Source organism: Acinetobacter sp. OYA S30 (genome assembly GCF_033599315.1).
GTDB classification, from domain to species: Bacteria; Pseudomonadota; Gammaproteobacteria; order Pseudomonadales; family Moraxellaceae; genus Acinetobacter; species Acinetobacter baumannii.
In genome coordinates this window covers 1-49598 of record NZ_JAWVAV010000027.1, presented here as the reverse complement: position 1 = coordinate 49598, position 49598 = coordinate 1, and the positions used below count along the sequence as shown (strand labels likewise).

The 49598-nt window shown below is 37.2% G+C and carries 39 protein-coding genes and 2 pseudogenes; 28 read left to right on the top strand and 13 right to left on the bottom strand.

Going from position 1 to position 49598, the window contains the following annotated elements:
- The 10 genes from R5R67_RS13450 to R5R67_RS13405 form a co-directional block, all read left to right on the top strand.
- On the top strand, positions 1-664 hold a 664-nt coding region (locus R5R67_RS13450; protein ID WP_318754898.1), incomplete at its 5' end, for a methylenetetrahydrofolate reductase C-terminal domain-containing protein.
- A 166-nt stretch (positions 665-830) separates the two neighbouring features.
- The gene (locus tag R5R67_RS13445; RefSeq protein ID WP_000737387.1) at positions 831-953 is read left to right on the top strand and encodes a hypothetical protein; all 123 of its coding nucleotides are present in this window, start codon (positions 831-833) and stop codon (positions 951-953) included.
- 758 nt (positions 954-1711) lie between these two features.
- Complete coding sequence (locus R5R67_RS13440) at positions 1712-2773, top strand: HlyD family secretion protein (protein ID WP_000370775.1); 1062 nt, start codon at positions 1712-1714, stop codon at positions 2771-2773.
- A 24-nt stretch (positions 2774-2797) separates the two neighbouring features.
- Positions 2798-4345 carry a DHA2 family efflux MFS transporter permease subunit gene (locus tag R5R67_RS13435; RefSeq protein ID WP_001032979.1) on the top strand — a complete coding sequence of 516 codons (1548 nt, stop codon included), beginning with the start codon at positions 2798-2800 and terminating at the stop codon, positions 4343-4345.
- Positions 4346-4532: 187 nt separating this feature from the next.
- Positions 4533-5321: a hypothetical protein gene (locus R5R67_RS13430; RefSeq protein WP_075874782.1), complete on the top strand. Its 789-nt coding sequence runs from the start codon at positions 4533-4535 to the stop codon at positions 5319-5321.
- Complete coding sequence (locus R5R67_RS13425; protein WP_000841517.1) at positions 5318-6904, top strand: GH3 auxin-responsive promoter family protein; 1587 nt, start codon at positions 5318-5320, stop codon at positions 6902-6904. Before R5R67_RS13430 ends, R5R67_RS13425 begins: the two co-directional genes overlap by 4 nt.
- On the top strand, positions 6901-8229 hold the full coding sequence (locus tag R5R67_RS13420) for a TolC family protein (RefSeq protein WP_000677762.1): 1329 nt from the start codon (positions 6901-6903) through the stop codon (positions 8227-8229). The genes R5R67_RS13425 and R5R67_RS13420 overlap by 4 nt, the downstream gene beginning before the upstream one ends.
- A complete protein-coding gene (locus R5R67_RS13415; RefSeq protein WP_001044487.1) occupies positions 8222-9382 on the top strand; it encodes a hypothetical protein in 1161 nt (386 codons plus the stop codon). The genes R5R67_RS13420 and R5R67_RS13415 overlap by 8 nt, the downstream gene beginning before the upstream one ends.
- 126 nt (positions 9383-9508) lie before the next feature.
- Positions 9509-10480 (top strand): 5'/3'-nucleotidase SurE, encoded by a 972-nt coding sequence (gene surE / locus R5R67_RS13410; protein WP_085943447.1) that lies wholly within the window; start codon positions 9509-9511, stop codon positions 10478-10480.
- 11 nt (positions 10481-10491) lie between these two features.
- Positions 10492-11136, top strand: a complete 645-nt coding sequence (locus R5R67_RS13405) for a hypothetical protein (RefSeq protein WP_000817302.1) — start codon at positions 10492-10494, stop codon at positions 11134-11136.
- A gap of 34 nt (positions 11137-11170) precedes the next feature.
- Here R5R67_RS13405 and R5R67_RS13400 read toward each other — a convergent pair whose 3' ends face one another.
- Positions 11171-11611 carry an HD domain-containing protein gene (locus R5R67_RS13400; RefSeq protein ID WP_000193130.1) on the bottom strand — a complete coding sequence of 147 codons (441 nt, stop codon included), beginning with the start codon at positions 11609-11611 and terminating at the stop codon, positions 11171-11173.
- A gap of 803 nt (positions 11612-12414) precedes the next feature.
- Between R5R67_RS13400 and R5R67_RS13395 the strand changes: the two genes are divergently transcribed.
- A complete protein-coding gene (locus R5R67_RS13395) occupies positions 12415-12963 on the top strand; it encodes a TetR/AcrR family transcriptional regulator (RefSeq protein WP_025466899.1) in 549 nt (182 codons plus the stop codon).
- A 67-nt stretch (positions 12964-13030) separates the two neighbouring features.
- On the opposite strand, the gene R5R67_RS13390 is transcribed toward R5R67_RS13395, so the two are convergent.
- The gene (locus R5R67_RS13390) at positions 13031-17644 is read right to left on the bottom strand and encodes a hypothetical protein (RefSeq protein WP_318754892.1); all 4614 of its coding nucleotides are present in this window, start codon (positions 17642-17644) and stop codon (positions 13031-13033) included.
- A gap of 164 nt (positions 17645-17808) precedes the next feature.
- On the opposite strand from R5R67_RS13390, the gene R5R67_RS13385 reads away from it, so the two are divergent.
- Both R5R67_RS13385 and R5R67_RS13380 read left to right on the top strand, forming a co-directional pair.
- The gene (locus R5R67_RS13385) at positions 17809-18333 is read left to right on the top strand and encodes a GNAT family N-acetyltransferase (RefSeq protein ID WP_000651608.1); all 525 of its coding nucleotides are present in this window, start codon (positions 17809-17811) and stop codon (positions 18331-18333) included.
- 9 nt (positions 18334-18342) lie between these two features.
- A pseudogene (locus R5R67_RS13380) lies at positions 18343-18417 on the top strand (TetR family transcriptional regulator); the annotation flags it as partial.
- A 96-nt stretch (positions 18418-18513) separates the two neighbouring features.
- Here the strand turns inward: R5R67_RS13380 and R5R67_RS13375 are convergent.
- From R5R67_RS13375 to R5R67_RS13350, 6 genes and pseudogenes are all read right to left on the bottom strand, one after another.
- Positions 18514-19188: a hypothetical protein gene (locus tag R5R67_RS13375; RefSeq protein ID WP_001037846.1), complete on the bottom strand. Its 675-nt coding sequence runs from the start codon at positions 19186-19188 to the stop codon at positions 18514-18516.
- Positions 19189-19194: 6 nt separating this feature from the next.
- The gene (locus R5R67_RS13370; RefSeq protein WP_000235278.1) at positions 19195-20010 is read right to left on the bottom strand and encodes a PAAR domain-containing protein; all 816 of its coding nucleotides are present in this window, start codon (positions 20008-20010) and stop codon (positions 19195-19197) included.
- A 176-nt stretch (positions 20011-20186) separates the two neighbouring features.
- Positions 20187-20888: a hypothetical protein gene (locus tag R5R67_RS13365; protein ID WP_001080412.1), complete on the bottom strand. Its 702-nt coding sequence runs from the start codon at positions 20886-20888 to the stop codon at positions 20187-20189.
- A 193-nt stretch (positions 20889-21081) separates the two neighbouring features.
- On the bottom strand, positions 21082-21570 hold the full coding sequence (locus R5R67_RS13360) for a hypothetical protein (RefSeq protein ID WP_000705157.1): 489 nt from the start codon (positions 21568-21570) through the stop codon (positions 21082-21084).
- Between the two features lie 236 nt (positions 21571-21806).
- Positions 21807-22647: pseudogene (locus R5R67_RS13355) on the bottom strand (SDR family NAD(P)-dependent oxidoreductase); the annotation flags it as partial.
- A gap of 17 nt (positions 22648-22664) precedes the next feature.
- Entirely contained in the window at positions 22665-23585 is a 921-nt protein-coding gene (locus tag R5R67_RS13350) for an alpha/beta hydrolase (protein ID WP_001039000.1), read from the bottom strand.
- A 189-nt stretch (positions 23586-23774) separates the two neighbouring features.
- Between R5R67_RS13350 and R5R67_RS13345 the strand changes: the two genes are divergently transcribed.
- Complete coding sequence (locus R5R67_RS13345) at positions 23775-24803, top strand: AraC family transcriptional regulator (protein ID WP_025466898.1); 1029 nt, start codon at positions 23775-23777, stop codon at positions 24801-24803.
- 73 nt (positions 24804-24876) lie between these two features.
- Here the strand turns inward: R5R67_RS13345 and adeT1 are convergent, their stop codons facing one another.
- Positions 24877-25872, bottom strand: a complete 996-nt coding sequence (gene adeT1 / locus R5R67_RS13340; RefSeq protein ID WP_000375474.1) for a putative multidrug efflux protein AdeT1 — start codon at positions 25870-25872, stop codon at positions 24877-24879.
- Positions 25873-26103: 231 nt separating this feature from the next.
- Here adeT1 and R5R67_RS13335 point away from each other — a divergent pair, with 231 nt between their 5' ends.
- Positions 26104-26517 carry a hypothetical protein gene (locus R5R67_RS13335; protein WP_000742420.1) on the top strand — a complete coding sequence of 138 codons (414 nt, stop codon included), beginning with the start codon at positions 26104-26106 and terminating at the stop codon, positions 26515-26517.
- A gap of 25 nt (positions 26518-26542) precedes the next feature.
- Here the strand turns inward: R5R67_RS13335 and adeS are convergent, their stop codons facing one another.
- On the bottom strand, positions 26543-27628 hold the full coding sequence (gene adeS / locus R5R67_RS13330) for a two-component sensor histidine kinase AdeS (RefSeq protein WP_000837460.1): 1086 nt from the start codon (positions 27626-27628) through the stop codon (positions 26543-26545).
- A 30-nt stretch (positions 27629-27658) separates the two neighbouring features.
- Entirely contained in the window at positions 27659-28402 is a 744-nt protein-coding gene (adeR, locus tag R5R67_RS13325) for an efflux system response regulator transcription factor AdeR (protein WP_000459552.1), read from the bottom strand.
- 145 nt (positions 28403-28547) lie between these two features.
- Here adeR and adeA point away from each other — a divergent pair, with 145 nt between their 5' ends.
- The 3 genes from adeA to adeC all read left to right on the top strand — a co-directional run bounded on the left by adeA (position 28548) and on the right by adeC (position 34320).
- A complete protein-coding gene (gene adeA, locus R5R67_RS13320; protein ID WP_318754889.1) occupies positions 28548-29738 on the top strand; it encodes a multidrug efflux RND transporter periplasmic adaptor subunit AdeA in 1191 nt (396 codons plus the stop codon).
- Positions 29735-32845 (top strand): multidrug efflux RND transporter permease subunit AdeB, encoded by a 3111-nt coding sequence (adeB, locus tag R5R67_RS13315; RefSeq protein ID WP_000987604.1) that lies wholly within the window; start codon positions 29735-29737, stop codon positions 32843-32845. Before adeA ends, adeB begins: the two co-directional genes overlap by 4 nt.
- A gap of 77 nt (positions 32846-32922) precedes the next feature.
- Positions 32923-34320, top strand: coding sequence for a multidrug efflux RND transporter outer membrane channel subunit AdeC (gene adeC, locus R5R67_RS13310; protein WP_000047250.1), 1398 nt, complete (start codon positions 32923-32925; stop codon positions 34318-34320).
- 92 nt (positions 34321-34412) lie between these two features.
- Here the strand turns inward: adeC and R5R67_RS13305 are convergent, their stop codons facing one another.
- Positions 34413-35327 (bottom strand): alpha/beta hydrolase, encoded by a 915-nt coding sequence (locus R5R67_RS13305; RefSeq protein WP_001152286.1) that lies wholly within the window; start codon positions 35325-35327, stop codon positions 34413-34415.
- 75 nt (positions 35328-35402) lie between these two features.
- Positions 35403-36935 carry a flavin-containing monooxygenase gene (locus tag R5R67_RS13300; protein ID WP_001097731.1) on the bottom strand — a complete coding sequence of 511 codons (1533 nt, stop codon included), beginning with the start codon at positions 36933-36935 and terminating at the stop codon, positions 35403-35405.
- A 416-nt stretch (positions 36936-37351) separates the two neighbouring features.
- Here R5R67_RS13300 and R5R67_RS13295 point away from each other — a divergent pair, with 416 nt between their 5' ends.
- The 10 genes from R5R67_RS13295 to R5R67_RS13250 all read left to right on the top strand — a co-directional run.
- Complete coding sequence (locus R5R67_RS13295) at positions 37352-37957, top strand: TetR/AcrR family transcriptional regulator (protein ID WP_000214128.1); 606 nt, start codon at positions 37352-37354, stop codon at positions 37955-37957.
- Between the two features lie 377 nt (positions 37958-38334).
- On the top strand, positions 38335-39708 hold the full coding sequence (locus tag R5R67_RS13290) for an NAD(P)/FAD-dependent oxidoreductase (protein WP_001059828.1): 1374 nt from the start codon (positions 38335-38337) through the stop codon (positions 39706-39708).
- The gene (locus R5R67_RS13285) at positions 39695-40384 is read left to right on the top strand and encodes a hypothetical protein (RefSeq protein WP_000377262.1); all 690 of its coding nucleotides are present in this window, start codon (positions 39695-39697) and stop codon (positions 40382-40384) included. The genes R5R67_RS13290 and R5R67_RS13285 overlap by 14 nt, the downstream gene beginning before the upstream one ends.
- 97 nt (positions 40385-40481) lie before the next feature.
- On the top strand, positions 40482-41741 hold the full coding sequence (locus R5R67_RS13280; protein WP_001013991.1) for an outer membrane protein transport protein: 1260 nt from the start codon (positions 40482-40484) through the stop codon (positions 41739-41741).
- A 1062-nt stretch (positions 41742-42803) separates the two neighbouring features.
- Positions 42804-43094, top strand: coding sequence for a hypothetical protein (locus R5R67_RS13275; RefSeq protein WP_000794349.1), 291 nt, complete (start codon positions 42804-42806; stop codon positions 43092-43094).
- Between the two features lie 489 nt (positions 43095-43583).
- Positions 43584-44117, top strand: coding sequence for a fimbrial protein (locus R5R67_RS13270; RefSeq protein WP_000731819.1), 534 nt, complete (start codon positions 43584-43586; stop codon positions 44115-44117).
- Between the two features lie 88 nt (positions 44118-44205).
- Positions 44206-44940: a molecular chaperone gene (locus R5R67_RS13265; protein WP_000773914.1), complete on the top strand. Its 735-nt coding sequence runs from the start codon at positions 44206-44208 to the stop codon at positions 44938-44940.
- Between the two features lie 57 nt (positions 44941-44997).
- Positions 44998-47556 (top strand): fimbria/pilus outer membrane usher protein, encoded by a 2559-nt coding sequence (locus R5R67_RS13260; protein ID WP_001124956.1) that lies wholly within the window; start codon positions 44998-45000, stop codon positions 47554-47556.
- On the top strand, positions 47553-48584 hold the full coding sequence (locus R5R67_RS13255; protein ID WP_318754888.1) for a fimbrial protein: 1032 nt from the start codon (positions 47553-47555) through the stop codon (positions 48582-48584). Before R5R67_RS13260 ends, R5R67_RS13255 begins: the two co-directional genes overlap by 4 nt.
- A 113-nt stretch (positions 48585-48697) precedes the next feature.
- On the top strand, positions 48698-49598 hold a 901-nt coding region (locus tag R5R67_RS13250), incomplete at its 3' end, for a DUF4882 family protein (RefSeq protein WP_318754887.1).

Sequence of the window (49598 nt, the reverse complement as noted above, 5' to 3'; positions counted from 1 at the left end):
CTGCGCTTTACAGATTTTAATATGTAAACACTTAGGATTTGCGGGTATTCATTTATCTGCTTGTCATAAGCCAGAAGAGCAAATGCTGCTTGAAAGTTACATCGAGCAATACAGACATCTTAACCTTAAGGCCTTAGAAGAGCTTTGGAATTCACTTTGGCAAGTCACGACAGGCAAAGAGTTTACCCCAGAAATTGCTCGTTTTTCACGTCAGCCAACATCTAAACAAATCATTAAATATCGCCAACTGCATGTGATGCATGAGGCCCTGTTCGGATCTAAAATTGCCAAAGGCGTTGGGCGGTTTATTTTTAAAGCGCCTTTTTGGGAAAATTCTGTGGTTGCTAAAGCATTACTCAAAACAGAAGTATTGAGTAAACATAGCCTAGTCGGCTGTGAAAGCTGTGGTCAGTGCCGTTTAGGTGACACTTTATATATTTGCCCTGAAACATGTCCAAAAGGCTTAGCCAATGGTCCTTGCGGTGGAACAACTTTAGACCGCTGTGAATTTGGTGACCGTGAATGTATTCATTCTGTCAAAGCAAGACTAGCCAAAGCGGTTAAACAAAGCGAAATATTAAAAGAGAAACTGATTCCAACAGTGCCTCTTGAAACGAGAGGAACCAGTTCTTGGAAAAACTGGTATTTAGCGACTGAAGCATAAGTTGTATAACTTCCTTGATTTGATTTTGTTAAAAAATCAATTTATATGCTAAAGCAGGGTAATAATTTAAAAATAACAATCGTTTGCCTTAATTATGTCCAATCAAAGTGATTACCTAGGAGTATACTTAAAGCAAATCTTTTGCGTTAAAAGAAAGGCTGTCTCAATGAAAAAGTTGGTTGCTGTACTTACTGTAATTGTTGTTTTAACTGGATGTGTCTACGACCCTGTTAATTACAACAAAATACACGACCAAGAGTTCCAAGATCACCTCAGGCAAAACGGTTAGTAATAAAAAAGCCCACTCAATGAGTGGGTTTCATTTGGAATAACTTTAGAAGAAATTTTTAAGGATTTAAATCAATAAACAAAACCTCCTAAATCACTATTTTTGAAGGTTTGTTCACCTTTTAATAGTAGGTTTAAACTTATTTGTAAGATTGTTTTATCTAAAAATAATAAGCTATTTTACTTATTGTAATAGCTTATTTATTAAATAATCGTTACTTATAAGATTTATACCTTCTGTCAGTTTTAACGTTGTTAATTTAAAGAAATATAATATTTATAACTTATATATCTTATTCGTATAACTATAACAATTTAGATTGTTAAACAATTTTTAAATTACATATTATTTTAATTAATAATACTTAAATATTACATAATTAAACTTATATTTAATAATACTGCAATAAAAGGCTATTTAATAATTTTGAAAAATTATATTTTCTAAGTGGTAATTCATTTATAAAACAATTACTTGTGTTTGATTTTTTAAAGTAAATTTATATCTAAAATTTAGACAAATTCGAATTACATAATTTTTAAACATAGTTTATATAATATGATTAATTGACATAAATAGAAGAAATATATGTCAAAGAGGTCAATGATATTTAATTCACATAAGAACCATAATTTGCACCAAATTTTACGCTGTCACGATTCATTGAATAAAACCAAGTGAAAAGTTACGTAAAAAAGAAACCAATAATTTTATTGGCTTAAATAAAAAATCGAATATTACAAATAAGCGGAATGATTATGGATAACGTAGCTCAGCTAGAAACTGATACTAATTTCCAAAGCCGAAAGAAAATAACTTGGGGTGTTTTTAGTGTCCTGCTGTTATTTTTAGTTGCTGGCATCTTATATTATTTTTTTGTATACCGATTCTATCAATCTACTGATAATGCTTATGTACAAGCCGATGTCACTTGGGTAATGCCAAAGATTTCAGGCGAAGTGATGGAGTTATTAATTAACGATAATCAGGTGGTAAAAAAAGGGGAAACTTTAGCGGTATTAGACCATCGTGACTACCAAGCTCGATATGACCAAGCCCGTTCTGTGGTCAGCCTAAAAGAAGCTGCACTGGGTGTACAACAACAAAATGAAAAGTCTGCACGGTCGTCAATTATTGAAGCAAATAGTGGTGTAGTGGCAGCGCAAGCAGACCTAGCGCGTTTGAAAAAAGAGTTCGAGCGTTATCAAGATCTATTAAAAGATGGCGTAATTACCCGACAAAATTTTGAAGGGATTCAGTCTCAATATTTAACGGCTCAGGCACAGCTCAGCAAAGCGCAAGCCGCCGTAAATGCAGCAGAAGCTCAGTTGGGGAGTTTACAAGCGAGTCGAGCGCAGCTTTTAGCAGATATTCAAAGTGCCCATGCAAATTTAAACCTGTATCAAGTCGATTTGGCTTCATCAAAAGTGGTTAGTCCTGTAAGCGGTAAAATCGGTAGTCTGGCAATTCAAAAAGGCTCACGTGTTTCTCCACAAACCCGTTTAATGGCGATCATTCCTGAAAATAGTTTGTATGTACAGGCGAACTTCAAAGAAACTCAAATTGAAAAAATGCATATTGGTCAGAAAGTTAAATTAAAACTTGATGCTTATCCAAGCCTCAACTTTACTGGAAAAATTGAGAGCTTTTCTCCCGCTTCAGGTGCGACTTTCTCACTTATGCCACCAGACAATGCCACAGGCAACTTTAACAAGGTTGTACAGCGTATTCCTGTACGTATCGCTATAGATTCAAGCCCACATATTGATTTGATAAAACCTGGAATGTCGGTGAGCGCCACCGTTGACCTAAGAACTTAATAATAAAATTTTAGGTAATCATAAATGAATAAGCATGTTGAAGCCGAGTGGAGGTTTCCCGCAAAAACTGCATGGGCAATTTTTGCTGCCATGATTTTTGGCAATTTCATGGCGATTCTTGATATTCAGATCGTGGCAAGTTCTCTAAACGAAGTTCAAGCTGGTATGAGTGCAAGCCGTTATGAAGTCACTTGGGTACAAACGGTTTATTTAATTGCCGAGATTATTGCGATTCCAATGTCGAGTATTGTCTCGCGGGTGCTTTCGACACGCGTCTATTACACCATCTGTGCAATAGGTTTTACGGCTAGTTCTTTACTTTGTGCTTTGTCATGGAACTTGGAAAGTTTATTAATATTCCGTGGCATACAAGGGTTTATGGGCGGCGGTATGATTCCGACTTCCATGACCGCATTGTACTTACTTTTTCCAGAAGCAAAACGCTCTTTGCCTTTGGTCATGTTTGGCATGATCAGTACTTTAGGTCCAGCCATTGGCCCAACCATTGGCGGATGGCTTACCAATAACTTTTCGTGGCATTGGATGTTCCTGATCAATATTATTCCGGGCATTATCATTGCTACGGTCATCTACTCAGGTCCAAATATCGACCGTGCCAACTATTCACTCATCAAAAGTATGGACTGGTTTAGCCTCGTTGGTATGGCGATGTTTTTGGGTGGGCTTGAATATTTCCTTGATGAAGGTGCACGGCATGACTGGCTTGCTGATACAGGCGTTCGGGTTGCTTTTATGGTCTGTGTTGTAGGTGGCATGATTTTCTTCTCTCGAAGTTTTACTCAGCCTAAACCTTTGCTCGATTTGTCTGTATTTAAAAATAAAAACTTTACCTTAAGTGCCATTACAACGTTTGTGATTGGTATGGCGCTGTATGGCTTGGGTTACATGATTCCCGTGTTTCTTGGGCAAGTCCGTGAAATGAACAGTAGCCAAATTGGCCACGTCATGATGGTGACAGGTATTGTCATGTTCTGCTTTGCGCCGTTTCTTGCGTGGCTCATTCCCAATTTTGATACGCGCAAAACTGTATTTGTCGGAATGATTCTGGCGGGCTTTGGTGTCTGGCTCAATTCACATTTGAGCATTCATAGTGATTATGACTTTATGTTTTGGCCGCAAATTTACCGTGGTATTGGCCTCATGATTTGCCTGATTGTGGTCTCGCATTTGGCTATGAGTACATTACCGCTCAGTAAAGTTGCCGATGCCAGCGGTATTTATAACCTGATGCGTAATATTGGCGGCGCGGTTGGACTGGCTCTTATTAACTCATCCTTAGATTGGCTGACCGCCATGCATGTCACCCAGATTAATCAGTCCATGACACCGCAAAACTGGATATTTACAGAACGGCTCGATCAGCTCACGGCGCAATATCAGGAAGTCGGTGCAAATGCCCAGCAAATCGCACTGAGTGTGATCTATCGCGATATTCACTTTCAAGCACTGACATCGAGTTTCAATGACTTATTACGCATGCTCGCAATCATCATGTTTGTGACCGCCTTTTTAACCATATTTATGGATCGGGGGAAGAAAATGAATATGTAGTGATTTAGAAATAAAAGGCAGCTTTCAAAGAATGAAAACAATAGGGCATATCAAAACATATCCCTTTATAGAAAAAGAACATTGATATGAGTTTCGAATATCGCTGTACGAGATAGGGGAACTCACAGATCTGGATGTGGGAGATTAAAGTATTATGATTAATACAACATATAAACTGATTTCAAAATTGAACCTGAAAAACGCAACTTATGGGCAATATTTTGAAAAAGAGCAAATCGATACTGAACGATTAAAAGTGATGTATTCCATTTACGAGCAGTATTATGAAAATACCAGATTTTCTATTTTCGTAGATGATTTTAAAAATAAAAGCGGTGCGATCTTAATTTTTGACTCAGAAACAGATGAGATTGTCGGTTTCTCGACGGTAGTTGTGCAGCATTTCTACTTAAACGGTAAAGACTACACTGTGCTCTTTAGTGGTGATACGGTCATTTTGAAAAAGTTTTGGGGCACGCGTACATTGCAAAGTACCATGCTCAAACTCATGATCAAGCTTCGAATTAAATATCCTTTTAACGAACTTTATTGGCTTCTCATTTCTAAAGGCTATAAGACTTATCTCTTACTTGCCAATAACTACTATGTGTATTACCCAAATATCAAAGATGAAAACCAACATCTTTCGGAAGTGGTTGAACATTACTGTGAAAAATTCTTTGGCGAATACTATGACAAAGAAGCTGGCTTACTCAACTTTGGTGATGACTATCAACCATTAAAAGGTGAAGTCGCACCGATTACTGCCGAAATGAGAGAAAAGAACCCAAATATTCATTTCTTTGAACAGAAAAATCCAACTTGGAGAGCCGGTACAGAACTGCCATGTATTGGTCGGCTCGGCTGGAAAGATATTGCCCGTTTCCCTGTAAAACTGATGACTAAACCGACAAGCAAAGGAAAATTTGAAGCGCAGTTAAGCCATAAAACAAAACGTAGAGAGGCTATCCAATGAAATCTAATCAATGGTTGACTCTCGGCTCACATCTTATTTTAAAAAAATGGTGTGATGCATCTGACCGTAATTTCCAAAAACAGTTTAATGCCTTAGAGACTACACAACGTCAAATTTTGTATTCGATTTTACAGACCTCTACTTTGGCCAAAGATAAACAGATTCAAAACTATGAGCAGTTTGTAAAATCATTTCCTGCAACTCGCTATAGCGCTTGGCGAGAAGACATTCAGCGTTACCGTGAACAAAAGCTTTCACTCTCTAGCAGTAAACTGGTTCGTTTCCAGCCGACCAGTGGTTCGAGTGAACAAATCAAGTTTATTCCATATACCAAGCTGTTTTTAGATGAACTTGACCATGCAATTGCACCGTGGATGGCAAGTTTATACCGCAAATGCCCACAGTTGAGTTCGGGTACACATTATTGGTCGGTGTCATGGTTACCTGAAAGTCAGCGTGAAGTTTTAAAAGACAAAAACCTAAATGATGACAGTGCGCTACTGGGTGTAGGTAAACGCATACTGTCTAAGTTTACCCAAGCTGTTCCAAGTAACGTTGCCTTTGCGGCCAATGCTGACGATGCACTATTTGCCACCATTTGTTATTTGGTCGCAAACCGTAACTTAGCCATGATTTCGGTGTGGAGTCCAACGTTTGCGCTGCAATTACTTGAGCGTTTAGAGGTATTGCAAAAAGACGTGGTTGAGGTTTTGCAAAGTGGTAAATGGGGCAGTCGTCAGGTTTCATTAAAAGAAGTCACTGCACCGCATAGCCCTGAAAGCGCACAAGCCCTAATTGCAAGTTCAAACGGCGCACAGATCGACTTTAAAAAACTTTGGCCAAAGTTAAGTTTAGTGTCGAGTTGGGATACTGCAGGTTCAAAAGCTTGGGCAGAAAAATTAAAAGAGAAATTACCTAGTGTTCAGTTTGAAGGAAAAGGCCTATGGGCGACGGAAGGTGTAGTCACCATTCCCTATAACGACCAATACCCATTGGCTTACCAAAGTCACTTCTATGAATTTGAATATTTAGAAGGTGAGAAACAAGGTCAAATCGTTCCTTCATGGCAACTTAAACAAGGTGACGTGGTCAGCCCGCTGATTACTTCGGGTAATGGCTTACTGCGTTACTGTCTAGATGACTGCTTAAAAGTGACTGGCTTTTTAGAACAAATTCCGTGTTTTGAGTTCCAAGGCCGCCGTTTTGGTGTAGATCTGGTTGGTGAGAAACTCGCACCTGAAACCGCTCAACAGTTGTTGTCTCAGTTAAACGAAACGGAATCGAAAGCGATTTCCTTATTGGCGATTGATACCCAACAACAAGTTAAACCATTTTATTGCGTGCTTTTTGAAGGTGAAATTCATCACAGCATTAACAATGAATATATCGACAGTATCTTACGTCAAAACTTCCACTATGAACTTGCACGAAACTTGGGGCAGCTCGATCAGCCTCAAATTCGCCAAGCCAATAATGGTTGGAATGCGTACAAGAAACTAGTCATGTTTGATGGCATTATCGAAGGCAATATCAAACCTGAGCCACTCAAAAAAGTCACCCTGAATAGTTTGGAACAACTATGAAAGGGATGAAGCCATTTAATACTCGGTTTTTAACACTTCGACACGCCTTATATCTAGGCGTGTTGGTTGTGTCGAATACACATGCCATGACTTTAGATGAGGCTTTGTCGGCTAGTTTAAGGCATGAAAGCCAGCTTGAAGTGAGCCGTTTAAGTGTGAACCAGTCCACCGCTATGCTTGAACAGGCCAAGCAACGTGATGGACTCAAAGTCAATTTAGTTGGGCAACTTGACTATGAAAGAATAAATACGCCTTCACACGTCTTGTTTCCAACCGAAGGAAACCGTAAAGGCCGAAGTTTGCAATTGCAGGCCGATTATCCGATTTATACCTCTGGGCGACACCGTTTAGGAATAGACATTGCCGAAAATCAGCTTTCTGCCCAACACCAAGGCTTATCAGATCAAAGATCGGAAACGATTTTAAATACCGTGATGGTCTATACCGACGTATTAAAAAAGAAAGCCATTTTAGAACTCAGACAAAAGACTATGGCAAATCTGCAACGGTCTTTATATGAGTCAAAGCGCCGTTTTGATGTCGGTATGATTACCCGTGCAGATTTGGCTCAGGTGTTGGCACAAGTCGCGCAAGGTCAAGCCGATATTACACAGGCGCGATCTAACTTGACCGTAAGTGAAGCACAGTTTTATCAAGTGACAGGTACAACACCTGACAACCTTGTTCCAATCAATCAATTACCTACTATTCCCGCTAACCTAGATGAAATATTGGCTCAAACCAAGAATCATCCGGCGTTAATGCGGGCTAAATATGAAAAGCAAGCCGCCGAGAAACAATACGCTTTAACCAAACGCGAACTTTGGCCAACCGTGATGCTCACTAGCCGTGCCGGAAAGCAAGATGAAGCAAGCTATATTGGTTCTGAAAGTAATAACTATATGGTTGGGGTGCAGCTCAATGTACCGCTTTATGACGATGGTTTAAATCGGGCCAATGTTAAAAAAGCACAGGCTGATATCGATTTGGCTGCGCAAAAAATTCGAAGTCTTGAGCTGGACTTGAATAAGCGTACCCGTACCACCTATGCGCAGCTTCAAACCATTCGACAAAATAAAGACGCATTGGCAAATGCCATAGAAGCTGCATCTATTGCTTTTGTCTATACCCGTAAAGAGTTCGATGTGGGCACCAAAACCACCTTTGATTTGCTTAATACCGAGCAGAAACTACTTGATGCGCAAACCCAGAAAACCGTAAATGACCAAGACGAAGTGGTGTTTGTTTATCAGCTACTCGACCAAATGGGACGTTTAAACAATTTGGTTCCTATGCAGACCGCACAACAGGTGAATAATGAATAAAACAAATACACCATTTGCTAACACTCTCATTACCCGTGAAGCGACTTTGGCAGATGACGAGGCTTTACGAGAGTTAATTGCCGTACCGATGATCACCAAAGGCATACAAATCAGCTTTCAGCGTGAACCAAGTTATTTTAAGGCGTCCGACATCGTCTATCGGCATAAACTGCATGTCGTGATTGAAGATACCGAGAGTCAAAAGAAAGTTGCCTGTTATAGCAATGGTTACCGTCCGTGTTATATCAATCGGAACATTCAAAACTTACGCTACGCTGGAGATTTACGGGTAGATCATAGCTATCGGGGTAAATCATTGGTGAAGGTCTTAGGCAAGCATGTAAAACAGACTATGCATGAACCGAACTTTAGCCAAATGATTATTTTTGATGATAACCACGCGGCGCGTACTGCCATCCAAACAGGCAAAACGGGAATGCCCGATTATTATGATGAAGGGCTTATCGAAACATTAAGCCTGACTGACTTAGGCGCAAAAAGAAAAATCACGGCTTTTCTAAAGCAGAATTCTCAGCAGAGTCATCTTCAAGAGATTCGTACTTGTACAGCGAAAGCAGAACATGTGCCAGCCATGAACCAGTTTATTGCCGACATGGCAGAGTTTTATAACTTTATTCCTGCCTATAACTTTGAAGAACTTGCCCAAGGTCATCAGTATTTTTCAGGAATAAAACTCTCCGACTTTTCACTTTATTTTAAGGGTGAAAAGCTGGTAGGCATGTTTGGTTTATGGGATCAGCATAGTATTAAACAAACCAAAATTTTAAATTACAGCTCGGCCATAGCTGTGCTTAGACCCGTCTATAACTTATTGACGCCAATGACTAAAGGCATGTGTTTGCCTAAGCTGGGTGATTCAATTCAGTACCATGTGCTACATACGCTTATGTGCCATCCCGAAGATTTGGCTTTACACCATAAAATGCTCGAAGATGCCTATAACAAGTCAAAACAGCAGGGCGTTGGTGTGGTGAGTTTTACGCTTTCACATAAAGACCCGCGATATCAGTTAAACCAGTTTTATAAAGGTGAACGTTTAACGGGTATGCATGGTTTTATTAGCTTTGAAGGTGACCCACGGCCAAATTTTGATAAAAAGCTGATTCCATACTTAGAGGTTGGACGTATTTAACTTAAAGCTTGAAGTAATTTTAATGAAGCCCACGAAAGTGGGTTTTTGTTATATTTATGCTTAGTCACTAAACATACATATACCGCCACTACCATACAAACCGAAATTTAATAACATGGTAGTTAAGTGATGAAAAAAAGTTTATTGGGCGGCCTTATTCTGTCTTTGTGTACGACTCCAGCTTTTGCATTAAATATTTTATTGGTTAACGATGACGGCCTAACCAGCAATATCAAAGCACTCTATGATGAATTAAAAGCAAATGGTCATAACGTGGTTGTGTCTGTACCGTGTTCACCACAAAGTGGTCGCGGTGGCGCGATTGTGATGTACAGCTCAACAACGATTACTGCGGATAATGATAAGCAAATTGCGGCTGAAAATGGTTGTCACAATGGCGCAGCACCAATTGGCGCACCTGCCGCTGGAACTTTTACCAAAGCGGGTTATACCAATGGTGACTGGAACTACACGCATGGCACACCAGTGATGGCAACAGTTTATGGACTGGATGTAGTTGCACCAAAACGTTGGGGTAAAGCACCAGACCTAGTTTTATCTGGCCCGAATGAAGGTCAAAATGTCGGCAAAGTCGTTGTACACTCTGGCACCATTGGCAATGTACAGTTTTCCGCAGGTCGTGGCATTCCGTCTATTGCATTAAGCGCAGATACCAACACGGTAGATGACAAAACTTTAAACAACCCTAACTCTGCAATTGTGGCAAAGCAAACTGTAGTGTTATTAAAAGAATTACAAGCTAAGGCAGGCAAGGGCCAATTGTTGCCAAAAGGCATTACCCTAAATGTCAATTTCCCTAAAAATTTAACAACCAGCACGCCGTTTGCTTTTTCAAAAATTGGGACTTATGACTTATATAAATTGAAGTTCCAAGTGACCAAAGATAGTAAAGGCAACAACCAATTTGGCTTAGGAATCGATGCGGCACCATCGGCCCCAACTGCCACTCAAATGTCGGATGAAAGCGCTGTAATGCAAAGTAAGATTGCTGTGACTGCAATGCAAGTTGCTTATGACCAACGACCAGCAGGTCAAGAATGGCTTAAAATCCGTTTAAAAAACTTATTTAACAAGTAAGGAGAAAGACCATGAAACGTTGTTTATTGGTTTTACTCCTTGGGCTTGGATTGGCGGCTTGTAATGACAATGATCATGATGACCAAGTCTCGACTGAAAAACCTGCACTAGCGCCGAGCTTAGACGTCGGAACTTATATTATTAGTACTGAAACTGATCAAGAATTACCTATGGCGGGTAAATACTATTCTGGTGCAGATGGTTCTAAATTATTAGTTTTAGATGATGACGAAAACCGTGCCAAAATTGTGATGAGCTACGATGCCAAAAATAAAACTTGGCAAAGCAACCAGTCTAATCAGGCGATGACAGTCGAATTAGCACATTATGAAAAAATTGCTGATCAAAAACTTTTGCTTAATCAATTGGTTGGCACCTACGATTTATCGTTTCCAGATGGAACGACGGTAAATGCCGAGGTGAATGCACAAGGTAAAATTGTCTCGAAAGACCCAAATTGTGTGTTTACGGGTGTTATTACTGAAAGTGCATTAGCCAATACAGCAAAATATCAACTGACTGATAATCAGTGTGATGCGCTAAAAAATAACTCGAAAGGTTATGTTGTGGTAGATGAAGACCTAGAACCTATGAGTTTTAGACTTGTATCTGACACGGTTGCATCAAAAGACATTTGGGCATTTGCACAATCTTAAAAATAAAAAGACAACGGATTCATTCTGTTGTCTTTCATTCCAATCTATCTTGCGCCGTTGAAACAATTAACATGGTTTGAAGGTAATAATCGACACGTGATTGATTACTTTCTATATGTGAGTTGTGCGCATTAAAGGCTGCATCATGAAGTTTCACGACTCGAGCGATCGGATTTGAACTACAACGAATTAAATATTCTTCGCGTGTTTCAGTTTCTCGTTTAGTTAATGCATCAACCGCATCACGAACTTCTTTTCCAAATAAGCTTTCGATTTTGGCTAGGGTAAGAGGGGTGTCTTCAACACTATCGTGGAGAAGGGCTGTAATAATATAGACTTCTGAAAATTGGTGCTCAATTAATGAGTTGACCACACCTTTAATATGGTAATCAAAGTAATCATGAGAACCATACTTTTGACCTTGATGAGATTCTTTTGACAATTTCTCTGCTAATTCAACTTTATTTTGAGTCATTTTTTGCTCTTATTACTTTGAGTATATAACGCAGCCTAATTGGTGAGATGGGCCGCTTAAATAATAATTTTATACTGAATACTTAAGTTAGGCATAAGAGTAATTGCTCATTTTTATTATTCATTCTTGTTTAATAAGAACAGAACCCGACCTTAAATTTTTGTAACTTTAAAATTTAACTTAATGATATAAAAGCAGACTGTAAATATTACTTAAGAATATCCTTAATTATGTAATTAAATGAAAAATAATAAGTATTTAAATATTTACTAGCCAATTTCACATTGACACTTCAAATATTGGAGATTACCATTTGCGGGCTGGCCTACATCGCCAGACGGTTTTAGCAGACCGTATACGACCGCATCAGAATTCATTCCTTCTGAGGGATAGTTCTATGTGTACCTCTCGTCTCTTTCCCGTAGCGGTAGGACGGGAGAGGGACACCTGCGGGTGTGCTGGTTGTCGTACCAGTCTGCTAACCCTTTCTCGTTCTGCCACCATAAATCTTATGCTCTGGCAGAACTCCATAAATAAGGAGTTGGCTTTGCGCATCCATCATTTCTTGGCACCCATTGCCAAAAGCTATAACAACACAGCTTAAAACATTTAACGCAGCTTGATTGCCGTAAGGCTATTTCAGGCTTTAGCTCGTTATTACTTAAAACTTCGAACAACTAAAACTTGAGATGTGCTGGGCACAGTCTTTAGGGCTTTGCTATGCCTTTTTTTCTCCCAAAAAAGTCAGCAGTTTTTATATCTCATTTATATACAACAAAAATTTAATTTATAACGGTAAAAATATGCCAAATTTAACTCTCCCAACACGTGCATTAAAAGTTGTAAATACATCAATTGAGTTATTTCACCGCCGCGGTTTTCATATTGTGGGCGTCGACAGACTTGTAAAAGAATCCGAAATTACCAAAGCAACTTTTTATAACTACTTTCACTCTAAAGAACGGTTAATTGAAATCTGCCTAATGGTGCAAAAAGAACAGCTGCAAGAAAAAGTGGTTGCTATGGTCGAATACGACCACCACACAAACGCAATCGATAAACTCAAAAAACTTTATGTTCTACATACCGATGTAGACGGACTGTACTACCTGTTATTTAAAGCCATTTTTGAAATCAAAAATACCTACCCAAAAGCATATACAACCACCGTGAGATATAGAACATGGCTAATCAATGAAATCTATAGTCAACTTAGAGTACTTAAACCCGATGCTTCTTTTACCGATGCCAAATTATTTTTATATATGATCGAAGGCGCCGTCATTCAGTGTTTAAGTTCCGATGAAGTTGATGAAAGGGTGGTTGAGGTGTTTTTGAGGGGGATGGGGTGAAGAAAAGCACCGTACCCTTAATTAGAGTTTAATTATTGTGGTACGGTTTTCAGATATTTTAAATTATTTATGCCAGAAGTCCGAAATCAAGCTTGTCTGTCATATTCCTTGTAAATGAATGATTACTAGCTAACAATTCGTCCCACATATCTAAACAATAATCTAGTGTTTCATCATCTTTATCATTTTCTGCTTGATCATATAATCGTTGAATGACTCTCGTGATAGCATTTGTATCCATACGGCTTACTAATTCTTGAGTATTTAACTTAAGAATATTTTGAATCATGATAATAATAAGGTCACTAAATTGAGCCATATTCATAGAACTTTTTTCTATTGAGCGTAAAACGTTATAAATATTATGATTTAAGGCTTTTGAGTGAACATATATTTTGAAAAACTCCCGAGCGTATCTTTTCGACCAAAACTTTTGATTAAAAAAACGCCCTATATTTTTAAGAATTTCCTCGTTTTCTGAATTAACTAAGATCTCAAAGATCTGTTTCATTTTTGAGTGATCATATCCTTTTGTATCATCACCAAGAAGTTGGCTAATTACTGAAGCATAACCCAAAAGACTTTCATGATTTTTGCACTGGAGGCCTTGTTTCAGCTCTTCTTCAAATAAACCATTGAATAACCATCGAGCAATAACTTGTTTATGACCTTCTTTTCTAACATCTTGATATGGAGAACCCACCATCATTTGTACAATAGCTATAAATGACTCTTTAAATTCACTACTAAATGCATTATTGAAATAGTAGTAATAGCCATGACTTAAGGTATTTCTAATGTCTTTTTGGCATAATTTTATAAACTTTTGAAAAGCATAATTACGTTCATAATTATACATGGGTAGAAGTAAATCAGCAGTTGCCATTCTTACAGCCGCATGTTCATCATTTAAAGCATTTTCAATAAGATATTTGTGAGAAAGAGCATATTCTTGATCATCCCAAAATTTTTCAGCCAATCCTTTGTATGCGCTTCCTCTTGTACAGTTAAGAATATTTCCAGATAAATCATGGCTTGAAATTTCATCTATTTGATTAGGTTGACCTCCTCTATGAATATTTAATTTATTTGGTAATGGATCATCCGCTGATAAAGCAATATCTTCCAGTAGTTTTAAGTATTTTGGAGATAGTAATTTAACTCTTCCAGAAAGTAGTTTTTGGAGTGCTCTAGAATAATTTATAAATGAAAAATGATCGATAACTTGTTCAATCAAATCAATAGGACAGGGGGTCCATTGTTCTTTTAGATGCTCTGGAACTTGATCAAGACTATTTTCACTTAATCCTGCATATAAAGCATTAATATAATCTTGATGAATATTTTTCGGTAAGGTCAAAGCAAATTCTGCAAAACGTTTAGGTTCATCATTCACAGCACTTCTAAAATTACTTGAAAACTGCTGAATACTACATTCGGTGCTTTCCTGATCAAATTTAAAGCCTTTAAATTCTTTGGGATCTGTCAGTATTAGTTTTTTCCAAGCCTTATTGGATAATTTTCCAGCATCTTTAATTGGCGATTTAATAGTATTGACTAGACTATTACTTCGATGGCAAAAATCATCATCTGTATATTTTGAAAATTTACGATTGAGTACACTAATTATTTGTGTAGATTTATTGGAAATACGTGAGGTATCCAATTTAGGCAGTAAATGATATTGAGTTTTACCCCAATAAAGTTTGTAGTAGTTTTTACGTGTAGCTTCTAAGCACCATCTAATTTCTTCTAACTCATAATCAGGGGGAAAATAATAAATTGTATTTTCAAGTTGCTCAAAGTTTTTTTGATTACAATGAGGTGAAAATTTTTCTATGAGTTTACCCGCTGATATCCAAACGGGTTCTTCATAATCATTTCCTAATTTGAACCTATGATTTGGGTTGTCTAACAGCCATTCAATTACAAAATCAGCATGATCTATCTCAAGATTTAAAAGAGCATTACCATATATACGATTAAATATTAGATTGGGATTATTTTTTAATGGGACTAATATTTGAAAAAGTTCAATAGATTGTAAAGCCACATTCTGAGAAGCTTTAATGATGAGAGTGAACAAGGCTTTGTATATAAAAGTCTCAAATGATGTTCTTGTAGCATATTCTTCAGACCATTTAAAAGCATCAAAATCCTTAATTAGAGGCTCAGCAAAATACTGATCTAAAAAAGGTAAAAAAATCCTTAGCACATCTTGTGAATGGCTTTCAGCAAGTTTCTCAATACACTCTGTGTCGTAATCAGACCATTCTTCTGTTGAGCTTAGTCTTGTATATAATTCTTCATTACACATGAGCTTTAATAGATGCAAAGCTCTCAATGGATATTCTTTGGTTAAGTCATCCCAAAAAATATAGCGACTGCTGACTCCATTTTGAGTTAGCTCAATGCGAAGATTAAATAATTCCTCTGAATCATCACTCATTTTCCAACATAAACAGTTGTATATCTTTTGATTCCACTCAGGTGATCGATTCACAAACTTAGATAATTCATTAATTAACAAGTTTGGAGCTTTATCAGAAACTGAGCTTAAAAGCTCTAGAGCTTTAGATTGCATATCACTATTCTCATCTAACCAATCACTTAAATAATGATTTTCAGAAAGATATTGAACGAGTGTAGGGCAACCGCTACAACTTAATCTTATAAAATGAGGTGCTAGATCAGAATCTGAAATGATCTTATTTATAAGCTTTTTAAGGGGAGCTTTAAAGTTCTCTATATGCCGTAATGTACTAAATACCAATGATTTTAAGTGGAAACGAATCTCAGAATGAAAAAGAACTGCTTCAATACAATTACAGAAAGCTCTTTCATCTGCTTCATATAACATTGCGAGTGCATATCTGAGATGCTCTCGTTTTAAAAGGGTTTGTTGATTTTTGGGACCTAATTCATGTAAGAAATCTTCAGGTGAACTAAGACCTTGCGAATATAACTTTTTTCCTATTGCATAATCATGGATTGCTTGATGTCTAAAACTAATTTCTCTATTTTGCTCAGTGAGTAATCCGACAGAAATCATAGCTTTCTTAATTTCTGATGAACCAATTGATAACTGAGTTGATGAAACACTTAATTTGTTAGCTTGATTCATTAAATTTATAACTTCATTGAAGAAGTTTTCACTATTTGCTGTGGAAATACTATGACTATCAGTGAGTTGTTTAAATCTATCATCGATGAAAGACCTGATTAAATCTAATTTTGTTGTAAATTTAGGAGCGAACCCTAAATCATTGGCTAAATCCATATAAATACCTAGCCATAAAGGAATTTTTAAAATATTCTGTTGCTCATTACTCAACTGATCATAGTCTTCAAATTGGCTAACATATGGCTTAATCTGATCTGGCTCAAACAGTTTTAATTCCATCTGTTTGACCTCACTATTGAGTTCACTGATCCAATTTCTTAGGCGTACATCATCTTCAAGCTCAAAGTTTCTTGTTGCCATAATAATTTTTATATTGGTATTGCTATATTGGCGTAGTAAAAGAATCTCTTTAACCATTTTAATGCATATATCTAATGCATTTGATGAGTGAAGAGCAGTCCAACGAAGAGCATCTAATTGATCAAGCAAGATGATAATTTCTTGACTCTGTCCATATTTTTCTAAGCAAGCAATAGGCGAATACGGAAATCCTAAATCTTTTCCAAATTGATCGAGATTTTTTTTAGGAACTCGTCTATCTAGTCGAATAGGAAGAACAATAGCCCCAGATCGAACAAAATGTTTTTTCAAATCTAATAAGAAAGCGCTCTTGCCAACCCCTGCATCAGCTTTAATTATTGTGATTGGGTTATTATTAACAGTATCTAATGTAGTACTAAACTCGGCACGTTGAATGTTTTGTTGTGATATTAAATAAGGCTCGATTGAGTGATCAAACTCATCATTTAGCGTTGCTATTACATCGGATATATGAGGATGACCCGGATAGGTTTTAAAAGAAAAGTGGTGGACTTCTAAATCTGTTTTAAGAATATGAGATGTAATATGTGTTCTTAACTTACCGCATTTAACAGGGTAACTTTGAAGGAAATGAACAAGCTGACTAGGAAGTTGATAAACCAGTTTTTCAGCTAATAATATACACAGTTCATTATCTATATCATCTTCATTAAATTTCTTTATTTCAAAACTCTTTAGAAAGTGAACAGCTTTATCTAAATCATCAGGATTTGATAGATTTAATTCTAATTTTGTACACAATTCACTAAATAATTTACGTCGTTCTTCACTAATATTTTGAATTTGATAATTGTAAAAATCAGAACTTGAACCTGTACTGTGTCTAGCACTTTCACAAATATCTTCTAGTATTCTAAATCCAATTCTTGAAACTACCTTGTAAGACTTTGAGCCAGATAGAATGTGCTGAAAACCCTTTGTTAGAAGTTCTTTAGATTGAAGAGTAGAAAGAGACCAAGCATCATCAGAAACATTTCCAATTTTGCATTGATGATGTTCTTTATATCCATCCAAATTACCAATAATAACATCTACAGCATCTTCATCTGGACCAATAGGTTCTACTTGTACATAAGAAATTTTTTCATCTAATAATCTTAAAAGCTGAAATGCGACCCAAGAGGATTCATAACGATTGCCAATTTTTTCTGCAAGGCCACCTGGTTCTAAAGACACAAATATTCCTCAATTTTAAAATATTTTTATTATTATAATTTATATATTTTTTTCTAGTTTTCCAATAAGTAACGTTGATAATATATTGGAAATTCAATATTTTTAAATTTAATAGGTAAAGATTAAAAATTAGTAAATTTTATTCAAATAAATTTGAGAAAAATATGAAAGATATCGAAATTTTAGAAATAAAAGAAATTGGCGATTATGAAGAAGGTTTATCGCTATTGTTAGAAGATTCTATCAATAGCGGAGCTTCAATAGGTTTCTTAGCTCCCCTAGAAAAGAATGAAGTCGTGAGTTATTGGCGTGAGGTCAACTATAAATTAGCACAAGGTAATAGCCGCCTATGGATTGCCACACAACAAGGAAAGATTGTGGGTAGTGTTCAATTATCCTTGGTAAGTAAAAAGAACGGCGTTCATAGGGCCGAAGTTGAAAAACTCATGGTTCTGACAACAGCAAGAAAACAAGGAATAGCAACATTACTAATGAATGAACTAGAAAATTTTGCGCGAGAAAAAGATTTACGCTTACTCGTTTTAGATACTCGTGAAGGCGATGTGTCCGAACTTTTATATAGCAAGATTGGATTTGTTCGTGTGGGTGTCATTCCAAATTTTGCATTAAGTTCAAATGGGAACTACGACGGCACAGCGATTTATTATAAAAAGCTTGTTGGAAACTAGAAATAACTTCCAAACGCATATACAACCGCCGTGAGATATAGAACATGGTTAATGAATGAAATATATAGTCAGCTTAGAGTCTTAAGTCAGATGCTTCGATTTTTGTAAAAGCAATAAAAAAGCCCTAAATAATTAGGGCTATTCAATACATATCTATATAAGAAATGATCTTCAATCAGGTTATTTCTTATATGGCATAGATTCAAGAATTTCTTTAATAACAGCTGGGTCCACTACGTTTTCATACATAGTGTTGAAAGTATGTTTCTCATCTTCAGTGGTTTGAGCATTAACAATAGCTTTCAACTTTTGCTTATATTCAGTATGACCAGCTTGGTACATGGCAGCATAACTTGACCAGAGAGCATATTGCTTTTGTGGATTATCATTACTTAATTTTTCGTATTGTGCCTGATATAGCTTAGCTGCTTTTTCATAACAGCTATTAATTTGGTTTTCTGGCTTTTGCAATTTTCTTTGAATTAGACACTGAGTTTCTTGAATGCTTGCCGTGCTATCTAAAGCGAGAATTTTTGTTGCCAAAATATTGGCTTCATTTAAATAACCTAGTTGCAGTAGTACTTTTAATTTCAACTTTTGCACTTGTATGCTTGAATCATTGTCATTTGGAAATTTCTTTAAAAGTTTTTCCAACTTTGCTTGTGTGGATGTAATGTCAGCTTCTGTCTGAAGAGAGTTCATAATTTCATTGAACTCTGCCACAAGTGGTTTTAACGCTTCTTTTTGGTTATTAGATTGTTCACTCTGCACTTGGGTGATTTTGGTTGTGCTATTAGGGTTATTACATGCAGCAACCAAGGCACTTAATAATAGAATCGTTAATAATTTATTCATAACTTTTTACACCTTGCGCGCCGCAGAGTTTAAGGAAAACTTATATTTTTTAATAGGAGGCATGGAATGTACAGAACCCACGGTATCCGAAATTACTGCGGTATATCCTAATTCAAGTTCTACATCAACGAGCTGTAAATTTGGTTCTGGCAACTTGATAGTACAACTTCCCAAAGGGGCCTTATTTTTATCTGTTGGCCAATATCCTTGATCACTTTTTAACTTGGTTCTGGCAATCTCTTTACCTTCCCGTGAAACAATTGCGGTCCCAAAAGGGTAAACAGTTCCCTTGTGGCTTAATGGAGCTGCATTAATAACTACACTTAAAAATAGTTCCTTGCCTTGAACTTTGTAGTTTAGAAAATAGCTTACAGCTCCATCCAGAGGTGTTACACCTTCATCACCTAAAAGAACAGCCTTATGGCTAATGTAGACATCAGTTTTATACTGCTCAATGTAATAGTTTTCATATTTTTCTTCTCTAAAACTATCAGTAGTCTGCTGTTTTTGTGACATTGGAGCTGATGAGGATTTTGCACCCGATGATGCTGCACCACCATTGTCTTGAACAACTAAGTTTTGTTGAGGCAGTAATTTGCAACCACAAGAGAGTGAATCATTAACACGAGCAGCAGCTTTCCCAAAGATTTGCATGTTTGGATCACCGGAGACAATAGTTGCAACGACTTTATGAGTTGGGCAAGTTGCTTTGTCGCCAACACAGGCAATGGGAATTCCGTCAATCAGGAACATACTATTCCCTGAGATTACTTGACCACCGCCAGTAGTAGGGCAGCCTATAGTTATATATGGTGTCGCCAAAACTATTCCTTCTTATTTTCATGAAGTGGTGGAATGATAGCAAAGAGGGGTAGACAGTGCTGTATAGTTTTATTTATCAGAATGCACAGCCCATACGACCAATAATAATGTAAATATCTCGATCTTTGTAAAGCAATTTAAAAAGCCCTGAGTATTCGGGGCTTTTCATTTAAGTTTTACTTTAATGATTCTGGTACATAATTTGATAAATCAGTACCATAAAATGACTCAATATCTGCATCATACAAAGACTTATATCTATCTTTTGATGCGACATCTTTAGTCTCATCAATAAATTTCTGTATTTTAGCTTTATAGTCAGTGTGACCAGCTTTATACATTTCAGTTAAATATACAAATTCGGCGTCTCTGTACTGGGGATCATTTTTGCTAGTCGATTTACTCAATTCGGTTTGTATGAGTTGGGCAGAAGCTTCGTGACACTGTTGAATTTTTACTTTAGCCTCGTTTAATTTTTCAAGCAATGTACATCTAAACATTATCCGTTGAGGCAAGGGTTTCTCTTTGATCTGTTGTTCATTTAACTCATAAGCCTCTTTATACATACCAGACAGCATATAAATATTCATCAATGCCATTTCTCTTTGTTTTTTGGCAGTAACTTTCTTAATTTCAGGTATTAAAGGCGCTAAAGTTTGTTTTATCTTTTCATCTTCACCAGAAGTCACAACTTCATTTGTGATTGTTTCATATCTATCTAAAATTGTTTTATCACTTGCTGATAATTCCGTTTTTACGTTTTGAGAACTGCTTTTCGCAGTAGTATCTACCTTTGTTTGTTCATTTGATGCCTTGCTACAAGCAGTAACTCCAAATACAGAAATGAGAACAATAGTACTGATTAATTTTCTATTCATGATTTACGTCTTGATGCAGAATTTAGAGTAAAAGAAAAGCGAGTGTATGGTGGGTTTGGTCGCACTGTACCGCCATCAAATTTTGTCGTCTATAGTCCAAGCCTATTTCTATTGACCACATTCGTTTTAAATGAATCAATTTTGGATAAAGTAGTAAAAAGCCCTGAATATTCAGAGCTTTTATAATAATGATCTATTCACATACTTCTACAAAGTTTCGAGCAGTCTTATCTTTGCTATCGCGTAGCTTAATAATTTTTTGTCTTTCATCGTATAGGCTGTGAACATCATTTAAGGTTTCATCCTTAAGTTGGCTTTTGTATGGACCTTCAACTTTATTTACGTAGTTTTCCATGAATACCGTCATCCAACATATTGTGTTGAGGTCACCATAGTCATAACCGTTTTTATCTAAGCCTTGAATCCAGTCTGGGTATTCTTCATTTAAAAGGCTCCGTGCTGTTTCTAACTTAACATAGGAATTATTAAACAAAGAGTTTTTCAAAGCAGGCTCGTTGTTCACATTCTTATTTGCTTCAATGATCAATCTATAATTGTCAGTAGCATAATTTTTCAGATCTACTTTCACATAGTTATCAATGTCTTCTTTATCTGTCGAAGCCTTACAAGAAGTCAGGAATAAGCAGGAAAGTAGCAATATTGGTATTAACGTAATTTTCATAGTGAGGAGCAGTGATTAGGTGGAGAGTAGTGCTACTTCTAAATATATAATGAAACAGTGGCTTGATCGTAAGAATGTCCAAAGTCATTTTACATATATTCGTTAATACAATATGGTCCATTGTTGGTATACGTAGCTAATGTATTAGACTTACGGTTTGAGTCAATGATTGGAATTTGGCAGCTAATTAAATAAACACGGATATCTCGACAACATCCGTGTCCGAAAAGACCATAAAATGAACTATGGTTTTTTCTCTGCCAAGAGCATAGTCTGTTTAAGCTGCTTACGATTAAAACCTAAAAACTCAATCACATTTCTAAAAAGTGATGGTGCTTTAGCAATCGGAGTATTGATTTTAGGTACAACTGTCATATCTTTACGCCGTTCTATGCTTTCAACTACACTCGAGACAACTTCTTCAATAGATACATATTTCCAAATACCCGAGTTACCTTTCCATACAGCTTTACCTGCTGGGTCATTTTGAATACTGTCCATCATTGGGGTCTTAAAGAAAGTTGGATGAAGGCTACCAACATCTATATTTGAATATTTTAATTCCAGACGAAGGCTATCACATAAAGCCCAAACACCTGCTTTACTCGAAGTATAGTGAGTGTTTAACGGGGAGTGGACGAAAGCTGCCATTGAAGATACAGCCAGTAAGTATCCCTGACTTTGTTTTACATACGGTATAGCTGCGCGAAAAGTACGAAATACCCCTGTAAGGTTAATATCGATGGTTCGCTCAAAGGTTTCGGGAGCCATATGTTCTAGTGCTTCGGTTGAAGCTATGCCAGCATTTGCAATAACCACGTCAATTTTACCGAAGTGTTGAGCTGCATTTGCCATAGCCATTTCTAAGCTTTCCAAAGAGCGTACATCTGCTACCCAACCTGCGGCAATGCTTTGCCCACCTAGCTGTTTTGCCTGACTTTCAACTTTGTTAAGGTCTAAATCTAGGAGTACTAGTTTTGCGCCTTTGGCTTGTAATGCTTGAGCAATCGCAAGTCCTAGACCACCTGTTGAACCTGTGATGACCACAACTTTATCTTTTAATTCATACTTCGCCATTTTTAAAGTCCTTTAACTTAAGCTTGAGCTACTGGAACAGTACGTTTAAGAAAATCAATTTGATCTTTCACCACATGTTCAAAGGATTGACCTGTGTAAATGTCAAAATGGCCGTATGAATAGGTTTTTATTTCTTTGTGAGGTGTACGCTTGGCATGACGCAGCGTGGCTTTTGCAGGAGCAACTGTATCTGTTTCACAAACACAAAATAGAACTGGGGCTTTAATTTTTGGAGTCTTACGCCCCGGGTAATAACGGATAATGTCCAATGCAAAACGTGCTGCCACGTAGTTTTTGTAGTTAGGTTCATCTTTAATTATGGACATAATTCCTGAATAGGCATCTGGAGCAGTCATTAACGCCGTTTCATGCTTTAGTCCTGCAAGTTTAACCATAAGTGGTTCTTTATTCAGTGCAGCCCCTATACGGTCACGCACAGCCAAAGCCGTAAGTTTTGCTGAAGTTATAGGACTCATGGCTAAACTAGAAGAAAGACCATCTGTAAATGGACATTGTGAAACTACTGCGCAAATGTTGGCATCCTGAGCGGCAGTAGCCAATACATGACCGCCAGAAAAAGAACTTCCCCATAAAATAATCTTGTTTCTATCAACATTGGGTAGGGTACGAGCATAGGCAATGGCGGCTTTCCAGTCTTCAAGCTGACTTTTTATATCTAGTAATTGTCGAGGTTGTCCTTCACTATCACCAAAATAGCGATAATCAAACACTAAACAAGCATAACCCTCTGCCACAAAGCGCTCTGCAAAAGCGGTTAAACGCATTCTACGAGTACCACCCAGACCGTGTGCCATCACAATCATTGGAGTAGCTGCCTCGGTCGTGGGACGATATAAATAGGCACTGCATTTCACGCCATTCGAATCAAACTGAATATCTAGTGGAGTTTGTGGCACATTCTTTAGATTTTTATTCATGTATTTCTCTCAATATTTGCTATGACGCTATCATCTTAAAAATAATGAGATAGGGCTTGATGAAAGCCGCCATATTGCTTGACACTTTGCGCCAAAAATTAGATTGAGCAGGTGTTTTAGTCATTTGCTTTTGCTTAAAAGCTTTAAGTACACTACTTGATATTTGACGCCAAATTAGAAATATACGAAATGAATGGATTGAATAAGTCGTTGTATAGAAGAAGGATTCCTGAAACCTATGTTCAGTTATTGTTTGAATATCTCGAAAAGCTAGGACATGACCCAGAAAAGGTGCTGGGTGAACCATGGCCTAAAGCAGATTCAAATCATTTAGAAGGCGTAGATATCGATCATTGGGAAAGTCTTCTTGTTATCGCTAAAGATTACTTAAATGACCCTTTCATTGGCTTACATGTGGGCCAAACGATTACAGCTCAACACCTAGGCGTTTTAGGTTCTGTATTTCTTGCGTGTGAAAATTTGGGAGCGGTTTTAGAAAGATTTGAGCGTTACCAAAGGCTCGTATATGACGTGGTGCCCGCATCTGTACATATTTACCCTGAATATGTAGAGCTTTCATGGGATACAACAGACGATCAAACAGTCGGGGGGTTATCTGATGAAACTGGTCGTACGGTTATAGTTCAATTTTGCCGTAGTCTCATTAGAGGAAAAGAAAGACTTAAAGAAATACATTTTATTCATGAACAGCCTGAAAATGTTCAGCCTTATGAGGAGTATTTTGGTTGTCCTGTGCTTTTTGAGCAACCCGTGGCACTTATGCGTTTTGATAAGGAAATCTTAAGTCTACCGCTTAAAAACTCCGACGCGGCCTTAGTTGCCATACTAGAAAAACATGCTGACAAGTTACTGGCAAGTCTGCCACATATTGATGAAATTACAGATCAAGTTCGTAAACAGATTGCTTACTTACTTCATCAAGGCGAACCAACTATTGAACAGCTTGCAGAGCGATTAAATTATTCACGTAGAACCTTGCAACGCCGTTTAACCGAGGCAGGTACGAATTTTCGGAAAGAATTAAATACTGTCCGTTACGAATTAGCAAAATCGTATTTAAAAGATCCAAGGCTACAAATTGTAGAAATAGCCTTACTGTTAGGTTATGCCGAACACAGCCCATTTACACGGGCTTATAAAGAGTGGTCGGGTAAAACACCACAACAAGCTAGAGAAGAAATGAATGAATTAAGGTAGAACTTATACTATAGGTTCTACCTTTTAGCTCTATACAAATGCTTTAAAAAAGATATGCAGATGTTTTGAGTGTTCATTCATCGTTTAATGCACATTCAAAATTACTTGGGTTTTCTTTACATCTTACTTTTTTCAAAAAGTTCATCATTTTTGGGTCGTAGATACCTGCTTTGGTTAGCTGTATACGAGCCTCGCGCATCATTTTCATATAGTTTAATTGTTCATTTTTAGGAATATCCATCCAATATTTTGAAGGAATATCACTTTCATATTTGGCAATAATACCAAATGTTCTATTGAGTTGGCTGGCTACCCAAGTTCGAGACTTTTGCCCAAAACCTGCTGGAAATTGGTCTTTACGAATAATGAAGTTTGCTGAGATTTGAGTCAAAGGAAAACGAACAATTGCTCCTTTCTCACCTAAACCTTTGTAGAGTTCAAAAGGTTTAAACGCAACAATAGGAGCGGGCACAATATCAATTTCATGGTTATTAAATTTTGCACCGGCATTGGTAACGTCTACCGATACAGCCTGACCCCCGACATGTTGAACAAGCTTTGGTTGGGCTTCATCGTATTTAAATACCCCAATTTTTTTACCGGCAGCTTTGGCGAGAGTATTTATACTTCGATCATTTACAAATAAATATGCAGGGCCAATAGTCCCTAAACCTGCAATTTCGTAAGGACCTACCACCATGTTTTTTGCGGCCATGGGTGATGACAACAGCTTATAAGCATTAATCGCCGTTTTCATATTTGTTAATGCGCCAACCGCATCTAAAGATCCTGTATATTTATTAAACTGGCGGCCACGTAAACCACTAATAATAGCGCCATCACATTTTCCAACTTTTAAATCTTCAGCAGCTACACGTTCATCTACATATGCTTTTAAAGACATATCAGCTCCCCAATTTTTGGCTTCAAGCGCATAGTCTTTAGCTAAGGCAAAAGCTTCTCCAGACTTACCAATTGGGTCAAACACACAGACGACTTGTTGTTTGGCATAAAGAGTTGTGGTTAAACAGGTACTTGTAATAAATAAAATAACTTTTAAACGATCCATATTTAATTATCCATTATTTAAGTTATAAAAATTATTTTATGAATCTGACTTAGATTAGATATGACATTTCAATAAGAATTTAAAGAGAAAAGGTCAAAAGACAGCTTGGGATTAGGAAGCCTTTATAACGTTTAAAAAAGTACTTAAAGTCTAGAGCTCTTAAAAACAGTTACTCCCTAATGAAAAAGTGAGTAACATTAAACATTAGAATACTTATTACGCATCACAGCTATGAAGAAAAATACAAAGCTTGATCAAGACAAGCTATTTATTAAATTATTATTTAAATCTACCTCTGAAGTAACAGATGAGGAAATTGAGTACTATCGAAAGTATCCCGACCAAATTGACCAAGTCACTGCACCCCTAAACATTCATAAAATATTCTTGTGGGCGGGCGCCTTATTGGGAGTTATAGTGGTTGCCATAGCTAAATTTCTTAAATTTTCAGGCTCATTAGATTTTTTGTCTGAAGGGGTACTGGAGTTTGTTATTGATATTATTTATGAAACCGGTATAGCCTTAATTGGCGCAGCGGTTACAGCTTATATGTTAGGTGTCCTATTAAACAAACAACAGGAAAATGCCACAAAATGGCGAGAAGAAATTCGTAGAAGAGTAAAAGAGAGTGAGGGGGCACTTTAACTCTAAGATTTTTTAATTTAGCGAATTACCCTATCTCTTCATGACCCATAGAAATTTTTATAGTGAAAACACTTTTCGAGCCTTGATTGCTATATTGAATAGTGCCTTTCAGTGCCATAACAATTGCATGTACAACAGCAAGACCTAAACCTGTGCCACCAAATTCTTTATTCCTTGATTCTTCTAATCTAAAGAAAGGCTTAAATAAATCTTCCTGGAACTCGGTTGCAATGCCGGGGCCTTCATCCTCAATTTTTAATATCCATTTTTGTGATACCACTTCCGAGGAAATTTTAAGTTTGCCTGCATTTGAATAGCGAATCGCATTATCAATTAAAGCAATTAAAACTTGCTCAATACGACGGCGGTCGCAATATACAGGAGTGGACGTTAGGTCAAGTTCTGGTACTAGCTTAGCTTGATCCAAACGATCTTCAAATGCTTTAAGAACTTTTTCAACTACCGCCTTAAAGTCAAACAATTCATAATTTAACCGGAGTTGCTGGTTCTCTACTAAGCTTAAAGTCCGTAAGTCTTCGACTAAGTGAGATAAACCTTCAACTTGATTTAAAAGACTTTTAAATAGAACTTCATCAGGTTTAAAAACGCCGTCGATGATGCCTTGTAAACGGCCTTGTAAGATCGTTATAGGCGTTCTTAACTCATGTGCGATGGCTGCATTCCAAACCTGTGCATTTTTAACAGAAACCTCTAGCTTTTGAGCCATATCATTAAAATTATATAAAAGCTCCGACATTTCGGCGGAGTGAATTCGGTTATCGTAAGCTCTAGCAGAGAGGTCGCCGTGACTAATTTTTTTTGCTGCTTCGGCTAAGAAGTTAATTGGCACAATAAAACGCTTTGCAAGGCGCATGCCAATCACTAATGAAATAATACAGCCGCAAAAGATAACAGTGGCTAACCAGATCCAGTCTACAAAATGAAAACTGGTCCAATCTTCTTGTTGAAATGAGCTTAAACTAATCCAGCCTTTTTCAATCGCATAGTTATAAATGACATAACCCAGTACTACAGAAAATAGCGTAACGCTTAAATTTACAATAGTTAAGGCAATAAAAAGTTGCTTACTAATTCCTAACTTACTTTTCATAAAATATTCCCTAGCTATTTTTAATATTATTTAGGCATCATCTTTTATAGCTAGGGGATTATCTAGCCTATATCCCACGCCACGCACATTAATTAACATTTGAAATATGCCTTGTTCTTCTAGTTTTTTTCTCAGCTTACTTACATGGCTATCTACGGTTCGCTCTAGTGCATCGCTATCATTCATGCAGTGATTCATAAGCTCTCCGCGCGTAAAAACTTTATGAGGCTGATCAATCATGAATGAAATAATTTTATATTCAGTCAGCGTCAGATTAAGCAAGATCTTCTTATTCTCAGAGTGTATATAAACGCTATGAGTGTCGGTATCAATTTCAATATTTTTATAGAGTTTATTTTTATTAGTTGCCTTGTTTGTAAACTGAGTACGTCTTAAGACTGCCTGAACTCTAGCGACGACTTCATTTGGGTTAAAAGGCTTCACCACAAAGTCATCTGCACCTATGCGTAATGCCATAACTTTATCAATATCTTGATCTAGCGCCGTCAGCATGATCACGGGAGTCTGAGCTTTTTGGCGTATTTTATTTAATACTTCCCAACCGTTTAATTCGGGTAATTTAATATCAAGTAAGATTAAATCGATGGGTTGGCTAGCGTGCAATTCAATCGCTTGCTTTCCATTCATGGCCCGAATAACACTCATGCCTTCACGTTTTAAATAATTTTCAATAATGTCGCCAATATCGTAGTCATCTTCTACCACAAGAATAACTTTATCTTGGCAATCAAAAGAAAAAGAATGATCAAACATAGAAAATCTGGCTATAGAAAGTGCTTAAACTCATCATACGCTAAATTATCGGTATTTCTCCACACTTACTCCACACTTTAGTGATTATCCCTACACACTCATCAAAAATAATAAGAACATCAAAAACTCACTAGGTTTGGACAGTATGCAAAAGCATCTTTTACTTCCTTTATTTTTATCTATTGGGCTGATATTACAGGGGTGTGATTCAAAAGAAGTCGCTCAAGCTGAGCCACCACCGGCTAAAGTCAGTGTATTAAGCATTCAACCGCAATCGGTAAATTTTAGTGAAAATCTTCCTGCACGAGTACATGCGTTCCGTACGGCGGAAATCCATCCGCAAGTCGGAGGTATCATTGAAAAGGTTCTATTTAAACAAGGTAGTGAAGTTAGAGCAGGGCAAGCTTTATATAAAATTAATTCCGAGACTTTTGAGGCCGATGTAAATAGCAATAGAGCTTCTCTCAATAAAGCTGAAGCTGAGGTGGCAAGACTCAAAGTTCAGCTAGAACGTTATGAGCAGCTGTTACCAAGTAATGCAATTAGTAAGCAAGAAGTAAGTAATGCTCAAGCTCAGTATCGTCAGGCTCTAGCTGATGCCGCTCAGATGAAAGCATTGCTGGCCAGACAAAACTTGAATCTGCAATATGCAACAGTTCGAGCGCCTATTTCTGGGCGTATTGGGCAATCTTTTGTCACTGAAGGTGCATTGGTCGGTCAGGGCGATACCAATACGATGGCAACTATTCAACAGATTGATAAAGTCTATGTTGATGTAAAGCAATCAGTTAGTGAGTATGAGCGCTTACAAGCTGCGCTACAAAGTGGTGAATTATCAGCAAATAGTGACAAAACCGTTCGTATTACCAATAGTCACGGGCAACCTTATAACGTCACAGCAAAAATGTTGTTTGAAGATATTAATGTTGACCCGGAAACGGGCGATGTCACATTCCGTATTGAAGTTAATAACACTGAACGAAAATTACTTCCGGGCATGTATGTGCGTGTCAATATTGATCGTGCTTCTATTCCTCAAGCGCTATTGGTTCCTGCGCAAGCGATCCAACGTAATATCAGTGGCGAGCCTCAGGTATATGTCATCAATGCCCAAGGTACAGCGGAAATTCGTCCTATCGAAATTGGACAGCAATATGAGCAGTATTACATCGCCAACAAGGGTTTAAAGGTTGGAGACAAAGTCGTTGTTGAAGGTATTGAACGTATTAAGCCAAATCAAAAATTGGCATTGGCAGCATGGAAAGCACCAGCCGTCGCGAATCATGCTTCAAGTGTAGAAACCAAAACTTCTATAGCTGAAGGGGCACAACCATGATGTCACAATTTTTTATTCGTCGTCCCGTTTTTGCTTGGGTTATTGCGATCTTCATTATTATATTTGGATTGCTGAGCATTCCTAAACTGCCAATTGCACGTTTTCCAAGTGTAGCACCGCCACAGGTGAATATTAGTGCGACTTATCCTGGTGCTACAGCTAAAACCATTAACGATAGCGTTGTAACCTTAATTGAGCGCGAATTATCGGGTGTAAAAAATCTACTCTACTATAGTGCGACAACAGATACTTCCGGTACAGCAGAGATTACCGCTACGTTTAAACCGGGCACAGATGTGGAAATGGCTCAGGTCGACGTTCAAAATAAAATCAAGGCTGTAGAAGCTCGCTTACCGCAAGTTGTACGTCAGCAAGGTTTACAGGTTGAGGCTTCATCGTCCGGATTTTTAATGCTGGTCGGGATTAACTCTCCAAATAATCAATATTCCGAAGTTGATTTGAGTGATTATTTGGTTCGAAATGTTGTAGAAGAGCTAAAACGTGTCGAAGGTGTAGGGAAGGTTCAATCTTTCGGTGCAGAGAAAGCTATGCGTATTTGGGTCGACCCGAATAAGCTTGTTTCTTACGGTTTATCGATTAGTGATGTGAATAATGCCATTCGTGAAAATAATGTCGAAATTGCACCCGGCCGACTTGGTGATTTACCAGCTGAAAAAGGCCAGCTCATTACTATTCCGTTGTCGGCTCAAGGGCAATTGTCTAGTCTCGAGCAATTTAAAAATATCAGCTTAAAAAGTAAAACTAACGGAAGCGTAATTAAGTTATCTGATGTTGCCAATGTAGAAATAGGTTCACAAGCATATAACTTTGCCATTTTGGAAAATGGTAAGCCTGCTACCGCGGCAGCAATTCAATTAAGCCCAGGTGCTAACGCCGTGAAAACTGCCGAAGGTGTTCGAGCAAAAATTGAAGAATTGAAGCTAAATTTACCGGAAGGCATGGAGTTTAGTATTCCTTACGACACCGCGCCGTTTGTTAAAATTTCAATTGAAAAGGTAATTCATACATTACTTGAAGCCATGGTTCTGGTTTTCATTGTGATGTATCTATTTTTACATAATGTCCGCTATACGCTTATTCCAGCAATTGTGGCGCCTATTGCCTTACTCGGTACTTTTACCGTGATGTTGCTTGCCGGCTTTTCAATTAACGTACTCACCATGTTCGGTATGGTGCTTGCCATCGGGATTATTGTCGACGATGCCATTGTCGTAGTTGAAAACGTAGAAAGGATTATGGCGACAGAAGGATTATCGCCTAAAGATGCAACCTCTAAAGCAATGAAAGAAATTACCAGCCCGATTATTGGTATTACGCTGGTCTTGGCTGCAGTATTTTTACCTATGGCATTTGCGAGTGGTTCTGTAGGGGTAATCTATAAACAGTTTACCTTGACCATGTCGGTATCTATTTTATTTTCAGCGCTATTGGCACTCATTTTAACACCGGCACTTTGTGCCACGATCTTAAAGCCAATCGATGGGCATCATCAGAAGAAGGGCTTCTTTGCATGGTTTGACCGTAGTTTCGATAAAGTCACTAAAAAGTATGAATTGATGCTGCTTAAAATCATCAAACATACAGTTCCAATGATGGTGATCTTTTTAGTAATTACCGGTATTACCTTTGCCGGAATGAAATATTGGCCAACAGCATTTATGCCAGAGGAAGATCAAGGTTGGTTCATGACTTCGTTCCAGCTACCTTCAGATGCAACCGCAGAGCGTACTCGGAATGTAGTCAATCAATTTGAAAATAATTTGAAAGATAATCCCGATGTAAAAAGTAATACCACCATTTTGGGATGGGGTTTTAGTGGCGCAGGACAAAACGTAGCTGTGGCTTTTACGACACTTAAAGACTTCAAAGAGCGTACTAGCTCTGCATCTAAGATGACAAGCGCCGTTAATACTTCCATGGCGAATAGTACGGAAGGTGAGACCATGGCCGTATTACCACCCGCTATTGATGAGTTAGGTACTTTTTCAGGTTTCAGTTTACGTTTACAAGACCGCGCTAACTTAGGTATGCCTGCTTTACTGGCTGCTCAAGATGAACTTATGGCAATGGCAGCCAAGAATAAAAAGTTCTATATGGTTTGGAATGAAGGGTTGCCACAAGGTGACAATATTTCTTTAAAAATTGACCGTGAAAAGCTTAGTGCACTTGGTGTTAAGTTTTCTGATGTTTCAGACATCATTTCTACATCAATGGGTTCAATGTATATCAATGACTTCCCTAATCAAGGACGTATGCAACAAGTCATTGTACAAGTTGAGGCTAAATCACGTATGCAATTGAAAGATATCTTGAATCTGAAAGTCATGGGTTCAAGCGGTCAATTAGTCTCGTTATCAGAAGTTGTAACGCCACAATGGAATAAGGCACCACAACAATATAATCGTTATAACGGACGACCATCTTTGAGTATTGCTGGTATTCCTAACTTCGATACGTCATCGGGTGAAGCAATGCGTGAAATGGAACAACTGATTGCGAAATTACCGAAAGGTATTGGCTACGAGTGGACAGGTATTTCCTTACAGGAAAAGCAGTCTGAATCACAAATGGCCTTTTTACTTGGTTTATCCATGTTAGTTGTCTTCCTTGTCTTGGCTGCACTCTATGAAAGCTGGGCAATTCCACTTTCTGTGATGCTGGTTGTGCCACTCGGTATTTTTGGAGCAATCATTGCCATTATGTCTAGGGGGTTAATGAATGATGTGTTCTTCAAAATCGGGCTAATTACCATTATTGGTCTATCGGCAAAGAATGCGATTTTGATTGTTGAATTTGCGAAAATGCTGAAAGAAGAAGGCATGAGTTTGATTGAAGCCACTGTTGCCGCAGCCAAACTTCGCTTACGGCCAATCCTGATGACATCACTTGCATTTACGTGTGGTGTAATTCCTTTGGTGATTGCCTCAGGTGCAAGTTCAGAAACTCAACATGCTTTAGGCACAGGGGTTTTTGGTGGCATGATTTCAGCAACCATTCTGGCTATTTTCTTTGTTCCCGTGTTTTTTATCTTCATTCTGGGTGCAGTAGAAAAGCTATTTTCCTCTAAGAAAAAAATCTCATCTTAAGTTCAATGCATCAGGGGAAATACTCAATTTCCTCTGATGCTTCATATGCTCAAAATTTACTTTATTTGGAGAATACTATGTCTAAATCGACAATCGTATCTCGTGGACTCATTCTTTCTACACTCTCAATTGCACTCGTTGCATGTGTCAATATGCAGGCGCCACAGCCTGCAATTACATCTCATATTCCTCAAAATTTTAGTCAAAATCATTCTGGAAAAACGATTGCAGAAAAAAGTTATAAAGAATTTATTTCTGATCCGAAATTAGTACAGGTTATTGAAATAGGTCTAAACAATAATCGGGACTTACGGACTGCTACGCTTAATATTGAACGTGTACAGCAAGAATACCAAATCACAAAAAATAGCCAGCTCCCAACCATTGGTGTAATGGGAAATGCAGTGCGGCAGGTTAGCCCATCGATTAACCCCAATAACCCAGTTTCTACATTTCAAGTTGGCTTGGGAATGACTGCCTATGAGCTAGATTTTTGGGGCCGTGTTCAAAATTTAAAAGATGCTGCATTAAATAACTATCTTGCAACTCAAAGCGCGAAAGAGGCTGTGCAAATTAGTTTAATCAGTAACATCACACAGGTTTGGTTAAATTATGCTTTTGCACAAGCCAATTTAAACCTTGCCGAGCAAACCTTAAAAGCACAAGTCGATGCTTATAATCTAAATAAGAAGCGCTTTGATGTTGGTATTGATAGTGAAGTTCCATTAAAACAAGCGCAAATTTCGGTAGAGACTGCTCGAAATGATGTTGCAACTTATAAAACCCAAATTCAACAGGCAAAAAATTTACTGGATTTATTAGCAGGTCATCCTGTTCCGCAAAATTTACTTCCGGATCATGCTATTCAAAATATTACCTTTGAGAAAAACTTTGCAGCCGGTTTACCAAGTGATTTATTAAATCATCGTCCAGACCTTAAAGCTGCCGAATATGAGTTACGTGCTGCAGGAGCAAATATTGGTGCTGCTAAAGCACGGATGTTCCCAACCATAAGCCTGACAGGCTCGACGGGTTATGCATCATCTGAACTGAAAGATTTATTTAAAACAGGCAATTTTGCATGGTCGATTGGACCTAATATCGATCTACCAATTTTTGATTGGGGAACAAGAAAAACTAATATTAAAATTGCAGAAACTGACCAGAAAATTGCTTTAGCTAAATATGAAAAAGCCATTCAATCAGCTTTTCGTGAAGTTAATGATGTGCTTGCTACACATGCGCATATTGGTGAACGATTAGACGCTCAGCGTCGCTTAGTCTCTGCGACTGCTGCAACCTATAAACTATCTATGGCGCGCTACCGAGCGGGCGTGGATAGTTATTTTACGGTTTTAGATGCTCAGCGTTCCGCTTACTCAGCACAGCAAGGCTTGCTTGCGCTTGAGCAAATGCAATTAAATAACCAGATTGAACTCTATAAAGTTTTAGGAGGAGGAACATCAAAAGTCTAATAAAGTTTCACTCTTAAAAAAATAAGCTGATAAAGGTATTCCAAATCAGCTTATTTTTACTTTAGATGGTCTAATATTGCTATGAAATCATGTTATCTAACACGGGGACGAGCTAAGGCTTGAGTTAAAAAATTAATTTGGTCTTCTAAAATTTTTATTTGCCACGGTTCATTATAAAAATCAAAATGATCAATCGGGTATTCAAGTAATTTAACTTCTCCATTTGCTAAGCTTGCCGACTTGCGAGCAGCTTCAGGAGGAGTAACTTGATCATTTGAACCCACTTGTACCAATAAAGGACACTTTATTTGATGGGCGAAATTAATGGGCCGGTTTCTTGCAACCTCTAAAGCGGTTCGTGCACATACTTCATTCCGCCATGTTGGCCCAGCCATGGCTTTATAGGAGACCTCCGAGCCAGGTGTACTAATGATGGCCGCCGTGCCCGGTTGCCCCACGATTGGAATAAGATGAGCTTTTTGGCCTAAAAGAGAATAAGCTAAATCTTTTAGTCCATGAGCGACTGCAACGGTTAATTGTTTTAGACCACCATAACGGCAGATTTGTGAGAGGGCAGCTAAACCATCCGTAGCCGGGTTCATAGAGATTACTGCAGATATTTTCTGATCTTGGGCCGCAGCGACTAAAACGTGGCCTCCAGAATAAGACGTCCCCCAAATTGCAATACGAGTTTCATCTACATTAGGTAAACCTCGTGCTGCAGCAATTGCTGCATGATAATCTTCACGTTGGCGCAGGTAAGATACATCTTGGCGAGGTATTCCTCCTGAATCCCCGAATCCACGATAATCGAAGATAAAGGCATCAATACCAGCTTCACTAAATGGTTTAGCAAATTCTAAAAGGCCTGTATCGCGTGTTCCTCCAAAACCATGTGCCATAACAATACATGGTCGTCCATTATCATTTATAAATTTGTCTGTAGTTGCAGGTATATACCAAGCTGCACAGGTAATACCTTGACTTATGAATTTAATATCTTGCATAAGAATCTCGATTTATCGATCTTAAATCTCCCATTTCGATAGCCTTTTCAAATAAGAGATCAAGAAAGTTGAAAATTAAGCTTGTGCTTTAATTTGCTTAGTTGAAGGCTCATTCATTACAGATAGTTTTTTTTTCGATAACCGCTTTATGAAGAGCAACTCAGGATCATTAACAGGACCCTTACGAAGTCTTTCAAAATCATGCTCATAGGCATGTTGTAATGTCCAAGGTCCTTCTGTTCCAGCTTTTGGAAATTGTGCTAGACCACGTTGTACATAGCCTGGGCTTAAATCAATGAAGGGTACTCGTTCCATTTTTTTGTTTTGGATAAAAGGTTTGAATGTGCCGTAGCCATTTTCATCCATATAGTCAAGCATACGACAAAAATGTTCCCAAACAAGATCAACTTTTAATGTCCATGCGATATTGGTATAACCAAATGCAAATGCTAGATTCGGTACGTCAGAAAGCATCATTGACTTGAAAATAGTGGTATCTGGATATTGAATATTTTTGTCATCTACTGTGAGCTGAATACGGCTAAAGGCCAACATATTTAAACCTGTAGCAGTGACAATAACATCAGCTTCGAGCAATTTTCCAGATTCTAATAAAATACCATTTTCTGTGAATTTCTTAATACGATCCGTAACAACGGAAGCTTTACCTTCAGAAATGGATTTGAATAGGTCTCCATCAGGAACTAAGCATAAACGTTCATCCCACGGGTTATATTTAGGCGTAAAATGTGTTTCTACATCAAAACCCTTTGGAAGTCTTCGTCGCACATCTGCAATTAATAGCTTCTTCATAATTTGCGGATAGTTACGACAAGCTTTATATAATGCACGGTTCATTGAAATATTTTTTTTGCGAATAATCGGATAAGCTCTTTCATAGCCTAAAATTTTATTCAACATACCTGCAATTGGATCAACAGCGGGAAAAGAAACCATATAAGTTGGTGACCGCTGAAGCATAGTTACATGTTCTGCTTTATCCGCCATAGAAGGCAGTAGAGTTACAGCTGTGGCTCCACTACCAATAACGACTACACGTTTTTTAGTGTAATCAAAACCTACTGGCCAGTGTTGAGGATGAATAACCTTTCCTTTAAAAGACTCAATCCCCTCAAATTCTGGAGTAAAGCCCTTTTGGTAATCATAATAGCCTGTATTTAATAGTAAAAAGCGGGCTTTAAAATTTACTAATGCTTTTGATGTTAGATTTTCAGCCGTGATGGTCCAAAGCTGTTCATCTGATGAAAATTCAGCCTTATTGACTTTATAGCCATAGTTAATATGAGCATTTATTTTATTTTCTTGAATAGTTTCTTGTAGATAGTCACAAATCACATTTGCTTGGGCAATTGCTTTTTGATGGGTCCAAGGTTTAAAGCCGAATCCAAAAGAGGGCATGTCTGAGTCAGATCGAATCCCTGGATATTTAAATTGACTCCATGTGCCACCAAATGTATCTCGGGCTTCTAGAATAATAAATGTAGTATTTGGTCGATGTTTTTTTAGGTGATAGGCTGCACTAATACCTGCAATCCCTGCGCCAATGATTAAAACATCAGTAGTAGTAACTTGTTCTGATGTATTCATATCGTATTCCTCTCTACAAATTTCAGTAGTTAAGCATCAGTTAGATTTTCTAAGATGATGAATTTATTAATCTTCATTTTTCCTGATCCATGGAACTGATGAACAAACGCCTTACTTAAGCTCAGTATGCTTTCAGTTAAGAAGTCCCCGTCACAAAAGGGGGCTGTTCAATATTATTAATTCAATAATTACACAATGTCAATGACACGGTGTAATTATAATTATTTTGTTATTGAGCATTTCTAAATAATTATTTAAAAATTTTAAAAATATATAATTATGATTGTGTTATTAAGTTTAAAAAAACTTCTTATTTATTTTCTTTCCAAGAATTTGTTCCACAATAGTGCATTAATGCTTGTCGAATAATTTATTAATACCTACAATGACATCGTGTCAATGAGAAATTGGATAGTATGACAACTACAAGACGTAGACCCAAACACGACCCTAAAGTTTCTGAAAATGAAATATTAAATGCTGCTGAACAGTTTTTAAGTGAGCATCCTTTTCGTGAACTCAATGTAGATGAGGTCATGCGCCGAACTGGCTTAAAACGTCCAGCATTTTATGTACATTTTAGAGATAAGCATGATCTGGCTTTACGCCTTGTTGAAAATATTGGCAAAGAATTATTTACTATTGCAGATAGATGGCTTAAGGGTAACAATTCCCAAGAAGATTTGCGTCAAGCTTTAGTTGGGCTTGTAGAAGTTTATGTGCAACATGGGCGTGTGTTACGTGCTTTTGGAGAAGCTGCGGGTGGAGATGAACGTGTAGACAACGCATACCGTAGTTTAGTTCAAGACTTTATTAATGCTGCTGCTCAACATATTAAAGAAGAACAAGAGGCGGGTAGAATTAAGAAAGATCTAGATGTAGAAGAAACAGCAAAAGCACTTATCTGGCTTGAAGAAAGATATCTTTCTGAAGTTTTTGGACGTCCATCTGAAGTTGATCCAAAGGTAGCCATAAGGGTACTTCAAAACATTTGGTTATCGACACTTTATGGTGCTAATTAAAAAAATATTAACTATAAATTTATGAATGTTCAAAAGGATTTGTTCATTCATTTCTAAAACTAAAAAATATATGTGTTTCATATTTAATAAATTTTTTAAATTATTTTTTCAATCTAATTTTCATTTTTTTTAAACATTCTTCTCATAAGCTAATTTTTTATTTTAATTACACTGTGTCATTGACACTGTGTAATTGTTGGAGCAATATATATTCAGCTTTAGTGTTTTTACGTAATGCTAAAGAACAAATTACATCTTCTCAGGGAAGAGATTATGTGAGGGGTTTGCAATGAATCTGTATCTTTTTGAAAGATGGAAAATTGAAGTTTTACGTATGTGAGCTAAGCAAAATCGAATATCAAAGGAAGGAGCATTAGATGAATAATATTCCACATGCAAACAAGTCATTCTGGCTAGCCCACTCAGGCGAATATATTCCCTCACCACCTCTTAGAGGTAGCATTGAAGTAGATGTGGTGGTTATTGGAGGAGGGTTTACTGGATTATCTACTGCTTATCACATAAGAAAAGCCGACTCTGCTGCTTCCGTGGCTGTTCTTGAAGGTGAATGTGTAGCATTTGGTGCCTCAGGCCGTACATCTGGTTGGGTTGTGCCAATTCCCGTACTTGATCCCACCACTGCAAAAGTACTTTATGGCAAAGAAAGATTAACTGAGCTTCAAAATTTCGCATGGAATGGTCTGGACTATGTACAGGACCTCATCAAACGCGAAAATATGGATAGTGATTTTGAAATGCCCGGTGTGACATTTACGACACTTCGCGGCCATGAAAAACGATTAGAGCAATTTACTCAATATTGGCACGATCAACCTCGCTCAAAAGACAGTGTCTATATGGATAGAGCTACAGTAAGCCAAGCTTTAAATAGCGATGCATTTTCTGGTGGATGCCGAATGCCACATTCTGGGCAAGTCAATCCTGTGAAGCATTCTCGAGAGCTCAAGCGAATAGCTGAAGCTGCGGGCGCACAAATTTTTGAGCAAACGCCAGTACTGGATATAGAAGATAAGGAAAAATTCTTTATTCTCAAAACTCCAGAAGGAGAGGTGAGAGCTAAACATATTGTATTAGGTACCAATGGTTTTACTCATTTATTGCCACCAGAATTGGGACTAAAACGTGCACAACTTCCAATGTTTGTATATCAGTTAATTACTGAACCTTTAACTGATGAAGATTGGAAAGCGCTTGGATGGAAACATCGTGGTCAGTTTTATGACAAAACAACCTATTGTCCTCCAACCTGTAGAACGACTGTAGATGGAAGATTGCAATTTAACCTATGTGATATCTATGTAGGAGAAGGGCGTTCTATGGATGAAGCACAGAAAGTGCAATTTTATGATGCCGCTGAGCGAATGTATAAAAAGGTATTTCCTGCATTTCAGAAATTAAAAATTGCTCAACGTTGGAGTGGTGCTTGTTCTATTCCTTTTGACGTAAGGTCTCAAGTGGGCACACTCCATAATGGTCGTATTTCTTATGCCTATGGATACAGTGGTGCAGGCGTAATGATGTCACAAAATTATGGCCGAATTTTAGCTGATCTTGCATTGCAACGTAAAACAGAGCTTACCGAGCATTGGTTTGTTGCCAATGGAGAAAAAGGACACGCTAAATTTAAACGTTTCCCACTAATTCCGGGTCTCATCGCTGCGCTACGTACTTATTTCGAATACGAACGAGTATCAGCACTTTCTAGGAGAAGACGCCTTGGACTCGATTAAACAATATGATGATGGACACGTATTTACAGCGTGGGTTGCATTAATCGGTATGGTAATGGCTGCCACTTGCTTGTTTTGTTTTCTTGCAGTTACAGGGTTTGATTTACATCAAATATTTAAACCTGAATTTGCATTAACTTTGTCGGCAAAAGACCAAGCCCTTTTCAGAACTTCAATGATTTCTGACTGTTTTGGGTTTTATCTTCCTTTTCTAGCTGTGGGCGTATATCTGTGGCGAAAGTTGCGCTCTTCAGGAGGATTGTTGTCCGATATCGCTATTTTATTTCTTGTGATTTCAACCATGTTAGGCATAGCAGGGGCTGTTTTACAGGCCTCTGTGTTAGGACCACTTGCCGAAACATATATGTCTGGGAACGAAATGGCTAAACAGGCGGCAGGCACTGTGTGGGCAACCATTTCGCAAGGCTCGCAAAATGGCTTATGGCCAATGGAAGGACCGACCATCGGTTTTTGGGCAATAGTCAACGGACTACTTCTGAGAAAAAACAAATCCGCATTAGGTTTCCCATTGGTTTTGGTTGGTTTGGGATATGTTGGATTTGCTGTGCTTCTTTTCTCAGGCTTTTCTCAAGTGGCTTTATTCCTTGAACTGTTCTTATTACCAGTGCAAGTAGTTTGGTTAGGTATTTTCGGTTTGAGTTTATTACAAAGATAGATGTAAAGAATTTTAGAGCCATGTTGTGAAATATGGCTCTAAAAATAAAAAACTATCCTAAGGATTTAGGGAAATAACAACGAAAAAGGATATAGGTATGAATGGAATGTCAACTAATAGGACAAATCCGATTTTAATAGGAATGCTTGCCGTATTTGTGAGTAACATTGGTCACGCTTCCGCTCTTGAACAATCAGGTCAATCTATTTTGCCATTTCTTGAAAATGGGAATTATGCAGAAGCAAATTTTTTTGCAGTTGATTCATCTGTTTCTGGCATAGTCAACGATAGAGCCGATCTTGTACGAGATCATCAAAGTCGTGATACAGGTGATATTGCAGAAAGTACGCAGTTCTATACAGCTGCTCTAAAGTTACAACTCACAGATCAATTAAGTTTTGGTATGTTATACGATCAGCCTTTTAGTGCTGACATTAAATATCCGGCACGTTCTAATAATAGTTACTTTGATAATGATGTTAGCCATCAAGGTACGTTCGTAAAAGCCGACACTCAAAATTTAAGTATGATTGTGGGTTACTCGCCAGTTGAGCATTTTCAGATTTATGGTGGACCAGTTTATCAAACCGTAAAAGCAAACCTAGGTCTTCGAGGCAATGCCTATACTCAGGCTTTTAATGGCTATAATGCTAAGTTTAAACAAGAAGGCGAAGTTGGTTGGTTGTTAGGAGGAAGTTATCAATTACCCGATCTTGCATTAAAAGCAGCGGTAACTTATCGGTCCAAAATCAAATATAAATTTCAAGTAGATGAAGATATTTATGGTCAACCATTACAACTTGTTGAAAATGAGAAAACCAAACTAGAGACTCCAGCATCATTAAATATTGATTTTCAAACTGGTATTTCTGAACAATCACTTGTTTATATGAATTTAAGATGGGTGAATTGGAAAGAGTTTGAAACACGTCCTCCGCAATATGGCGCTCTATCTGAAATTATTGTGAAAGAAGTAACTGGTGGAGCTTATACCCAAGGTTTTAAGCTCGATTCTTATCAAAAGGATCAATATAGTGCGACTGTCGGTCTCGCACATCAATTTACAGAAAAATGGAGTACTTCAACAGATGTAAGTTGGGACTCAGGTACAGGTAATCCTGCATCAACGATGGGACCCATAAAAGGTTCATGGTCACTTGGTTTAGGCGTCCAGTTTAACCCAGCTAAAAACTACTTTATAACTGGTAGCTTAAAATATTTTTGGCTAGGTGATACTAAAACTGAAGATGGGACTTATTACTTGCCAATAGAGGGAATCAAGCCATACGCAGAACAGGCAAATTTCAAAAATAACCATGCAATTGCGTATGGTTTGAAATTTGGATATTGGTTTTAAGAAGGGTCAATAAAGCCTTATACAATGGCAGTAAACAGCATTGTGTAAGGCACTGATACTTGTTAAATATGCTTAGAACACTTAGCCAAACTATGGTCACAGTGAAGATCAAGTGACTTACTAATATATGGAGAGTAGCAAAGCCTTATATATGGTAGGTTTCCAAATCTTTTATTTAACATAATATACATTATACGAACAATTATATAGTTTAAACTAATCCCTAGTTATTTCTATCTTTCAGATCTAAAGCTCTCTTTACGTAGCTTTAAAGTTATTTGGCTAAACATCACTATCTGAGCATAAATATGACATTCATCTTTCTCTATTCAGCTTTACATAGCTAACATAATTTTATTGATCACTGTATAGCTTTTCTTAGAATCTTTGCTGCACTTAAATTTAGATGATCGTCTTTGGCTAAAGAATTAAAATTTAAATTAAATTTCAGATGAACCATGCTCCTTACTACTCAATTAAATTCAAACAACTTTATCATTACAGAAATTTTAAAATAATCATTCTGATACTCAACTTTCTGTATTCCTTTTAAATACTTTAAAGATTAAATCTTCTAATTTAGTTCGCCTTATTATTACCTTAATTTTTTAAGTAAAATTAAATAAATACGAGAATTATTTACAACCTATTCAAAAGTGATTTTATTTTTCATATTTTAATTCGTATAAATAAAAAATCTGAGCTAAAACATTACTTTTAATTTCCGTGAATATATATTATTTCAATAAATATTATAATTAATTAAATTATTTTTTAGCTTGGTATTTAGGTTAAATTTTTATAATTTTAATTAAAGCATTTATTATCAATAATTTAATTTTACAATAACTAAGATACATTAATATTTGTAAAGTGTGATTTAATTATCGTTTTAATAAAATAGATGTAGAAATAAAACCTATTTAAACAAATTAAATAATTAGTGAGATACGGGTCACATATTATTTTATGTTTTTTAATTGAAATTGATTTATATATTGTTTTTAAATAAAAAATATTGTATCACTTATATTAACTATTTAATAAATAGGTACTTATAAAATGAAAAATAATATATTTAAAATTTTGGTTTTGGCGGTATTTTCTACTTCCCCACTATTTTGTTATGCAAATAACACAATAATGATCAAAGGAAATATTGTTGAAGACACATGCTCAACAAAAAGTAATGAGATAGAATGTAACGCAGTCAATAATTTGAATATTAAACTTGATAGTGAATATTTAAATAAAGATAGTCTCTATAAATTAGCTCAACATACAGAGAAGATGGACACTAGCATTGAAAGTCTAGGTTCTAATCGAAAGATTATACTTATCAATTATCATTAAGCTCATTTCATCACATTTGATCTTATTACTATAGAAGCTGGCAAAAGAGTGACTCATACAATTCAACATAATTTTTTATGAATTGGGTATTGGGTCACTCTTTTTCTGCAAAAATGTCTATTTGTATATTTTTTCTATATACATCTGCATAATTTATTCTATATAATTGTATTGTAAGAATTTAAACTTATTCTTCACGTAAATTGTTTAATTCTTTTCCAGTTACATAGTAGCCTTATGTAATTTTCTTATCTCTACGATTCCTTTCTTCTAAACAATAAAAACTATCTATAAAACAGCTACATAAGCTGTGTTAACTAGCTGTTAACTGAACCCTAAAAGTGTGACTCAATTAAAATTATGAAAAAATAATGTGACATAGTTTGCATTTTGTTTAAAAAGTGTTAGCATTGTTACATTACTTTTCAAGATGTCAAACACTGGAAAAGTAAGGAATTAAACTTTTATCCAGACTTTTGAGAAAACACTATGAAAAAACTTGCTTTGATCGCTGCTCTTTCGGTTGTAGGGATTGCGAATGCTCAAGCTGCTGATGGTACAATTACAATTAATGGTTTAGTTACAGACAAAACTTGTGACATCGTTACTCCTGCTGGTAAAGATTTCACAGTGACTCTTCCTACTGTTTCTAAACAAACTTTAGCTGTTGCTGGGGATGTTGCTGGCCGTACTCCTTTCCAAATCAACTTAGCTAACTGTTCACAAGGTAAAGTAGCTACTTACTTTGAACCAGGTGCAACTGTTGACTTCAATACTGGTCGTTTACTTAACCAAGACGCTACTGGTGCTAAAAACGTTAACGTTCAACTTTTAGGTAGCAACAATAACTTCATCCCAGTACTTGCTGCTGGTGCAAACGGTGCTCAAGCTAACTCTCAATGGGTTGACGTAGCTGAAGGTGCAAGTGCTGACCTTAACTACTATGCTGAATACTATGCAACTGGTGCTTCTACTGCTGGTAAAGTAACTACTTCTGTTCAATACACAATTATCTATCAATAATTAATTGATAGCGGGGTTTCTATGTCCGCATGGAAACCCTGTTTTGTGTAGCACTTTCCTGAATCTTTCTTGGTTGAGAACTCGAAAAATGAAATTGAACAATTATAATTTTTTGTTAGGTTTGGCGTTTGCTTCATCTGTTGCTGCTCCTGCCGCTCAAGCAGAAATTGTAATTCATGGCACCCGTGTAATTTATCCATCGGATGCTAGAGAAGTTACGCTACAAGTTAGCAATAACGGTTCAAAACCAGCACTTGTCCAAGCTTGGATTGATGAAGGTGATCCAAAAAGTACTCCGGATCAATCAAAAGTTCCTTTTATGATTGCTCCTCCAATTTCTCGTGTTGAAGCGACAAAAAGTCAGACGCTTCGTATTACTGCCCTTCCAAATGCTTCTCAATTTAACCAGAAGCAAGAAACTGTTTTGTGGTTAAACGTTTTGGATATTCCACCAAGACCTACCTCAAAAAATGCAGATACGACACCTGATAACTTCTTACAACTTGCAATTCGTTCCCGGATCAAATTCTTCTATCGTCCGGCTTCAATTAAAGAAGATGCGAATTTAGCAGCAGATAAGCTTCAATGGGTTAAATCTGGTCAGAATTTAACGGTAAAAAATCCAACTCCTTTCCATATTACGATGACTTCTGTTTATCAAAAGGTTGGAGATAAAAAAGTTGATTTATTGCCTCAAGGACTAATGGTTAAGCCTTTTTCTGAAGCTTCTATTCAGCTTAAGAATAGCAACCTTCAGGATATGAGTTTTATTAATGTCAACGACTATGGTGGTCGAGTCGAACACCAAATAAAACTTCAGTAATCAGATTATCTTTTTAATAAATTTAAGCACCTATTATGTGAGTAGGCGGACTTAGCTATGCCAAAAAAAAGGCAAGAATCTTATAAATTATTAAAACGCCATATTTGTTATTACTTGGCTTCTGGCGTTGTTACAATGACAATGCCTGTGTTCGTGCATGCTGAAGAAGCAGCTGCGAGTGCGCCTGTAGAAGCTGAATTTGATTCTGCTTTTTTAATTGGTGACGCTCAGAAAGTCGATATTTCTCGATTTAAGTACGGCAACCCTGTTTTACCAGGTGAATATAACGTTGACGTTTATGTAAATGGTCAATGGTTTGGTAAACGCCGCATGATTTTCAAGGCATTAGATCCAAATCAAAATGCCGTAACTTGTTTTACTGGAATGAACCTTCTTGAATACGGCGTAAAACAAGAAATTTTAACCAAGCACGCTCCCCTTCAAAAAGAAAATAATAGTTGTTATAAAATTGAAGAATGGGTGGAAAATGCATTTTATGAATTCGATACTTCTCGTTTACGTGTAGATATTTCAATTCCTCAAGTTGCATTACAAAAAAATGCTCAAGGCTATGTCGACCCAAGCGTATGGGATCGTGGGATTAATGCCGGCTTTTTGTCTTATAGTGGTAGTGCGTATAAAACTTTTAATCAGTCTGGTGACCGAAGCGAAACGACCAATGCTTTTATGGGGGTTACGGCTGGTCTAAATTTAGCAGGTTGGCAATTACGTCATAATGGTCAGTGGCAATGGCAAGATACGCCTGCGGAAAATCAATCTAAATCAGACTATCAAGAAACAAACACCTATTTACAAAGAGCTTTCCCTAAATATCGTGGTGTTTTAACACTCGGGGATAGTTTTACAAACGGCGAAGTATTTGACTCATATGGTTATCGTGGTATCGATTTTTCAAGTGATGATCGAATGCTACCGAATAGTATGCTTGGTTATGCTCCACGTATCCGTGGTAATGCAAAAACCAATGCAAAAGTTGAAGTACGTCAACAGGGTCAATTGATTTACCAAACAACGGTTGCACCAGGTAATTTCGAAATTAATGACCTTTACCCTACCGGCTTTGGTGGTGAAATTGAAGTTTCTGTTATCGAAGCGAATGGTGAAATACAGAAATTTTCTGTGCCTTATGCCTCTGTTGTACAGATGTTACGTCCAGGCATGAACCGTTACTCATTAACTGTAGGTCAGTTCCGTGATCAAGACATTGATCTGGACCCTTGGATTATTCAGGGTAAATACCAACAAGGTATTAATAACTATTTAACTGGCTATACCGGAATTCAAGCATCTGAGAATTACGCTGCAATATTGCTTGGTGCTGCTGTTGCTACACCAATTGGAGCAATTGCATTCGACGTGACTCACTCTGAAGCCGAGTTTGAAAAACAGGCTTCACAATCAGGTCAAAGTTTCCGTTTAAGTTATAGTAAGTTAATTACGCCGACCAACACAAACCTAACACTTGCAGCTTACCGTTATTCAACCGAAAACTTCTATAAATTGCGCGATGCCCTGCTTATACGTGACTTGGAAGAAAAAGGTGTAAACACTTATGCTGCTGGTCGTCAACGTAGTGAGTTTCAGATTACTTTAAACCAAGGGTTACCTGAGGGTTGGGGTAACTTCTATGTGGTAGGTTCATGGGTAGATTACTGGAATCGTAGCGAGAGTACTAAGCAGTATCAGATTGGTTATAGTAATAACTACCATGGTTTAACTTATGGTTTATCTGCAATTAACCGTAAGGTTGAGTACGGCTCAAATGATGCGTCGCATGATACTGAATATTTAATGACGCTTTCATTCCCAATTAACTTTAAGAAGAATTCAGTCAACGTCAACGTTACTGCTTCTGAAGACAGCCGTACTGTTGGTGCAAGTGGAATGGTGGGTGATCGCTTTAGTTACGGCGCTTCTGTGTCACATCAAGACTATGCGAACCCAACATTTAACGCAAATGGTCGTTACCGTACTAACTATGCAACTGTTGGCGGCTCTTATAGTATTGCTGATTCTTATCAACAAGCAATGGTAAGTTTAAGCGGTAGTGTTGTTGCACATTCTGACGGTATTTTATTTGGACCTGAGCAAGGCCAAACCATGGTACTTGTGCATGCACCTGATGCCGCTGGAGCAAAAGTGAATAACACGGTTGGTCTAAGTGTAAATAAAGCGGGTTATGCAGTAGTTCCTTATGTTACGCCATACCGCCTTAATGACATTACTCTTGACCCACAAGAAATGTCGAGCGAAGTTGAACTTGAAGAAACAAGTCAACGTATTGCCCCATTTGCTGGTGCAATTGCGAAAGTAGATTTTGCAACTAAAACAGGCTATGCAGTTTATATTAATAGTAAAACTGCAGATGGCAACAGTTTACCATTTGCAGCGCAAGTCTTTAACCAGAAAGATGAGGCTGTAGGTATTGTTGCACAAGGTAGTATGATTTACTTACGTACTCCACTCGCTCAAGATCGTCTCTATGTTAAATGGGGCGATGAAAGTAATGAACGTTGTTCGGTTGAGTACAACATCAGTAATGAGTTGCAAAATAAACAACAAAGCATAGTTATGACTGAGGCTGTCTGCAAATGAAAAGAATATTATTAACAGGTTTCTTATTTACGGCTGGCCTTGGTGTATACGGTGAAGCTAATGCTTACTGTACTTTAGGCAATGATAATTATGGAGCCTCATTTAGCTCGGTTGATATTTCCATGGCTGTAGGTCGCGTTGTGGTCCGACCAAGTGACCCAGTTGGAAAAATTTTAAGAAAAGCAACTTTTCCAATTAACGCAAATGGTTCAACAGCAAAATGTACGTCTTATAGCGATACTATTACTGCTGCACTTACCCAAGGCTATGCATTAAGCCCACTAGGGAATAATATCTATTCGACGAATATTCCTGGAATTGGTATTCGTTTGTACCGTGAAGCGGAAAATGCAACTAACTTTTCTGGCTATTATCCGTATACCCGTAGTTTAACACCAGGTATGAAATATTTTCTTGCTTCGGGATATTTTGTTGTCGAAATTGTGAAAACTGCTGCACAGACTGGTTCGGGTGCATTAGTACCTGGTTTATATAGTCGATACTATGTAAGTGGTTATATGAACCGCCCTTTTTTAACCAGTACAGTTAATGGTGATGCAATTACCATCGCCTCTTCTTCATGTGAAATTCAAGGTAATATTAATAAAGTTGTACAGCTCCCGACCGTTACAAAGGCTGGTTTCAAAGGCGTTGGTTCTACTCAAGGCGAACAAACCTTCGATATGAACATCTTATGTAATGGTGGTATCAACCCTACTGGCTACGAAGAGAAAAACCTTATTAGTTTAACTTACGACTTTACCCAAGACGGAACAAATAATCAGGTACTCGCAAATACTGCTCCGACATCTGAAAAAGCAAACGGCGTAGGTTTACAGTTACTCTGGAATTATCAAAATAAAAATCAAGTCATCAAAAAAGGTGACAAATTAGCCTTAGGTACCTTGTCTTCTAACCAGACAATTCAATATAACGTACCAATGACTGCCCGCTACTATCAAACAGCAACAAATGTGACGGCTGGTAAAGTACGTGCAATGGCTACTGTAACTATTGAATATGATTAATCATATTCAATAGTTTTTAAACCTAATAATTTCAAATATTTAAATATTAATAATAAATTTTAATTTAACACTACTTTCTAAGAAATTTGATACTTAACTTAATAGGAAAATTTATGAAAAAAATAGGTATAGTTACTGTTGGTGCAGTGACATTATGTTGGGCTATGTATGAGGTATCTTCTGATAATACCAATACAGTAACGCATAATGAGGCTAGCCAAAAAGTCACATTTAAAAACTTTTCATCAACTGCAAAGAATGAAAAATTAGCGCCTCAAATACTTTTGGCTCAAACGAATTCCCTTAATTCCTCCGCCCCAGTCTGCAAATATAATTTTGACGCGAATCAAGAAGATTATGATCTTTGGAATGATGAACACTCTGACTATTGGTCTATGAAAATATTCCCATTAATAAGTGGGCAAAAATTTAGTCTTAAAGTAGAGCCTAGGCCAGAAAGTAAGTATGGTACTCTAGAGTATGTGGCTAGAAGTAAAATTAGTCTTAATTCTACTAATGACATTGGAGATTTCACATTACCTCATACTGGTATTATTGCATTTGAAATGGAGCTTAAGATTCCAACCTCAGCTCTTGGGAATTCATCACTTGGTAATTCTACTTATTACTCCTCTGCCATTGGTTTTAATGGCATAACAAATAATGGCTATACAGTTAGATCCAACTATTGGTTTGATATGGGCACTTATGATCCAGATTTTGGTGAGAATCCTGCTAGATTATACTATTCTGTAGCTTATCGACTTAGTGATAATAGCGGGCCTGACAATCCATATTATAAAGGTCAAAACATGACAAATAATTCAAATGGATACCAAAGATTAGGGATGTATATTAATCAGAATACTAAGCAGGTTGGCTTTATTGTAAATGGTGTTGATCAGGGGTATCAATCTACTTTACCCGCTCCACTTGAGAATATAAGCTTTTCTGTCTCAAGTGCTATATCAATAGATGCCGAACAATTATTTGGACAAGAATTATCTAATGAAC

Excerpts from the sequence above, each read along its gene's own strand:
- R5R67_RS13445 (WP_000737387.1), top strand. The coding sequence starts at position 831 with ATGAAAAAGTTGGTTGCTGTACTTACTGTAATTGTTGTTTTAACTGGA.
- R5R67_RS13440 (WP_000370775.1), top strand. The coding sequence starts at position 1,712 with ATGGATAACGTAGCTCAGCTAGAAACTGATACTAATTTCCAAAGCCGA.
- R5R67_RS13435 (WP_001032979.1), top strand. The coding sequence starts at position 2,798 with ATGAATAAGCATGTTGAAGCCGAGTGGAGGTTTCCCGCAAAAACTGCA.
- R5R67_RS13425 (WP_000841517.1), top strand. The coding sequence starts at position 5,318 with ATGAAATCTAATCAATGGTTGACTCTCGGCTCACATCTTATTTTAAAA.
- R5R67_RS13420 (WP_000677762.1), top strand. The coding sequence starts at position 6,901 with ATGAAAGGGATGAAGCCATTTAATACTCGGTTTTTAACACTTCGACAC.
- R5R67_RS13415 (WP_001044487.1), top strand. The coding sequence starts at position 8,222 with ATGAATAAAACAAATACACCATTTGCTAACACTCTCATTACCCGTGAA.
- R5R67_RS13405 (WP_000817302.1), top strand. The coding sequence starts at position 10,492 with ATGAAACGTTGTTTATTGGTTTTACTCCTTGGGCTTGGATTGGCGGCT.
- R5R67_RS13400 (WP_000193130.1), bottom strand. The coding sequence starts at position 11,611 with ATGACTCAAAATAAAGTTGAATTAGCAGAGAAATTGTCAAAAGAATCT.
- R5R67_RS13395 (WP_025466899.1), top strand. The coding sequence starts at position 12,415 with ATGCCAAATTTAACTCTCCCAACACGTGCATTAAAAGTTGTAAATACA.
- R5R67_RS13385 (WP_000651608.1), top strand. The coding sequence starts at position 17,809 with ATGAAAGATATCGAAATTTTAGAAATAAAAGAAATTGGCGATTATGAA.
- R5R67_RS13375 (WP_001037846.1), bottom strand. The coding sequence starts at position 19,188 with ATGAATAAATTATTAACGATTCTATTATTAAGTGCCTTGGTTGCTGCA.
- R5R67_RS13365 (WP_001080412.1), bottom strand. The coding sequence starts at position 20,888 with ATGAATAGAAAATTAATCAGTACTATTGTTCTCATTTCTGTATTTGGA.
- R5R67_RS13360 (WP_000705157.1), bottom strand. The coding sequence starts at position 21,570 with ATGAAAATTACGTTAATACCAATATTGCTACTTTCCTGCTTATTCCTG.
- R5R67_RS13350 (WP_001039000.1), bottom strand. The coding sequence starts at position 23,585 with ATGAATAAAAATCTAAAGAATGTGCCACAAACTCCACTAGATATTCAG.
- R5R67_RS13345 (WP_025466898.1), top strand. The coding sequence starts at position 23,775 with ATGAATGGATTGAATAAGTCGTTGTATAGAAGAAGGATTCCTGAAACC.
- adeT1 (WP_000375474.1), bottom strand. The coding sequence starts at position 25,872 with ATGGATCGTTTAAAAGTTATTTTATTTATTACAAGTACCTGTTTAACC.
- R5R67_RS13335 (WP_000742420.1), top strand. The coding sequence starts at position 26,104 with ATGAAGAAAAATACAAAGCTTGATCAAGACAAGCTATTTATTAAATTA.
- adeS (WP_000837460.1), bottom strand. The coding sequence starts at position 27,628 with ATGAAAAGTAAGTTAGGAATTAGTAAGCAACTTTTTATTGCCTTAACT.
- adeR (WP_000459552.1), bottom strand. The coding sequence starts at position 28,402 with ATGTTTGATCATTCTTTTTCTTTTGATTGCCAAGATAAAGTTATTCTT.
- adeA (WP_318754889.1), top strand. The coding sequence starts at position 28,548 with ATGCAAAAGCATCTTTTACTTCCTTTATTTTTATCTATTGGGCTGATA.
- adeB (WP_000987604.1), top strand. The coding sequence starts at position 29,735 with ATGATGTCACAATTTTTTATTCGTCGTCCCGTTTTTGCTTGGGTTATT.
- adeC (WP_000047250.1), top strand. The coding sequence starts at position 32,923 with ATGTCTAAATCGACAATCGTATCTCGTGGACTCATTCTTTCTACACTC.
- R5R67_RS13305 (WP_001152286.1), bottom strand. The coding sequence starts at position 35,327 with ATGCAAGATATTAAATTCATAAGTCAAGGTATTACCTGTGCAGCTTGG.
- R5R67_RS13300 (WP_001097731.1), bottom strand. The coding sequence starts at position 36,935 with ATGAATACATCAGAACAAGTTACTACTACTGATGTTTTAATCATTGGC.
- R5R67_RS13295 (WP_000214128.1), top strand. The coding sequence starts at position 37,352 with ATGACAACTACAAGACGTAGACCCAAACACGACCCTAAAGTTTCTGAA.
- R5R67_RS13290 (WP_001059828.1), top strand. The coding sequence starts at position 38,335 with ATGAATAATATTCCACATGCAAACAAGTCATTCTGGCTAGCCCACTCA.
- R5R67_RS13280 (WP_001013991.1), top strand. The coding sequence starts at position 40,482 with ATGAATGGAATGTCAACTAATAGGACAAATCCGATTTTAATAGGAATG.
- R5R67_RS13275 (WP_000794349.1), top strand. The coding sequence starts at position 42,804 with ATGAAAAATAATATATTTAAAATTTTGGTTTTGGCGGTATTTTCTACT.
- R5R67_RS13270 (WP_000731819.1), top strand. The coding sequence starts at position 43,584 with ATGAAAAAACTTGCTTTGATCGCTGCTCTTTCGGTTGTAGGGATTGCG.
- R5R67_RS13265 (WP_000773914.1), top strand. The coding sequence starts at position 44,206 with ATGAAATTGAACAATTATAATTTTTTGTTAGGTTTGGCGTTTGCTTCA.
- R5R67_RS13260 (WP_001124956.1), top strand. The coding sequence starts at position 44,998 with ATGCCAAAAAAAAGGCAAGAATCTTATAAATTATTAAAACGCCATATT.
- R5R67_RS13255 (WP_318754888.1), top strand. The coding sequence starts at position 47,553 with ATGAAAAGAATATTATTAACAGGTTTCTTATTTACGGCTGGCCTTGGT.